At 44.1% G+C, this 57,671-nt stretch carries 51 protein-coding genes, 12 tRNA genes and 4 pseudogenes (2 of these 67 only partly in view); 35 read left to right on the forward strand and 32 right to left on the reverse strand.

Features of this window, described 5'->3' with window-relative positions:
- The 11 genes from Vt282_RS10025 to Vt282_RS10080 form a co-directional block, all read left to right on the forward strand.
- Window positions 1-69 (forward strand) — tRNA-Gln (locus tag Vt282_RS10025) (it extends 6 nt beyond the left edge of the window).
- A 51-nt stretch (window positions 70-120) separates the two neighbouring features.
- Window positions 121-205, forward strand: a tRNA-Leu gene (locus Vt282_RS10030).
- A gap of 16 nt (window positions 206-221) precedes the next feature.
- Window positions 222-297 (forward strand) — tRNA-OTHER (locus Vt282_RS10035).
- Between the two features lie 51 nt (window positions 298-348).
- Window positions 349-429 (forward strand) — tRNA-Leu (locus Vt282_RS10040).
- A gap of 25 nt (window positions 430-454) precedes the next feature.
- A tRNA-Leu gene (locus Vt282_RS10050) sits at window positions 455-539 on the forward strand.
- Between the two features lie 31 nt (window positions 540-570).
- Window positions 571-645, forward strand: a tRNA-Gln gene (locus Vt282_RS10055).
- Between the two features lie 51 nt (window positions 646-696).
- Window positions 697-781 (forward strand) — tRNA-Leu (locus Vt282_RS10060).
- Between the two features lie 29 nt (window positions 782-810).
- Window positions 811-882: transfer RNA gene (locus tag Vt282_RS10065), tRNA-OTHER, on the forward strand.
- A gap of 51 nt (window positions 883-933) precedes the next feature.
- Window positions 934-1,015, forward strand: a tRNA-Leu gene (locus tag Vt282_RS10070).
- 29 nt (window positions 1,016-1,044) lie between these two features.
- A tRNA-Gln gene (locus tag Vt282_RS10075) sits at window positions 1,045-1,119 on the forward strand.
- A 50-nt stretch (window positions 1,120-1,169) separates the two neighbouring features.
- Window positions 1,170-1,254, forward strand: a tRNA-Leu gene (locus Vt282_RS10080).
- Between the two features lie 198 nt (window positions 1,255-1,452).
- Here Vt282_RS10080 and Vt282_RS10085 read toward each other — a convergent pair.
- The 15 genes and pseudogenes from Vt282_RS10085 to Vt282_RS10155 all read right to left on the reverse strand — a co-directional run bounded on the left by Vt282_RS10085 (window position 1,453) and on the right by Vt282_RS10155 (window position 17,247).
- A pseudogene (locus Vt282_RS10085) lies at window positions 1,453-2,585 on the reverse strand (flagellin).
- 460 nt (window positions 2,586-3,045) lie between these two features.
- On the reverse strand, window positions 3,046-4,185 hold the full coding sequence (locus Vt282_RS10090) for a flagellin (RefSeq protein ID WP_162045837.1): 1,140 nt from the start codon (window positions 4,183-4,185) through the stop codon (window positions 3,046-3,048).
- A 354-nt stretch (window positions 4,186-4,539) separates the two neighbouring features.
- On the reverse strand, window positions 4,540-5,733 hold the full coding sequence (flgL, locus tag Vt282_RS10095) for a flagellar hook-associated protein FlgL (protein ID WP_162045836.1): 1,194 nt from the start codon (window positions 5,731-5,733) through the stop codon (window positions 4,540-4,542).
- A gap of 10 nt (window positions 5,734-5,743) precedes the next feature.
- Window positions 5,744-7,615 (reverse strand): flagellar hook-associated protein FlgK, encoded by a 1,872-nt coding sequence (gene flgK, locus Vt282_RS10100; protein WP_162045835.1) that lies wholly within the window; start codon window positions 7,613-7,615, stop codon window positions 5,744-5,746.
- A gap of 195 nt (window positions 7,616-7,810) precedes the next feature.
- Entirely contained in the window at window positions 7,811-8,734 is a 924-nt protein-coding gene (gene flgJ, locus Vt282_RS10105) for a flagellar assembly peptidoglycan hydrolase FlgJ (protein ID WP_162063293.1), read from the reverse strand.
- Between the two features lie 9 nt (window positions 8,735-8,743).
- On the reverse strand, window positions 8,744-9,835 hold the full coding sequence (locus Vt282_RS10110; protein ID WP_162045833.1) for a flagellar basal body P-ring protein FlgI: 1,092 nt from the start codon (window positions 9,833-9,835) through the stop codon (window positions 8,744-8,746).
- 50 nt (window positions 9,836-9,885) lie between these two features.
- Window positions 9,886-10,665, reverse strand: coding sequence for a flagellar basal body L-ring protein FlgH (gene flgH / locus Vt282_RS10115; RefSeq protein WP_162045832.1), 780 nt, complete (start codon window positions 10,663-10,665; stop codon window positions 9,886-9,888).
- An 18-nt stretch (window positions 10,666-10,683) separates the two neighbouring features.
- Complete coding sequence (gene flgG / locus Vt282_RS10120; RefSeq protein ID WP_162045831.1) at window positions 10,684-11,472, reverse strand: flagellar basal-body rod protein FlgG; 789 nt, start codon at window positions 11,470-11,472, stop codon at window positions 10,684-10,686.
- Window positions 11,473-11,491: 19 nt separating this feature from the next.
- Window positions 11,492-12,241 (reverse strand): flagellar basal-body rod protein FlgF, encoded by a 750-nt coding sequence (gene flgF / locus Vt282_RS10125; protein ID WP_162063294.1) that lies wholly within the window; start codon window positions 12,239-12,241, stop codon window positions 11,492-11,494.
- A gap of 199 nt (window positions 12,242-12,440) precedes the next feature.
- Window positions 12,441-13,742: a flagellar hook protein FlgE gene (gene flgE / locus Vt282_RS10130; protein ID WP_162063295.1), complete on the reverse strand. Its 1,302-nt coding sequence runs from the start codon at window positions 13,740-13,742 to the stop codon at window positions 12,441-12,443.
- A 26-nt stretch (window positions 13,743-13,768) separates the two neighbouring features.
- Window positions 13,769-14,479 carry a flagellar hook assembly protein FlgD gene (locus Vt282_RS10135; protein ID WP_162045828.1) on the reverse strand — a complete coding sequence of 237 codons (711 nt, stop codon included), beginning with the start codon at window positions 14,477-14,479 and terminating at the stop codon, window positions 13,769-13,771.
- A 16-nt stretch (window positions 14,480-14,495) separates the two neighbouring features.
- Window positions 14,496-14,912: a flagellar basal body rod protein FlgC gene (gene flgC / locus Vt282_RS10140; RefSeq protein ID WP_162045827.1), complete on the reverse strand. Its 417-nt coding sequence runs from the start codon at window positions 14,910-14,912 to the stop codon at window positions 14,496-14,498.
- Between the two features lie 5 nt (window positions 14,913-14,917).
- Entirely contained in the window at window positions 14,918-15,313 is a 396-nt protein-coding gene (gene flgB / locus Vt282_RS10145) for a flagellar basal body rod protein FlgB (protein WP_162045826.1), read from the reverse strand.
- A gap of 169 nt (window positions 15,314-15,482) precedes the next feature.
- Window positions 15,483-16,310, reverse strand: a complete 828-nt coding sequence (locus Vt282_RS10150) for a CheR family methyltransferase (protein ID WP_162063296.1) — start codon at window positions 16,308-16,310, stop codon at window positions 15,483-15,485.
- Between the two features lie 10 nt (window positions 16,311-16,320).
- On the reverse strand, window positions 16,321-17,247 hold the full coding sequence (locus Vt282_RS10155) for a chemotaxis protein CheV (protein WP_162045824.1): 927 nt from the start codon (window positions 17,245-17,247) through the stop codon (window positions 16,321-16,323).
- Between the two features lie 74 nt (window positions 17,248-17,321).
- Here Vt282_RS10155 and flgA point away from each other — a divergent pair, with 74 nt between their 5' ends.
- The 3 genes from flgA to Vt282_RS10170 all read left to right on the forward strand — a co-directional run bounded on the left by flgA (window position 17,322) and on the right by Vt282_RS10170 (window position 18,914).
- Entirely contained in the window at window positions 17,322-18,068 is a 747-nt protein-coding gene (gene flgA, locus Vt282_RS10160) for a flagellar basal body P-ring formation chaperone FlgA (protein WP_162063297.1), read from the forward strand.
- Between the two features lie 102 nt (window positions 18,069-18,170).
- Window positions 18,171-18,476 carry a flagellar biosynthesis anti-sigma factor FlgM gene (gene flgM / locus Vt282_RS10165; RefSeq protein ID WP_162045822.1) on the forward strand — a complete coding sequence of 102 codons (306 nt, stop codon included), beginning with the start codon at window positions 18,171-18,173 and terminating at the stop codon, window positions 18,474-18,476.
- Window positions 18,477-18,488: 12 nt separating this feature from the next.
- A complete protein-coding gene (locus Vt282_RS10170; RefSeq protein ID WP_162063298.1) occupies window positions 18,489-18,914 on the forward strand; it encodes a flagella synthesis protein FlgN in 426 nt (141 codons plus the stop codon).
- 95 nt (window positions 18,915-19,009) lie between these two features.
- On the opposite strand, the gene flgP is transcribed toward Vt282_RS10170, so the two are convergent.
- Together flgP and Vt282_RS10180 are read right to left on the reverse strand one after the other, a co-directional pair.
- The gene (gene flgP / locus Vt282_RS10175) at window positions 19,010-19,441 is read right to left on the reverse strand and encodes a flagellar assembly lipoprotein FlgP (RefSeq protein ID WP_162063299.1); all 432 of its coding nucleotides are present in this window, start codon (window positions 19,439-19,441) and stop codon (window positions 19,010-19,012) included.
- Window positions 19,442-19,449: 8 nt separating this feature from the next.
- Window positions 19,450-20,085 carry a FlgO family outer membrane protein gene (locus Vt282_RS10180; RefSeq protein WP_162063300.1) on the reverse strand — a complete coding sequence of 212 codons (636 nt, stop codon included), beginning with the start codon at window positions 20,083-20,085 and terminating at the stop codon, window positions 19,450-19,452.
- A gap of 154 nt (window positions 20,086-20,239) precedes the next feature.
- Between Vt282_RS10180 and Vt282_RS10185 the strand changes: the two genes are divergently transcribed.
- The 3 genes from Vt282_RS10185 (at window position 20,240) to Vt282_RS10195 (ending at window position 22,208) form a co-directional block, all read left to right on the forward strand.
- Window positions 20,240-21,376, forward strand: coding sequence for a flagellar assembly protein FlgT (locus Vt282_RS10185; RefSeq protein ID WP_162063301.1), 1,137 nt, complete (start codon window positions 20,240-20,242; stop codon window positions 21,374-21,376).
- Between the two features lie 16 nt (window positions 21,377-21,392).
- Window positions 21,393-21,469: transfer RNA gene (locus Vt282_RS10190), tRNA-Arg, on the forward strand.
- A gap of 232 nt (window positions 21,470-21,701) precedes the next feature.
- Complete coding sequence (locus Vt282_RS10195; RefSeq protein ID WP_162045817.1) at window positions 21,702-22,208, forward strand: Fe3+-citrate ABC transporter substrate-binding protein; 507 nt, start codon at window positions 21,702-21,704, stop codon at window positions 22,206-22,208.
- Between the two features lie 61 nt (window positions 22,209-22,269).
- On the opposite strand, the gene Vt282_RS10200 is transcribed toward Vt282_RS10195, so the two are convergent.
- Together Vt282_RS10200 and gltX are read right to left on the reverse strand one after the other, a co-directional pair.
- Window positions 22,270-23,226, reverse strand: coding sequence for an OmpA family protein (locus tag Vt282_RS10200; RefSeq protein WP_162045816.1), 957 nt, complete (start codon window positions 23,224-23,226; stop codon window positions 22,270-22,272).
- A 399-nt stretch (window positions 23,227-23,625) separates the two neighbouring features.
- A complete protein-coding gene (gltX, locus tag Vt282_RS10205) occupies window positions 23,626-25,053 on the reverse strand; it encodes a glutamate--tRNA ligase (protein ID WP_162063302.1) in 1,428 nt (475 codons plus the stop codon).
- A gap of 213 nt (window positions 25,054-25,266) precedes the next feature.
- On the opposite strand from gltX, the gene Vt282_RS10210 reads away from it, so the two are divergent.
- Together Vt282_RS10210 and Vt282_RS10215 are read left to right on the forward strand one after the other, a co-directional pair.
- Window positions 25,267-28,014 carry a heavy metal translocating P-type ATPase gene (locus tag Vt282_RS10210; RefSeq protein ID WP_162063303.1) on the forward strand — a complete coding sequence of 916 codons (2,748 nt, stop codon included), beginning with the start codon at window positions 25,267-25,269 and terminating at the stop codon, window positions 28,012-28,014.
- Between the two features lie 8 nt (window positions 28,015-28,022).
- On the forward strand, window positions 28,023-28,466 hold the full coding sequence (locus tag Vt282_RS10215; protein ID WP_162063304.1) for a DUF411 domain-containing protein: 444 nt from the start codon (window positions 28,023-28,025) through the stop codon (window positions 28,464-28,466).
- Between the two features lie 72 nt (window positions 28,467-28,538).
- Here Vt282_RS10215 and hemH read toward each other — a convergent pair.
- The 3 genes and pseudogenes from hemH to htpG form a co-directional block, all read right to left on the reverse strand.
- A pseudogene (hemH, locus tag Vt282_RS10220) lies at window positions 28,539-29,500 on the reverse strand (ferrochelatase).
- 157 nt (window positions 29,501-29,657) lie between these two features.
- Window positions 29,658-30,300 (reverse strand): annotated as a pseudogene (adk, locus tag Vt282_RS10225) (adenylate kinase).
- A gap of 310 nt (window positions 30,301-30,610) precedes the next feature.
- Complete coding sequence (gene htpG / locus Vt282_RS10230) at window positions 30,611-32,515, reverse strand: molecular chaperone HtpG (RefSeq protein WP_162063305.1); 1,905 nt, start codon at window positions 32,513-32,515, stop codon at window positions 30,611-30,613.
- A 257-nt stretch (window positions 32,516-32,772) separates the two neighbouring features.
- On the opposite strand from htpG, the gene Vt282_RS10235 reads away from it, so the two are divergent.
- From Vt282_RS10235 to Vt282_RS10250, 4 genes are all read left to right on the forward strand, one after another.
- Window positions 32,773-33,636, forward strand: a complete 864-nt coding sequence (locus Vt282_RS10235) for a transcriptional regulator (protein WP_162063306.1) — start codon at window positions 32,773-32,775, stop codon at window positions 33,634-33,636.
- Window positions 33,637-33,645: 9 nt separating this feature from the next.
- Window positions 33,646-34,161 carry a regulatory protein ToxS gene (locus Vt282_RS10240; RefSeq protein ID WP_162045808.1) on the forward strand — a complete coding sequence of 172 codons (516 nt, stop codon included), beginning with the start codon at window positions 33,646-33,648 and terminating at the stop codon, window positions 34,159-34,161.
- Between the two features lie 76 nt (window positions 34,162-34,237).
- Window positions 34,238-34,993 (forward strand): sulfite exporter TauE/SafE family protein, encoded by a 756-nt coding sequence (locus tag Vt282_RS10245; protein ID WP_162063307.1) that lies wholly within the window; start codon window positions 34,238-34,240, stop codon window positions 34,991-34,993.
- 8 nt (window positions 34,994-35,001) lie between these two features.
- On the forward strand, window positions 35,002-35,280 hold the full coding sequence (locus Vt282_RS10250; protein WP_162063308.1) for an Rdx family protein: 279 nt from the start codon (window positions 35,002-35,004) through the stop codon (window positions 35,278-35,280).
- A gap of 58 nt (window positions 35,281-35,338) precedes the next feature.
- On the opposite strand, the gene yfcE is transcribed toward Vt282_RS10250, so the two are convergent.
- The 5 genes from yfcE to Vt282_RS10275 are packed head-to-tail and all read right to left on the reverse strand — an operon-like array spanning window position 35,339 to window position 38,204.
- Window positions 35,339-35,887: a phosphodiesterase gene (gene yfcE, locus Vt282_RS10255; RefSeq protein WP_162063309.1), complete on the reverse strand. Its 549-nt coding sequence runs from the start codon at window positions 35,885-35,887 to the stop codon at window positions 35,339-35,341.
- Window positions 35,888-35,931: 44 nt separating this feature from the next.
- Window positions 35,932-36,342, reverse strand: coding sequence for a CBS domain-containing protein (locus Vt282_RS10260; RefSeq protein ID WP_162063310.1), 411 nt, complete (start codon window positions 36,340-36,342; stop codon window positions 35,932-35,934).
- Window positions 36,339-36,689 carry a P-II family nitrogen regulator gene (locus tag Vt282_RS10265; RefSeq protein WP_162045803.1) on the reverse strand — a complete coding sequence of 117 codons (351 nt, stop codon included), beginning with the start codon at window positions 36,687-36,689 and terminating at the stop codon, window positions 36,339-36,341. Before Vt282_RS10265 ends, Vt282_RS10260 begins: the two co-directional genes overlap by 4 nt.
- Complete coding sequence (locus tag Vt282_RS10270; protein ID WP_415663422.1) at window positions 36,679-37,467, reverse strand: DUF1538 domain-containing protein; 789 nt, start codon at window positions 37,465-37,467, stop codon at window positions 36,679-36,681. The genes Vt282_RS10265 and Vt282_RS10270 overlap by 11 nt, the downstream gene beginning before the upstream one ends.
- The gene (locus tag Vt282_RS10275) at window positions 37,464-38,204 is read right to left on the reverse strand and encodes a DUF1538 domain-containing protein (protein ID WP_162045802.1); all 741 of its coding nucleotides are present in this window, start codon (window positions 38,202-38,204) and stop codon (window positions 37,464-37,466) included. The genes Vt282_RS10270 and Vt282_RS10275 overlap by 4 nt, the downstream gene beginning before the upstream one ends.
- A 321-nt stretch (window positions 38,205-38,525) precedes the next feature.
- Between Vt282_RS10275 and Vt282_RS10280 the strand changes: the two genes are divergently transcribed.
- The 6 genes from Vt282_RS10280 to Vt282_RS19920 all read left to right on the forward strand — a co-directional run bounded on the left by Vt282_RS10280 (window position 38,526) and on the right by Vt282_RS19920 (window position 43,814).
- Complete coding sequence (locus tag Vt282_RS10280; RefSeq protein ID WP_162045801.1) at window positions 38,526-39,440, forward strand: TIGR01777 family oxidoreductase; 915 nt, start codon at window positions 38,526-38,528, stop codon at window positions 39,438-39,440.
- Between the two features lie 45 nt (window positions 39,441-39,485).
- Window positions 39,486-40,313, forward strand: coding sequence for an SDR family oxidoreductase (locus Vt282_RS10285; RefSeq protein ID WP_162063311.1), 828 nt, complete (start codon window positions 39,486-39,488; stop codon window positions 40,311-40,313).
- Window positions 40,314-40,595: 282 nt separating this feature from the next.
- Window positions 40,596-41,450, forward strand: coding sequence for a co-chaperone YbbN (locus Vt282_RS10290; protein WP_162063312.1), 855 nt, complete (start codon window positions 40,596-40,598; stop codon window positions 41,448-41,450).
- A gap of 208 nt (window positions 41,451-41,658) precedes the next feature.
- Window positions 41,659-42,588, forward strand: a complete 930-nt coding sequence (locus Vt282_RS10295; protein ID WP_162063313.1) for an SPFH domain-containing protein — start codon at window positions 41,659-41,661, stop codon at window positions 42,586-42,588.
- A 9-nt stretch (window positions 42,589-42,597) separates the two neighbouring features.
- Entirely contained in the window at window positions 42,598-43,050 is a 453-nt protein-coding gene (locus tag Vt282_RS10300) for an NfeD family protein (RefSeq protein WP_162063314.1), read from the forward strand.
- Window positions 43,051-43,640: 590 nt separating this feature from the next.
- Window positions 43,641-43,814: a hypothetical protein gene (locus Vt282_RS19920; protein WP_167515604.1), complete on the forward strand. Its 174-nt coding sequence runs from the start codon at window positions 43,641-43,643 to the stop codon at window positions 43,812-43,814.
- 117 nt (window positions 43,815-43,931) lie between these two features.
- Here Vt282_RS19920 and Vt282_RS10305 read toward each other — a convergent pair whose 3' ends face one another.
- The 4 genes from Vt282_RS10305 to zipA form a co-directional block, all read right to left on the reverse strand.
- The gene (locus Vt282_RS10305; RefSeq protein ID WP_162063315.1) at window positions 43,932-44,726 is read right to left on the reverse strand and encodes a YccT family protein; all 795 of its coding nucleotides are present in this window, start codon (window positions 44,724-44,726) and stop codon (window positions 43,932-43,934) included.
- 81 nt (window positions 44,727-44,807) lie between these two features.
- Window positions 44,808-45,920 (reverse strand): porin, encoded by a 1,113-nt coding sequence (locus Vt282_RS10310; RefSeq protein ID WP_162063316.1) that lies wholly within the window; start codon window positions 45,918-45,920, stop codon window positions 44,808-44,810.
- A gap of 558 nt (window positions 45,921-46,478) precedes the next feature.
- Complete coding sequence (gene ligA / locus Vt282_RS10315; RefSeq protein ID WP_162063317.1) at window positions 46,479-48,491, reverse strand: NAD-dependent DNA ligase LigA; 2,013 nt, start codon at window positions 48,489-48,491, stop codon at window positions 46,479-46,481.
- Window positions 48,492-48,603: 112 nt separating this feature from the next.
- Window positions 48,604-49,539: a cell division protein ZipA gene (gene zipA / locus Vt282_RS10320; protein WP_162063318.1), complete on the reverse strand. Its 936-nt coding sequence runs from the start codon at window positions 49,537-49,539 to the stop codon at window positions 48,604-48,606.
- A gap of 221 nt (window positions 49,540-49,760) precedes the next feature.
- On the opposite strand from zipA, the pseudogene cysZ reads away from it, so the two are divergent.
- The 5 genes and pseudogenes from cysZ to crr all read left to right on the forward strand — a co-directional run bounded on the left by cysZ (window position 49,761) and on the right by crr (window position 54,768).
- A pseudogene (gene cysZ, locus Vt282_RS10325) lies at window positions 49,761-50,491 on the forward strand (sulfate transporter CysZ).
- A gap of 201 nt (window positions 50,492-50,692) precedes the next feature.
- Window positions 50,693-51,661, forward strand: a complete 969-nt coding sequence (gene cysK, locus Vt282_RS10330) for a cysteine synthase A (RefSeq protein ID WP_162045792.1) — start codon at window positions 50,693-50,695, stop codon at window positions 51,659-51,661.
- 298 nt (window positions 51,662-51,959) lie between these two features.
- Window positions 51,960-52,217: an HPr family phosphocarrier protein gene (locus Vt282_RS10335; protein WP_162045791.1), complete on the forward strand. Its 258-nt coding sequence runs from the start codon at window positions 51,960-51,962 to the stop codon at window positions 52,215-52,217.
- A gap of 135 nt (window positions 52,218-52,352) precedes the next feature.
- On the forward strand, window positions 52,353-54,077 hold the full coding sequence (ptsI, locus tag Vt282_RS10340; RefSeq protein WP_162063319.1) for a phosphoenolpyruvate-protein phosphotransferase PtsI: 1,725 nt from the start codon (window positions 52,353-52,355) through the stop codon (window positions 54,075-54,077).
- Window positions 54,078-54,282: 205 nt separating this feature from the next.
- Complete coding sequence (crr, locus tag Vt282_RS10345; protein ID WP_162063320.1) at window positions 54,283-54,768, forward strand: PTS glucose transporter subunit IIA; 486 nt, start codon at window positions 54,283-54,285, stop codon at window positions 54,766-54,768.
- 73 nt (window positions 54,769-54,841) lie between these two features.
- Here crr and Vt282_RS10350 read toward each other — a convergent pair whose 3' ends face one another.
- Window positions 54,842-55,990: a 2-octaprenyl-3-methyl-6-methoxy-1,4-benzoquinol hydroxylase gene (locus tag Vt282_RS10350; RefSeq protein WP_162063321.1), complete on the reverse strand. Its 1,149-nt coding sequence runs from the start codon at window positions 55,988-55,990 to the stop codon at window positions 54,842-54,844.
- Between the two features lie 259 nt (window positions 55,991-56,249).
- Between Vt282_RS10350 and miaB the strand changes: the two genes are divergently transcribed.
- Window positions 56,250-57,671, forward strand: the 5' portion of a protein-coding gene (gene miaB / locus Vt282_RS10355) for a tRNA (N6-isopentenyl adenosine(37)-C2)-methylthiotransferase MiaB (RefSeq protein WP_162063322.1). It continues 3 nt past the right edge of the window; the window shows 1,422 of its 1,425 coding nt (coding positions 1-1,422); it begins with the start codon at window positions 56,250-56,252; its stop codon lies off the right edge, out of view.

A 57,671-nucleotide genomic window follows, 5' to 3' on the forward strand; every position in this document is an offset into this window, starting at 1 on the left:
ATCGCCAAGCGGTAAGGCAGCGGCTTTTGATGCCGCCATTCCCTGGTTCGAATCCAGGTAGACCTGCCACTACAATTTCATATGGCTTTTACCACTTCGCGGTATGAATACAAACAATATGCGGAAATGGCGGAATTGGTAGACGCACCAGATTTAGGTTCTGGCGCCGCAAGGTGTGAGAGTTCAAGTCTCTCTTTCCGCACCATATTGTTCACAATTTTGGCTACGTAGCTCAGCTGGTTAGAGCACATCACCATAATGATGGGGTCACAGGTTCGAATCCCGTCGTAGCCACCATATTCAACTAAGAATTGAACTTTCAATTTTGGTTGCGTAAAGATTCAAGACGCGGAAATGGCGGAATTGGTAGACGCACCAGATTTAGGTTCTGGCGCCGCAAGGTGAGAGTTCAAGTCTCTTTCCGCACCATCTTGATCGATTACAAACAAATTATGCGGAAGTGGCGGAATTGGTAGACGCACCAGATTTAGGTTCTGGCGCCGCAAGGTGTAAGAGTTCAAGTCTCTTCTTCCGCACCATAATTTGATAGTCATGATGACTATACCCTGCAGGTCTATCGCCAAGCGGTAAGGCAGCGGCTTTTGATGCCGCCATTCCCTGGTTCGAATCCAGGTAGACCTGCCACTACAATTTCATATGGCTTTTACCAATTAGCGGTATGAATACAAACAATATGCGGAAATGGCGGAATTGGTAGACGCACCAGATTTAGGTTCTGGCGCCGCAAGGTGTGAGAGTTCAAGTCTCTCTTTCCGCACCATTATTCGATAATCATTGATTATCATCTGCAGGTCTATCGCCAGCGGTAAGGCAGCGGCTTTGATGCCGCCATTCCTGGTTCGAATCCAGGTAGACCTGCCACTACAATTTCATATGGCTTTTACCAATTAGCGGTATGAATATAAATAATATGCGGAAATGGCGGAATTGGTAGACGCACCAGATTTAGGTTCTGGCGCCGCAAGGTGTGAGAGTTCAAGTCTCTTCCGCACCATTATTTGATAATCATAGATTATCACCTGCAGGTCTATCGCCAAGCGGTAAGGCAGCGGCTTTTGATGCCGCCATTCCCTGGTTCGAATCCAGGTAGACCTGCCACTACAATTTCATATGGTTTTACCAATTAGCGGTATGAATATAAATAATATGCGGAAATGGCGGAATTGGTAGACGCACCAGATTTAGGTTCTGGCGCCGCAAGGTGTGAGAGTTCAAGTCTCTCTTTCCGCACCATAACATCGAACCCAGCTTTATGCTGGGTTTTGTGTTTTTCCCCTATTCCAATCTAATAAGCATTTCCATCGGTCACTCCGCGATAGGTCATCGCTCCGTTCATAATCATGGCCACAAATACTAAAAATCCATCTCATTATTTTTGTTAGATACATAAAAAAGCCAGCACAACGGCTGGCTTCTTCTCATGAATTTAGATTAACCAAGTAAACCAAGAGCTGCATTAGGTGCTTGTTTCGCTTGAGCTAAAATAGATGACGATGCTTGACCAAGAATTTGTGATTTCGTCAGTTCCGTAGTTTCTTTCGCAAAGTCAGTGTCTTGATACGGCTCTTAGACGCATTCACATTTTCATTAATGTTGTCTAAGTTACTGATTGCATGATCAAAACGATTTTGGAATGCACCCAGTTCTGCGCGGTGGCTATCAACAAAGCGTAAAGCCGCATCAACCACTGCAACAGACTGCTGAGCGCCCGCTACGCTGGTTACATCCATGTTGCTTACGGTCTGTGCTTGAGCTTCGCCAAAGCCTAGGTCATCAGCCAGTGCACCGCCAAACTCTGCAGCACCAGTCACACGATTATTGTCAGTAAACAGCTGTAACTTACCATCTTCACCGACAGATGCCTTAACCATATCTGTATGGCCATTGATGTAAGTGGCGAGTTCTTCGATATCGTCTCCGCCTTTCGCTTTGATTACGATATTCTGCTCACTCCCTGTGAGTTTATCTGTGAGCTTAATCGTCAAGTCAGCATCTTTCGTTGCCACCCAATCCGGGCCTTTGCCGTTTGCCGCAACATAGCTATTGCCACCCATCAACGCGTTATCACTACGCAAGTTGCTAAGCGTTAACATCACGGCTTCACCGCTATCAGCACCAATTTGCATCGCTTTCGTTTCAAAAGTACCGTTGAGCAGCTTATTACCACCAAAAGAGGTGGTCTCTGCGATACGATTTAATTCATCGTTTAACGCAGTGATCTCTTCTTGAATTGCTACACGTTCTGACTTTGAGTTTGAACCGTTAGCAGATTGCAATGATAAGTCGCGCATACGTTGCAAAATGTTCGTAGTCTCATTCATTGCACCTTCAGCGGTTTGAGCAATCGAAATACCATCATTTGCATTACGCACGGCCACATCTAAACCACGGCTTTGTACATTCAAACGGTTTGAGATCTGAAGACCCGCAGCATCATCTTTTGCACTGTTAATTTTAGAGCCCGATGATAAGCGCTCCATTGATGTTTGCTGCGCACTCGTTGCACTGTTTAAATAACGTTGTGCTGTCATCGCTGACACGTTTGTATTTACATTCACCGCCATGGTGGTATCTCCTAATGATTTCCGTTTCTGCGGAAGTTCAAAACGGTTTCCAGCGTCTTGGGGAAACCAAAGCCCTTTCTAAGTAACCTTAATAACGACGTAAAATTGGTTAACTTTAGAGCAATTAAGGAAATTACGCTAAAAATAAGGCGGTTAGTATCAGATTGGTGAATTGAGTCAAAAGAAGAAAGAAATAATTAAAGTTTTCTAATCCTTCAATTTATCAATGTAAATGGCGGAAATTTAGATAAAAGAAAAGCCCCATTCTTTGAGAGAACCGGGGCTATGGAGGCTGCCATCGTGGAGATCGAGAGAAATGATCACAACTTGGCTTCCATGACATAAGTAAACACTAGTTTGAGGCAGGTTTGAGAGAACCTCAGCGTGTATTTACTTATGTTTGCCGCAAATTTCCTACCCACTCCACGTCTGGATAATGCGTAAGTAGGAAGCTTTGCTATTACTGCAATAGCGTGATTGCAGAGTTAGGCAACTGTTTCGCTTGAGCTAGAATCGAAGTACCAGCTTGTTGCAGAATTTGTGCTTTTGTCATCGCGGTCGTTTCTTTCGCAAAGTCAGTGTCACGGATGCGGCTGTTTGATGCCGATACGTTTTCTTGAATGTTTGCTAAGTTATTAATGCTGTGACTTAAACGGTTTTGTTTTGCACCCAAGTCCGCGCGTTGTGAGTCAACATACTTGATGGCAGAATCGACAATACCAACCGCATTTTGTGCGCCACCTACCGTCGTCACATCGATGTCATTCACGGTTGTCGCAATACCCGGGCCAGACTCTAAACCAAGCTCTGTGGCCAAGGTACCGCCAAACTCAACCTCACCTTCCAAGTTACGATGTGGAACAAAGATTTGAAGTTGACCTTTTTCATCAACTGATGCGTTAATCTTTTGTGACTGGCCGTTAAGATAAGTCGCCAATTCTTCGATGTCATCACCAGGGCGAGCATTCAGCGCAAGGTCAATGACTTCGCCATCTTTAGTGGTGAACTTAATCGTAAGCGCGTTTTTATCAGCAGGAATACCCCACTCCGCATCTTTACCAATAGTACCGGCAAAGCTTTGTCCACCCATACGGTCATCATCGGCACGAATGCTTGTTAAACCAACAATCATCGCTTCACCTGAGCTCGCACCAATTTGGAATGCCGCATCACCAAATTGACCATTCAATAGTTTACGACCACCAAAAGAGGTTGTTTCCGCGATACGGTTAAGCTCATCTTGAAGAGCGACCACTTCTTCGTTGATTGCTTCACGTTCCATCAAAGAGTTAGTGCCGTTTGCTGATTGCAGTGCTAGATCACGGATACGTTGCAGAATAGAAGTAGACTCTTCCATCGCACCTTCCGCAGTCTGAGCAATCGAAATACCATCGTTGGCGTTACGCATTGCAACATCAAGACCACGCGCTTGAGCAGTCAAACGGTTAGAAATTTGTAAGCCAGCAGCATCATCTTTTGCACTATTGATTTTTCTACCCGACGACAAACGCTCCATTGAGGTATTCAATTCGTCTGTAGACTTAGTTAGATAACGCTGAGCTGTCATCGCTGAAACGTTAGTATTTACGTTAATGGTCATAATTTGCACTCCTAGTGAGTTCGCATTTTATTGCGAAGCGGCCAGCTTAATCTCATTTGGAAGCACTGACCGTAAACTATTGCTAAGTGAGGAGGATGCCTCAACTTAAAAACTGGTTTAAAACTATGTCTAAGCTAATTCAATTAATATGCCAACTTTTGAATAGTTCAGTTTTATTTAAAATCTCTTTATTTTCAGCAACTTAATTAAGGACGTCTCATTTGAGTTTTTTTTAGTTGCCGCAAACTTAATCAGCAGTGGCTATTTTGCCGCCTAATTGCCACTTGTTTGCCACTCTCGCTTATTTAAAATCTCCACAAATTAGCTACTGCACTATGGCATTGCACATAAGGCTTAAATGTAGTTAAACAGTGTTAGATCTTTCGCTTTACCAAAGGCTAGTTGCGACGCTTGTAGAGCTCTGGTGTTCTCGTTAAATTCCACCACTGCCGCCGCGTAATCTAAATCTTCAAAAGTGCTTTTCGATTTCGCTAAAGTCACCAAAAAGTCTTCGTGCTGATGCTCTTGAATATCAAGTGTGCTCAAACGAGCGCCGAGATCAGAACGCGCTTTATTGAAATGAATAAAAGCAGCGTGCATCTCTTGGGTTACCTGATGCAATTCCGCCGTGTTGGAAGCATCCGATACCGAGCCTTCAGACAAGTCTCTTGCTCGCTTAAACGTATCAAACATAGTGAACGTTTGTTTCGGCTCTAACTCAATCACATCACCCTTGGTTATCTGACCTTTCAGCTGAATCGATAAATTTTCAAACTGAATTGGTTGGCTTGGATTGAATTCATCCGCTTGTACTACACTGCCGTCTTTTTCCAGTTGATAGCCGTAGTTCCCGCTTGGCATATCAACAAAAGTCAGACGGTAGCTCGACTGGTCTTGAGAATCTAAGTTGGTTGCTCGCTCTAAAAGTAACTCAGAACCTTCTTGCAGCTGATACTTAGGATCGTAATCACCAAATGGATTATCGATCTGCATGAACACTTGGTTGCCAGGATCATTGATTGGCATCTCTAACCCAGCTGAGATACGCATTTTCCGTTGGTAATTATCACCGGCATAACTCACATTCCCTTCTTTATCACGAAAGAAAGGTTGTACCTTGGTTTTGGTACCCGAAAAGATAAAATTACCTGACTCATCTTGGGTATTGCCCAAACTCACCATATTATCGAACAGCTCCTCGATCTCACGCTGCTTAGCGACACGATCCTCAGGAGCCAATGAACCGTTGATCATTTCCATCACAGTACGCTTGGCTTCATCAATGTATTGCTCTGCGTTTGCCACAATCACTTCCTGATGCTCTAGGCGATTGCGAGAGAGAACAATTGAATTGACGTACTGCTTAAGCTGCTCTGTTTGCTGACCAACGTTTTGAATGTAATGAGTTGCCAAAGGATCTTCACTCGGCTCAACAAGGCGTTTACCCGACGCTAATTGGGCTTGGTTATGATGCACCTTATTTTCTTGACGACGCAGATCATTTTGCACCGCTTGGTAGTGATGAAAGCTAGAAATTCGGTTTAACATTTATTGCTCCCTACCTCAGTGCCAAAATCGTATCGAAGGTTTCATTTGCCGCTTGCATCACGCGCGATGACGCCATGTAAGCTTGTTGAAACTTCATCATATTTGCCGCTTCTTCATCCAGATTGACGCCAGAAACTGTCGCTACGCGCTCTTGCGCGGTTTGTTTTTCGACTAACGCAATATCCGTTTTCTTCGACGCGGTGGAGAGTTTGAGCCCCATGTCCGTATTTAGGTCATGGTAGATATCAATAACGGTCGATTCACCGTTATTGAGGTATTTCTCTGTCTGTAAAAACAACATCTTACGTAAGTTGCCGTTATCCCCTTCCGATGGGACAAGGTTTGCCGTAAATTTATCGCCTGCCAATGCGCCATCAGTAAGAGTAAAGGTTGTACCTAATACCGTAACAGGCTCTTGAGGTGGGTACGGTTGTGGCTGAAGCAACACATTACCTTTGGTATCAGTCACGGCAAATTGACGCCCATCAGGAGAAATCATCACCTCAAATTCACGTAACTGGCCCGCGGCTTCAATAGCAAACACGGCAGAACCTTGAGCCATTGATGTCGAAGCTTCATAGCTTTGGCCGGCAATTTTTGTCGGATCATCAAGCATCAGCTTTATTTCACCCGCACCATTACGCGTTGGACGAATAAAAACTCGTTCACCACTTGCAAGATTTTGATTAATCTGGATTCGTAGACCATCAATATTAATGGCATTGTCTGTCACACTAGCTTGCTCACGCTGACCATCAGGACGCGTAACAAAATAGTTACTGCCATCGTATTGCAACGAATACTGACCCGTTTTTAGCTGGTTAATATCATCGATGTAGACATCGAGGTCAGCCTTTGAACCTGTACTTGCAACAACACGGGACTCAATTGCATTCTGGGAGTTAACATCGGTAAACATGTTCTGACCCACATTGCCTTTTAAATCGAGACCTTGTGATTGCAAGTAGTTGACGGAATCAGCAAAACCGATCGACATTTTGCCCAGCTCATCCAATATATGAGGAATTTTATTGTCACGCATATCCAGCATCGCCCCTAACTTGCCATCAATATCATTGCTGGTAATGGCTTTGACCCCTTTCCCCTCAATCATGGCTAGGCGACGCTGATGAACATCTGGCGTACCCTCGATTAATGCCAACGTGCTCGCCTCAGCACCCGAAACCAAAGTATGTCCATTGCCAATGTGAATATTGAAGCCTTCTCGGTTCGAACGCGGGGTAACGGTGACTTTGGTGTATTCTGAAAGCTCAGCTACCAACTTGTCATGCTTGTCCATTAAGTCGTTTGGTGTGCCATTGTGGCGGATTAGCATACGGTTAACATCACGCAATTCCTGACCAAGCTGGTTAATGCGTTCAACACCCATTTCCAATTTTTTATTGGCGACATCATGCTGACGACGAATCGATTCGTTTAAATCATTAAGGTTTTGCGCGATAAACCAAGCTTTTTCCAATACCACTTTGCGTGAGCCGACATCGTTGGGGTTGTCAGCTAATGATTTGACCGCATCAAACCAACTGTTCATATTTTCTGGAATTTTTTGCGACGCCACTGATGAAAGCAGACCACTTAAGCTTTGTAGATCTTCTTCATTGACGTAACGGTTGGCATATTGGGTAGTGGCAAGATTTAGTTCATTGACTGCAAATTGATCCCAAGAGCGGCGAACATTTTCCACGTGCACGCCCATACCATAGCTTTCGCCACCGTACATAATTGGGTTATTCGTACCCTGTATGACCGATTGACGGCTATAGCCCTCAGTATTGACGTTGGATATGTTATGACTGGTCGTGTTTAGTTGTCGTTGAGCGGTTAATACACTCTGCGTACCTAAACCTAAAAGATCGGCCATACTGCCCCCAGAAACCTTATAAATACAGCCTTTGCTGCGCGATTAATGGGATATTTGCAATAAATGTGCCAGCAGAAAAACACATGGTCAAAGATGAAAATGTTGAGATGTTACGAACGTTATATGAGTAAAACGCGCGCATGAGATAAGCGGAGATTATTACGTTATAAAATAAAAAAACACCCGAAGGTGCTTTTACATTTGGTCAATTTTAGCCTTAACCCGCAATACTTTGTCTGCATATTGAGGATCGGTCGCGTAACCCGCTTGATGAATACCACGAATAAATTGCTCAGGGTCACCACCGTGACGCAGTGCCATCGTATAACGCGGGTTTTCATTGAGAAAACGAACATAGTCATTAAAACTTTGCTCATAGTCTTGATAAGCTCGAAACGCGGCTTTCTCTTGCACTGGTACACCTTGATGATATTCCAGTGTCTGAGTGGCCACTCGCTCACCGCTCCAACTCTTATCAGCCTTGATATTAAATAAGTTGTTGCTGCTAGTACGGCTATTAGCAACCATCTTTTGTCCCCAACCCGTTTCAAGTGCGGCTTGAGCCAATAACAATGATGAATCAATGCCAAGCGCATTTGCCGCTTTTTCGGCATAAGGTTTCATTGAAGTAACGAACGACTCAGGGCTATCAAAACGGCTTGGTTGAGACGGTGAAGCTTGAGTAGGTAACACTTCTTCTGCCTCAACACGGTTGGCTCTTGCTAGGCGAGCACGATCCACTTTTTCCATTAACTGTTCAAAGTTCTCATCACCCGCTTTAGCATTTTGATTTTCAATCGAACCAGAGCTTAACTGAGCAACGATCATATCCGCTAATCCCAAAGAACCCGAAGAGCTCAACTCACTCGCCATCTGCTCATCCAGCATTTGGCGATAAAATTGTTGATTCTGGCTATTCATCAAATCGGACTCAAAGGTCGTGTTTGCTTCGCGCATGGATTTGAACAGCATGGTGGTAAAAATCGCTTCAAACTGTTTTGCCGCCGCAGTCAGTGCCGCTTTGTCATCACCTTCATCACCATTTACCGCTTGTTGACGTAGTTTATCAAGACCCGCGATGTCATGGATAAAGCCTATATCGTTGCCGTTATTTATCATGCTTATCCCTTAAATAATGATTAATTGACCTTCAATGGCACCCGCTTGCTTCAACGCTTGCAAGATGGCCATTAAGTCTGACGGCGCCGCACCCACTTCGTTAACCGCTCGAACGAGATCATCTAAAGTTAAACCTGGTTCAAATTTAAACATTTTACCTTGTTGCTCGGTCACTTCAATGTCTGAGTCTGGCACGACAACCGTATCACCACCACCAAAGGGATTTGGCTGACTGACATTAAGGTTTTCTTTGATTGCAACAGTCATACCACCATGCGTGACCGCAGCAGCTTTAAGACGAACATGCTTACCGACGACAATGGTACCCGTGCGTGAGTTGACGATGATTTTCGCAGAACCTTCTGCCGGATCAAATTCTAGGTTTTCAATCGCTGATAAAAACGCAACACGCTGACTGGTATCACGCGGAGCTCGAACCTTGACTGAGGTTGCATCAATCGCCTGCGCCATCTGCGGACCAAGGAAATTGTTGACGGCATCAGCAAGGCGTTGAGCGGTGGTAAAGTCTGATTCAAGCAAATTGAAAGTGATGAAGTCGCCACGACTAAATGGCGTTGGGATTTCACGTTCTACCATCGCGCCGTTCGAAATCATACCCGCGGTAGGGTTGTTACCCACAATTTTAGAACCATCGGCACCACTGGCACTGAAACCACTGACCACCAAGTTACCTTGCGCAACCGCATACACCTCACCATCGAGACCTTTCAGCATGGTTTGCATCAAAGTACCACCGCGTAAACTTTTAGCAGAACCAATTGAAGAGACGGTAACGTCAATGCTTTGTCCTTGCTTAGAGAAAGCGGGCAATTCGGCGGTAACAATAACAGCGGCAACGTTTTTGGTTTTTGGCTTAGTGCCTGGTGGCAATTGAATGCCGAAGTTTTGCAACATGGCATTGAAGCTTTGGTCAGTAAATGGCGTCGATTCACCGGTTCCAGGTAAGCCTGTAACTAAGCCATATCCGACCAATTGGTTGCTGCGGACACCTGCAACTTGAGCCACGTCCTTAATGCGGGCGGCCTGAGCGGACGTGGCAAGTAGCAATAAACTGGTGATAAGGAGTAGAGCTTTTTTCATGGCGTTACCTGTAACTTAAGTCGATGTCAAAACACCGACTTCAAACACTGTTACAGAGATACATTGAAAAATCGTGCCAAGAATCCAGGCTCTTGCATATCTTGTTGATTTCCCGTACCTGAATAACGGATACGAGCATTGGAGACACGCGTTGAAGCGATGGTATTGTCGTAAGTGATGTCTTCTGGACGAATCGTGCCGCTCAGACGAATATATTCATCACCGGTATTTAACGTTAACCACTTTTCACCACGAATGACTAGGTTGCCATTGGCTAGCACTTCAATCACTTCAACGGTAATGGAACCCGATAAGCTATTGCTTTGATTGGCCGCTGAACTTCCACTGAACTTGTTATCATTCGACAAGTTATAAGAGAAATTGTAATCACCAATATTAAGCTGCTGACCACCGACCTCTAACGGGTCCATCTTTGCATCATTATTCTTTGATAAATCAGCATCAGCACTTTTTGCCGCTTTGGTTGCTTCATCCAATGTGACGGTAATGATATCGCCAATACCATGCGGTTTAGAGTCATCATAAAGGCTCGTAGTACGAGCAGAACTAAACAATGAACCCGTTTCTGCCGCATAATGCTCTGGTTGATGTTTTGGGTGAATCGGTGCCCATGCAGGATCACCCTCAACTGGATCAGTTCGGCCACGTAAGGTATCGATAATGCCAGTGCTCTCATCGCTCGATTTATCACCCTCCACGGCATCAACAGTCGTGGTTCCTTGGGTGACATCAGGCGCTTCTACTGGCGGTTGCAGCATCGAACAACCCGACATTAAGGCAACAAAAGTTAGGGCAAGAATACGCTTCATGCTAAAGCCTCTTATCAATTACAGTTGCTGGTTAACAAAGCTCATCATCTTATCCACGGCTGAAATCACTTTTGAATTCATCTCGTAGACACGCTGAGCTTCGATCATGTTCACCAATTCTTCGGTCACGTTTACGTTTGATGTTTCAAGCATTGATTGACGAATGTCACCAAAACCATCAAGCCCCGGAACCCCTTCTTGAGGATCGCCACTCGCGCCAGTCGGCAAGTAAAGGTTTTGACCAATAGGCTCTAAGCCACCTGGGTTGATAAAATCTACCGTGGTGATCTGACCAACAACTTGGTTATCTTGCTGCCCGCGCAAACGGACCGAAACTTCGCCGTCAGTACCAATCGTAATACCGACTGCGTCTTCAGGAATGGCAATTTCAGGCTCCAGCGCATAACCGGCACCAGACGTTACAATCACACCCTCATCATTCACGGTAAACTGGCCGTTGCGGCTGTAACCAATATTGCCGTCTGGCATTAGGATCTGGAAGAAACCATCGCCTTCGATCATCATGTCCAAACTGTTACTGGTCGTTTGTGCGTTGCCATTGGTGTGCACCTTTTGGGTTGCCACAACCTTTGAGCCTGCACCAAGCATTAAACCACTCGGAAGCTCAGTATTTTGCGATGACTGACCACCCGCTTGGTTGATATTCTGGTAAAACAAATCTTCAAACACCGCACGGCTTTTTTTGTAACCTATGGTTGAAGCGTTCGCCAAGTTGTTTGATATGGTTGAAATATTGGTTTGCTGAGCATCTAAGCCAGTCTTACTTACCCATAATGCTGGATGCATAACTTTCTCCTAATCTCTCTTAGCTCGAACGAAGTAGCGAGTCGGACGCTTTGTCCATCTCTTCTGCCGTGCTCATCATTTTGACTTGCATTTCAAATTGTCGCTGCAAATCGATCAGAGCTGTCATTTCACCAACCGCGTTGACGTTACTTCCTTCGATAGCGCCCGTAAGCAGCTTAACTGCGGCATTCGCCTCGTAAGCAGTGTTTGCTTCTTTCGCTCTAAACAACCCGTTTGCATCTTTGAATAGTGACTGGTTATTGATTTGAACCAGTTTGATGCGGTCAACAACTTCCATCGCATTAGCCGGCGCACCTTGTGGTACGACTGAAATCGTACCATCTGTCCCGATTTCAACTTTGCTGACAGGAATAGGCAGGGTAATTGGGCCACCGCCCTCACCCATCACTAAATTGCCGTTGCCACTGGTCAACAAACCAGTCGCATCAATTTGTAGATTGCCGTTACGCGTCAGACCTTCTTGGCCGTTCTTATCCATAACGGAAATCCAACCATCACCTTGAATAGTGACATCAAGATCACGGCCTGTCGTAATAACACTGCCTTGTTGGAAATTATGTCCTGGACGCTCTGTCATGCTAAATACACGGGTAGGTAAACCATCACCGTATGCTTGCATTGAACGAGCTTGCGCCAAATCAGCACGGAAACCCGTGGTACCGACGTTAGCTAGGTTGTTCGCTCTGAGCTGCAGCGCTTGCATATTCTGCTTGGCTCCGCTCATGGCTAAAAACAGAGAACGATCCATTAGTTGCTCCAAAAGTCACTATTCATGACCATTAAAGCAATTAATATGCCAATAAAAACGCAATAAAATCAATGAGTGATGGCAAGCATCACGAGGAATGGTAAAAAGAGAGGAATAAACTTTGCCACTGAGGCAAACAAAGGCAACTTGGTTTTGCCGCCAAGTTGCCAATATTTTAGTGTGTATACAAACTCAATAATTAGCGAATTTGTAGAATGTTTTGTTGTAGCTGGTTATGCACTTCAAGTGAACGCGAGTTCGCTTGGAAGTTACGCTGCGCTGAGATCAAATCGACTAACTCTTGGGTCATATCAATGTTTGATTGCTCGAGAGCACCATTGTTGATGGTACCGAATGAACCTTTGTTCGATTCGCCCCAAATTTTGTCACCAGAGAACTGAGTCGAATCCCATTGGGTGCCGCCTTTCTTATCTAGGCCTTGCTCGTTCGCAACACGTACTAGTGCAACACGGCCTAGAGTCACGTTCTCACCGTTTGAGTAAGTACCAAGTACGCTACCGTTCTCGTCAAAGTCAATCTTAGTCAAGAAGCCCGTTGTCGCACCATCTTCATCAAACTTGCTGAGCTCAAATGGCGCAGCAAACTGAGTCGCAGAGTCCAATTTGAATGACAGTGTTTGACTAATGTCAGCACCGTTCATATCAAGTGGGTTAGTACCTGCACCAATAGGTTCTGAAACGATATTGTTGCCGTTGTTGATGCTCTGCATCGTACCATCGTTATTAAAACGCATGGTGTGACCAATGTGTGTTCCCGAAGTGGCATCACCACCAGCAATATTGATTGGCTTTTCACCCTCACGGTCAGTTACCGTGTAGTAGGTTTGCCAAGTATTAGGCTGGTTTTGGTCTTTCAAGTAGTACGTAGTCAACTTGTAAGATTGGCCCATCGAGTCATAAATAGTCGATGACGTTGAACGGTTGTAAGTATCTGGATTAGAGAAATCAAACAATGTTGGATCTTTCAACGCGCCGTTTGCCGGCAGGTTAACACCCACTTCGATATTTGCCGTTTGCTTAGGCTTACCGAACTCGGCTGGAATACTTAGTGGTCGAGGCTCGTAAGAAAGAACATCACCCGTGTCTTGGTTCACTTCATAACCCAGCAAATACTCTTCGTTTGACGTCACCAAGTAGTTGTCTTTGTTTAAGTGAAATGCACCATTACGTGTTAATTCATTCTGTTGTGGCAATAGGCGATCTTTTGCCACCGAGAAGAAACCAGTACCAGAAATACGCAAATCGAGCGGGTTATTGGTGTAAACACTTGAACCTTCGTGGAATTGCTGAGCAACTTTGTTGGCTTGCACACCTTGACCAGGTGAGGTTTTCGCATTGGTGAATAGCGAGTTGGAGTACACATCACCAAATTCAGCACGCGACTCTTTAAAACCAAAAGTATTCGCGTTGGCAATATTGTTACTGGTCGTATTCAGATCTAACTGAGCGGCCGACAACCCGCTTAATGAAACATATGACATTTCAAATTCTCCTATCTAGCCTGCGGTTACGCTTTGCCTACTTCGAGTACTTCAGCAAGTCGAACTGGTGACTCAAAGCCAGCCAGATTGAGCAGTACATTGCCATCACCTTTACCCAAAAGAACGCTGTTGACGTTTGCGTATGTCGATACTTCAAACTCTTTGCTTTCTCCTTCAAGTAAACCTGAAGCTTTGACTTTAAATTTACCCGCTGGCAACGGATTACCGCTTTCATCTTTGCCGTCCCAAACGACACGGTTATCACCAGCAAGTTTGGCTCCCACTTCAAATGTGCGCACCAATTGCCCCATTTCGTCTTCCACACGGATAAGTAGGTTATCCACGTTTTGCGGAAGTTTTACCATGGCCGCCATCGATTCACCGTCTTGTTTAACCCCTGCAGCACCCGGAACGAGTACATCACGGCCAACAAGCGTAGAAGCTTGTAGAGCTTGGTTTGATGTCATTGATGTATTCAATGTTTCAAACTGGTTGTTCATTTTGCCAATGCCGTCAACCGTCGCGAATGACGCCATCTGAGCAATCATCTGATCGTTGCCAACAGGCTTAAATGGATCTTGTTGTGCCAATTGCTTCGTCAACAACGAAAGAAAATCTTCTTGTTTAAGATCTTGCTTACCTGTTGTTTCATTGGGCTTTTTCTGGTCTTGTAGGGCTTTTAGCTGGTCTACATAGGACAAGCCGCTTTGACCAACGTTGTTAATACCACCGGCCATACGTTACCTCCTATCCTTACTGACCCATCTGCAGCGTACGCAGCAGCATTTGTTTACTGGCATCTGCTAATTGCACATTCGTTTGGTATGAGCGAGAAGCAGAAATCATATTTGCCATTTCTTCCATAACGTTGACATTCGGCTTGTAGATATAGCCGTCATCATTCGCTAATGGGTGATCTGGATTGTACTCAGCATTTAGAGGCTTATCGCTCTCAACAATGCCCAACACTTTTACCGGCACGGTATGGTCGTGGCCATATTTTGCCTTACTCAATTCAGCACCAAACACGGCATGGCGCGCTTTATAGGTATCTTTCGCTGAGCTCGAGATACTGTCTGCGTTAGCCAAGTTACTAGAGGTCGTATTTAGACGAACAGATTCAGCACTCATCGCAGAACCAGTCACATTGAACACATTAAATAAGCTCATCTAAGTTATTCCCCTTTAATTGCCTTGCTTAAATTCTTAAATTTACTTCCTAAGAAGTCGAGTGATGCTTGATGTCTAATTTGGTTTTGCATAAACAAGTTACGTTCCAAATCAACATCGACAGTATTGCCATCACCCGTATCAGGCTGAGTTGGTAATCGGTAAAGCACTTCGCCAGTGACATGCGTAGAGGCAGGAATATGCCGACTGTCGGTACGGCTAAGACCAATACTTGCCTCCGACTTTGCCGCCTGCAACGCTTTATTGAAGTCCATGCCTTTTGCTTTGTAACCCGGCGTGTTTGCTTGCGCGATGTTGGTGGATATCACCTCAGCATTGCGCTCACGGACACCCACAGTGTGTTGGTGAATGCCTAAAGCCTTGTCAAAAGAAATAGCCATGTTTACCTCTACGTATAGAACTGACTGTTATTATTTTATTAAAAGCAAAATGCGTGCCATATGAATGACGAACGTTTGCGATATGGAATATTGCTTTAGCTCAGCAAGAAATACGCCAAAACCAAGTAATAAAAAAGCCCAGCATAACGCTGGGCTGAATATCTTGAAATTACTTCAGTTTATAGATGATACCAGGGTTACAACGCACCATCTCAAAACGGTCAGTCAATCCGGTTAGTGACTCCGACGCCCCTAAAAGTAAATAACCGCCAGGGTTGAGACTATTCGCCATCTGGTTGAGTACTTTTGACTTCATCTCAGGTGAAAAATAGATCAACACGTTTCGGCAAAAGATCACATCAAACTTACCTAACAAAGCATAGCTATCCATCAGGTTTTGAGGGCGAAAGTTAACCAGACGCTTAGCTGTCTCTTTGATTTTCATTCGGCCATCACCGGCATCTTCAAAAAATTGGCGTCGGCGCTCTGGTGAAAGGCCACGTCCAAGTGCAAGGTTGTCGTAGATACCCAAACGGCACATATCAAGCATACTTGAAGAAATGTCGGTTGCAGTAATAGAAACGCTCGGCAAAAAACCGGGCTTGCGTTGCTGTGTTTCTAATACTGTCATCGCCATTGAATATGGCTCTTGACCTGAAGAACTCGCAGCCGACCATATTTTTATCGGGCGTTTGTTTGCAGCTAACTCTGGCAGAATCTTCTCTGCTAAAACGGTAAACGGATAGCCATCACGAAACCATAATGTTTCATTGGTTGTCATGGCATCAATCGCCGCTATGCGTAACTCACGATTTCGTCCAGCAATGACATCGCGCAATAAATCAGAAATAGAGGCCATTTTGAATTTAACCACAAGAGGGCTTAAACGGCTTCTGACTAAATATTGCTTACTGTCGCCCAATACGATGCCGCATTGAGACTCCAAGAATCGACTAAATTCACGATACTCATGATCGCTTATTGTTATCGCTGTCATTAATTTCTCTTTATTTTATAAGTGCAGTTTTCACTGCATTACCTAACTCATCTGGATTAAATTTAGCGATAAATGAATTGGCGCCAACGCGCTCAACCATTGCTTGGTTAAACACTCCACTCAAAGAAGAGTGCAGAATCACATACAAATCTTTTAGCTCTGGATTACGACGAATCTCTGCAGTCAAAGTATAGCCATCCATTTCTGGCATTTCGATATCTGAAATGACCAACGAGATCTGGTCATAGATCTTACCTTGTGATGCCATCTCTAACAGTTTTTCGTAAGCCTCTTTGCCATCTTTTACCGAAACAACCTCAAAACCGAGTGATGTTATCGCTCGCTCCACCTGTCTACGTGCAACGGTAGAATCATCGGCAATTAATATTCTACGTACCACTGGCTTTTCAGCATGAGCCTGCTCAATCTCTTCACTAATCGAACGATCCATTGTTTCATCAACAGGAGCGATTTCAGCAAGAATTTTTTCTACGTCTAGAATTTCAACCAGTTCGTTATCAATATTAGTGACTGCCGTTAAATAGTGTGCACGACCCGACCCTTCTGGTGGCGGCAATATCGCTTCCCAATGCATATTGATAATACGTTCAACGGAACTCACCAAAAATGCTTGAATGCTGCGGTTAAACTCAGCGATCACAACAAAGGCTTTATCGATGTCCGTTGTTGCTCGACCACCAATCGCCAAACTTAAATCAATCACCGAAACCGTATGGCCACGAATATGCGCCACGCCTTTAACTAACGGGTGAAGATTTGGCATTGAAGTAAGCTTAGGGCATTGCAGAACTTCTTTAACCTTAAACACATTAATGCCATAACGTTGGCGTCCCATTAAGCGAAAGGTTAAAAGTTCCAATCGGTTTTGACCGACGAGTTGTGTACGCTGATTCACAGAATCAAGAATACCCGTCATAAGCTCATCTCCATTTCAAACTTTGATGTAAAAAAGTGGTAATCTTAGAGCGGCTATGAAAATTGAGAAACCGCATGATGCATTTTAAGTCATACTTTTCTGTTATTTCCACATCCAAGATATCTTTACATCTTGATAAAACAATCAAATATATCGGCATTTCATTGCTACTCTTTAGCTTTTCATCGCAATCTGCTACTGATGAGCAGATCAGAGCAATACAAATCGCTGCTGAAAACTATATTTTGGACAATGTAGAATACCCAATCGGTGGCGAACTCACTGCTAAAGCGGCCAATATAGACAATCGTGTTTTTGCAACCAATTGCCCTATTCCACTCAGTGCGTCTTCAAATTCAACGAACTCAAGTGCAAGTAATATTACGGTTCTTATTGAATGTGAACCAGATAATTGGCAGCTTTATGTGCCTGTGCGATTAACGCGTAAAGGACCACAAGTTGCGTTGATATCAGCGTTAAGTCGAGGTCAAATTATCACCGCTCAAGATATCACCATGAGTATGGTAGACTTGCAGCGCTTGAGGCGGCAAGGTTTTTCCTCAATAAATGCTGTGATTGGAGCAAAAGTGAAGAAAAATCTTAGGGCCGGTGAAATTATAGAGCAAAATGATATTTGCATTGTCTGTCGCAACGATATTGTGACCATTAAAGCCATTAAATCGGATCTTACGATAACCACTAAAGGGGTTGCTTTATCCGACGGATCGCACGGTGAGCAGATAAAAGTGAAAAATAGCCGTTCAAATCGTATAATTGATGGTAAAGTAACCGATATTGGTGAAATCACCGTGGTTTTTTAGCCGACAATAAATTTTGCCAAGGATTGGTTTAAAAAACATTAAAGCTCTGTCCATTTCTGCCGATATGGACAGTACAGGATTTTCAATTTAAAGGCTTTCTTAATGGCAGGTATAGATAACATACGTTCAGGGCAGACCCTGACGTCGACTTCTCGAAGTACTGCGCGTACCAATGACAGTGCAAGTTCATCTGTGTCTTCAAGCACAAAATCTGCATCTACTCCACAAGATGCGGTATCTTTGAGCTCAGAAGCAAAACTGCAAAATCAAATGGCAAGCAGTGCTAGCTTTGATCAAGCAAAAGTAGCAGCGATCAAAGAAGCTATCGCTAATGGTTCGTACACAGTCGATCCTGATAAACTTGCCAGCAATATGATCAAGTTCGAAAAAGAGCTTGGTGGTTTGTAATAGAGAGGGTAAATGGCAGCTTTAAAAGGTTTAGTTGAGTTTCAACTGAAAAATGCCACTGAACTGTTAGAACTGTTAGGTAAAGAGCAAGTGGCTATCGCACAACGTATCTCCAAGGAGATCGAGGCGTTAGCAATCCAAAAAAACACCCTGATCACTCAACTACAAACCACGGATGAAAGGATCGGTCGACATCCAGAAGTAGAAAGCCTGACTACTGATCCGGAACTTCAAACATTGGTTGAACAAATTCGTGAGTTGATTACGGAATGCCAGCAACGCAATGAGCTCAATGGTGAAGCCTTGCAGCGAGCGCAACTGAGTTTTCATAAGCTCAACAATTTAATGAAGCAAAGCCAAGGTAAGGTCGGTATGACCTATACCGCTAAAGGTCAAACGAATAACGTATCAACCTTGGGTACCAATATTAAAGCCTAGGTTTTATACCCAAATGACTTCAAGATACTGATGATAGATTCAAACAAAAAAGCGGCAATGTATTGGCCGCTTTTTTTTGAGATCAGAGAGTGTCATTAAAACAGAGTTTGCTGACGTTTTTCAGGAACCTGTTGCACTTCACCGTAATCGCGTAGCTTATTCATTTTTTGGATATCTAATCGTAATTCAGTGACATAAGTGTCACCTACTTTATAGCTACGAATTACTTCGGCACCACGAATCACACCGTCTACGGCACCAGAGGTAAATTCCGTGCCTAAACGCTGGTCTTGCAGATCCGCTCGACCACTAACACGCATACCATAAACTTGTTCTGCTAACTCACGGTACGCATCAATTTTCGACGCGCGCATCGCACGAACTTGTTTTTCGTCTTCATCACGCCCTTTTTGTTCACTGATGCTGGCATAACCAACAGCTGTCAACCAATCATCCGGTCGCATTTGGGTCAACGGTTGGCAGCCAACCATCGCCAAAGAAACTAACAATAATAATAAGTTCTTCATGCGAACTCCTAGGGACGTAGAATAACGGTATAAGGCTGACGAATCGATGGGTCAGAGCGAATCAACACACCGTCTTGAGTACGAATGCTATTCAAGGTATCAAGATCTCTACCAATACGATCGGCAGGCAAGAAGCCCTGTGCAGAAGCGACCACGATACGTGATTGCATACCAACGACACGAGCATTCACCAACACACCGCCTTCTTGACGCAACATCGTGCCCGTCAAAACATACTGAATGTCTTGTTCTTTTGCCAAGTCTTTCCAGTCACGGCTAAAGGCAAAATCACCTTGCAGCGTAACTTGAATGCTGCCCGTAGTTTTATAGTCGACGACTTTAAAGCCACGGCGTTGGAATTGGTAAATAAAACCTTCAGATACCGAATTACCCAACCAGTTGGTCGCGTCCATATTTTGTAGGTCGACAAACGAGGTAACCGCAATTGGTGTCCGCGCTGAGACACTCGTATTCGATTGAACCAACTCTTCCGTTAAACTCTCAACGAAGAAGTCTAAAGTATGGCGCGGGCTGTCCATTAGCATAAATTGACTGCCAGTATAGGGTTCTTTGCCGTTATATATTGGTGAATAGGCACAAGCCGTCAAAACCAATACGGGTACCAGCGATAACCATTTTTTCATTCTCTAATCTCCTTAAGGCACTAGCGAGCCATTTCTATCTCTCTGTAAAAAGTGGAACGCTCTTTGCTTTTCTATGTTTGCAAACCTTTAGAAACGCACTGCCAAAATCAGTTATTATTCATAAAGCAAAAATGTACCTAGTTGGTAAATTAATATGAAAAAATCATTATTGAGCCTTTTCTCTGCCTTTGCTCTGACTCTACTACCTAGCTTAGCTCATGCGGCTTGGTATGAAGTCACTGGCTCTGCAACCGTTGTCGCCTCTGAAGATGCGGCGCGCTTGCACGCGTTGGAGGATGCGATTTATAAGGCAGTTAACTTTTCCGGTGCTGATATTGGCAGCATTTCAAATCTTCGTCCGCTTTTAGAAAGCTCGCAGAAAGAGTACCAATTTACTAATCACGAAGTGCGTTATGTCTTAGTCGAAGAACAGAAAGTCCGTAAGAATGTCATGTACGTCAAAGCGCGCATTGATATCTACCCATCGGCAACAGGTTGCCACGTTAACCAGTACAAAAAGACATTTTTGGTCGGTAATATCGATCTTGCCTCTCCACAACAGGCGGTAATGGGACAAATTTATAGTGTTGGTGATGATTTTGCACAGGTGATCAACCGTCAGTTAGACCAAGAATCTGCCAGTTTTGTTTCTGTCGGTACGACTGACTATGAGATCAATAAACGCAATCCAGAACGAATTAAGATGATTGCCGAAGATACCGATGCTCAGTATGTATTGGGAGGAACGATTACCGATTTAACCGCAACGATTGAGCAAAACGTATTAAAAAGTGATGTCATTAACCGCCAGTTCGCAATGGAGTTGACCGTATTTGATGGTAAAACGGGAAGCGAAGTGTATACCCGTAGCTATCGTGAAATTGCGCGTTGGCCATTTCCTAAGACCAGCCAAGTCGACACACGCAGCGCTCGCTTTTGGACATCAACGTACGGCGAAATGATGTTACGTCTGAGTCGTAATGTGATGTTGGATTTAGAATCCGAAGTCTCATGTAAGATCACGCTACCAGAGATCGTTGCTAAGTGGGGCAATGTCCTGACCATGAACCTTGGACGCTTACATGGGGTAAAAGAAGGGGACAAATTACAGCTTTGGCACACAGGTTCGTTTATCGACCAACGCGGATTACCTCGCAATAAGGTTTCCGCATCGGATATTACACTCACGGTAGGACGAGTTTATGAGGGTGAAGCTGAGTTAACAGTTGACCAACCCGAACTTATGAGTAGTATTCAGATTGGCGATGTGATGCATAAGCTTATTCCTTAATCACATGCTCTTTTTCGCTCCCGTGGCACAGCTGGATAGCGCGATCCCCTCCTAAGGGATAGGTCACAGGTTCAAATCCTGTCGGGAGCGCCATTTTTAAGCCCATGCAAAAAACGCATGGGCTTTTTGCTTTCTTAACCGCGTCTAACTTAAGCCCCTGTTAATCCATAGCCTTTCGTATCCAGTCTCAGCTAGGACAATGTGATTCACACACATTCTTGAGCAATCGCCTTTCTTTGAACTATCTTTATTGAGTAATCGCACTTTAAATCCTAGTAACAATTGCTTACTCTTTTATCAATAACAGATATATCTCAATATAATTATGCCAAAGAGCAATTTAACAACGAACACCGGACATCGGTTTATTTCCAAAGCGAAAACTGCCTACAAAATTCATATTCATACGCCTGAAGACACGGTACTTCATCGGTCGGTGGGGTTTATCAAAATGGGTGAGAAGAAAGGCCTGCAAAAGGCCATCAAACTGCGCAATGAGTTAGGGAGCGAAATGTGGGGTAAGTTCTGGCGCAGGCTGTTAAAAGACCCTTACCTGATGACTCGATTACCCCACTCCTTAGAACCTAAAATCATCCACAAACCGAGACCAACCAAAGAAAATCCTGACGCGAAAGATGAGTGCTATATTGCCGCTTGGCGCAATTATGACGAGAGCGGAAAATTGATCTATAAAAGCGTAGTCTGCTCTATCAACAAACATGGCAGGTTAGGTGCCTATACCAAAACGAAAAAAGCGTTACTCGAAGCCAATAAAGATAATCTCGAAATCCTTGAGTTTATGGGGCGCTTGGCAAGTATCGACTTAAAATAGCCCCTCCTTCCGGAGACAAAAAAGCCTCGCGATGCGAGGCTTTTTACTTCAATCAGTCTGACTATTGTTCTACTTGATATTCAAATTCAGGAACAGTGACTTCAACACGGCGGTTTTGCGCACGGCCTTCGCGTGTGTCATTACTTGCGATAGGGTTGTTTTCACCTTCCCCACTCACTGACATACGGCTTGGGTTAATGCCACGCTCTGCCAATACATTAGCAACGGCTTGTGCACGTTTTTCAGACAACTGCTGGTTGTAATCTGCAGCACCAGACGAATCTGTGTAACCAACGATTTCTACGTTTGCCTGAGGGTAAGCTTGAAGCAGTTGGACAAGTTCATCCAGCTTACTCGCACTGCCTGGTTGTAGTTCAGTGCTGTTCAAAGCAAATGTCTCTGTATCTGCCAAGGTTGCTTCAAACGTTTTGGTCATTACGACAGTTTCAACTACTTCTTCTGCAACCACTTCTTCTACTACTGGTTGCGGTGCTGGTTCATCATTGCCACCAAAGTGGTAAGCAAAACCAATGCTTGCTGTGTTACCAACCGCGCGCACGATGTCGTTATTAATATCGGTCAATGCTTGGTATTCAACTCGCACTGAGCCATTTTCCATCACATCAAACTCAACACCAACCGCGCCAAGGAAAGAAGCATCATCTTCGTCGCCATAATTAACGTACGCACCACCAAACTTACCGTATAGGTCGATTGCATCCGTCACACCAAAACTCAATTTTGGTGCCAAGGTAAATGCATCCACACTATCGTCATTCAAACCTGCGGCAGTAAATTTGCCTAGGTAATCCCAGCCAGCTTCTAAAGCGAGATAATCATTAAACTGATAACCACCAAAGATACCGCCTGATGCTGAATCATCATCGTTACATAAGTAGGTTGCTTTACACTCATCATTTAGCCATGAATAACCGGCCTTCACCCCCACATAAGGTTCAGCATTAACACTTGCTGCCATAAATAAAGATGCTGAAATGACCACTGCTAGTTTTTTCATCTTGAATTCCTTTATCCACTGTATTGCAGGGAGCCTCGACACTTTGACTCCCACTTGTCATATCGTACTAACCTCAAATCACATTTAATCAGAGTAGATATCACGCTGAATAATATGAAAAAATGGCAGTAAGATCACAAATTTTTACAAAAATTCCTTGCCAATATCTTTCCCACAAAGAAAAGTTCGCTATCAATTGTAATCATTGAAAATTGTCTTTTTTGATCTTCTGTAAATCATTGTTTATGACACAAATAAACGTAGAACAAGAATGGATGAAAAGCCAAAATACACGGCACAAAAAAACGCCGTAGCTCAATAGCTACGGCGTTTTTAGATATCTCTCAGTAAACTTTTGGCCCACACAGCGAAAAAACTCGTGGGTAACTCCAGTTTAAATTACTGAGCGTTTGCTTCACGAACAGCAATAAACTCTAGTGCCATCTTGATACGAGCCACACAGCGCTCTTTACCAATCAATTGCATTACAGCATCAACTGAAGGCGATTGGCCGCCACCAGTCACTGCAACGCGCAATGGCATACCAATTTTGCCCATACCGATTTCAAGCTCTGCACATACGTCAGCGATCATTTGGTGTAGGTTTTCAGTCGTCCACTCTTCAATCGCTTCCACTTTTGCTAGTGCTGCTTCTAGAGGTTCTTTCGCAACACCACGTAGGTGTTTCTTCGCCGCATCCGCATCAAACTCAGAAAAATCTTCGTAGAAATAACGAATTTGCTCAGCCAGTTCCACTAGAGTGTTGCAACGCTCACCAACCAGTTTAATCACGTCAGTGATTGCTGGGCCGTTTTCAATGTTTAACGCTTGTTGATCAAGGTGCCATTGTAGGTGCTTCGCTACATACTCTGGTTCAGAGTTTTTGATGTAGTGGTTATTCAACCAAAGTAGTTTGTCTGTGTTAAACGCAGACGCTGATTTAGAGATCGCGTTTAGGCTGAAAAACTCAATCATCTCTTCTTGAGAGAAGATTTCTTGGTCACCATGAGACCAACCAAGACGCACTAGGTAGTTGTTTAGTGCTTCTGGTAGGTAACCCATGTCACGGTATTGCATTACAGAAACCGCACCATGGCGCTTAGACAGTTTCGCACCGTCATCACCTAGGATCATTGCACAGTGTGCAAATGTTGGTACTGGTGCACCTAGCGCTTCGTAAATGTTGATTTGACGAGGCGTGTTATTGATATGGTCTTCACCACGAATCACATGAGTAATACCCATATCCCAGTCGTCAACCACTACACAGAAGTTGTACGTTGGTGAGCCATCAGTACGACGAATGATCAGATCATCCATTTGCGTGTTGCTGATTTCGATGCGGCCACGAATTTGGTCATCAAATACCACGCTACCTTCTTTTGGGTTGCGGAAGCGGATAACGCATGGATCGCCATCTTTTGCTGCGTCATTCGCTGCTTTGATTTTTGGATGGTTTGCGTCATAACGAGCCATCTCTTTGTTTGCTTCTTGCTCTGCACGCACTTCGTCTAGCAGCTCTTTAGATGCGTAACATTTGTATGCTTTGTCTTCAGCAAGTAGCTTATCAACCATCTCGTTGTAACGGTCAAAACGTTGAGTTTGGAAGTAAGGACCTTCGTTCCACTCAAGACCTAGCCATTCCATACCCTCGATGATCGCATCAACCGCTTCTTGAGAGTTACGCTCAAGGTCTGTGTCTTCGATACGTAGAACGAATTCACCGCCATTGTTTTTAGCGAATAGCCAAGAGTACAGTGCTGTACGAGCACCGCCCACGTGAAGGTAGCCTGTTGGGCTAGGAGCAAAACGAGTTTTAACCGTCATGTAAAATACCCTGATTGTCTAAATGACTGCATTGGATAAACCAATGCCAAAATTGGGCGTTATTTTATACGCAAGTGCGCCAAGGTTCTAGGGTATGACGGGCTTTTTTCACTCAAGCTAAGTAACCATCTAAAACCAAATAAAGTTAATTGCTTGACCTTACCCTTGCGGTAAGGTTTATGCTCCACTGCAATCACTAGTCGAGGATAAGCAATGAACACATTCGACATACCACTACAGGGTTTAAACTGTATGGGCTGCGCACGTAAAGTTGAGCAGCGCCTCAATGAATATTTTGATGTAACGATTCATGCCCTTACTCCGACATTGATTTCGTTAGACACCAACGCATCCTTTGCTCAGCTGGCAGAGCAAATTGCTGACCTTGGTTACCAAGCCGGTACGCAAAAGCACTTTTTCCTATCGGGATTAAGCTGCGGTAAATGTGTCGCCAAACTCACCGCTCATCTTGAAAGCTCACCGTCAATTACACAGCTGCAAGTCACGACGACTGAAATGACGCTTAATACATTACTGAGCGATGACGAAGTGATCGCCTTAGTTGCGGAACTGGGTTATCAGGCAACGGTGACGCAACCACAAAGCTCAGATGACACTCCTAAAAAAATGGAGCAACAAGAGACTCAAGAGCCAAACGCTAAAGTTTCAGAATCTAACGTTATGGCCGCTAAACGCCAAAGCTGCGCTACAGCAGATAACGCAGACCAGCAAAGAATCAATTTGCTGATCAGCGGTATGACTTGTGCAAGTTGTGTCTCCTCAGTAGAAAAAGCGTTAGCCTCTGCCGACGGCGTACTCAAAGCACAAGTAAACCTTGCCGAACAAAGCGCGCTAGTTATAGCCGATGCAAAACAACTCAACTCAGAACAATTACTCAAAGCTGTCGCTTCTGTCGGCTATCAAGCACAAATCGTTGATGATGCGAAAACGCAGCAGCAAAAACAGCTTGAGCAGCAACAAGCGATTCAACGTCATCACAAACGCAGCGCTATTTACGGCTTGTTCGTCGGTGGACCTTTAATGGCCTGGGGCGTTTTGGGCGGTAACATGATGATCCAAAACCTCACTGACCAACTGGCGTGGGGTGCTGTCGGTATTGTCTGTTTGGTGCTACTCGCTACCGCAGGTCGCAGCTTTTTTGCCAATGCGTGGTTAGCACTTACTCACGGCCGAGCCACGATGGATACACTGGTGGCGCTAGGTACGGGGTCAGCATGGTTATTTTCAATGCTGGTGGTGCTATTTCCACAATGGTTTCCAGATGCCGCGCGCCATGTGTACTTTGAAGCGACCGCAATGATCATTGGCTTGATTTCTCTAGGTCACTATATCGAGGCCAAAGCCAAAGCTAATACCACCAAATCATTGCAAGCACTTATCGATTTGCAACCAAAATCAGCCACACTAGTGACGGATAATGGAGATCAAACCATTGCGGTTGAAGATATTGTTGATGGCATGAAACTGCGCATCAAACCAGGGGAAAAAATTCCGGTCGATGGCCTCGTATTATCAGGCAACTCGTTTGTGGATGAGTCAATGCTCACTGGGGAACCGATGCCGGTTGATAAAGAGCAAGATAGCCATGTCTCTGCTGGCACACTAAACCAAGATGGTAGCTTAGTGATTGAAGCCACCAGCGTTGGCAGCGACACCATGCTGGCACGAATTATTGAACTGGTACGTCAAGCGCAAAGCAGTAAACCAGCGATAGCTAAACTGGCAGACCGTATTTCGGCAATATTTGTTCCTGTGGTGGTTGTGATTGCCATTCTTGCCGCTTTGATTTGGTATGCAGTTGGACCAGATCCAAAAGCCAGCTACATGCTCGTTGTGGCGACGACGGTACTGATTATTGCCTGCCCTTGCGCGTTGGGTTTAGCGACGCCTCTGTCAGTCACGGTTGGCGTCGGTAAAGCGGCAGAAATGGGCATCTTGATTCGCGATGCGGATGTACTACAATCCGCCAGCAAAATTGACTGCGTAGTATTTGATAAAACGGGTACTTTGACCGCAGGTGCTCCTAGTGTTGAAGGAGTATTCAGCCGAGACGAGCAAGATTCATCACTACTATCTCTAGCCGCAAGCTTAGAGCAGTATTCTGAGCACCCGCTAGCAAAAGCGATTGTCGCCAAAGCCAAACAACACGGTGCACAAATCGTTGAAGTAGAACAATTTGAAAACTTACGTGGTAAAGGCGTTCAAGGCATTGTCCAACAACAAGCTGTTGCTGTTATTTCACTCCCTTATGCTAAACAGTTAGGTATGGATTTGACTGAGTTCAACCAAGCAATGGCAGAATGTGAACAGCAAGCGTGGACCACCGTGGTTGTGACTCGTGATCAACAAGCTCTTGGACTATTAGCGATTGCCGACCCAATCAAAGCGGATAGTTTTGAGACGATTAACGCACTCAAAGCGCTCAATATTAAGACCGTAATGTTGACGGGTGATAACCAAACCGTGGCGAATGCAATTGCACGTCAATTGGGCATCGATGAAGTGATTGCTCAAGTGCTACCCGATGAAAAAGCCAACCATGTCGCTCGCCTAAAACAACAAGGCTATAAAGTCGCCATGATTGGCGATGGGGTTAACGATGCCCCCGCATTGGCATTAGCCAATATTGGTATTGCGATGGGGAGTGGTAGCGATGTGGCCATCGAAAGTGCACAAATCACGCTTTTAAATTCATCACCATTGGCGGTTGTCAATGCGATTGAGCTTTCAAAAGCCACCATCAAAAACATGAAACAGAATTTGTTTGGAGCGTTTATCTATAACTCTCTAGGCATTCCAATTGCTGCCGGTGTGTTGTACCCAGCATTTGGCTTTTTACTTAGCCCTGTAGTGGCTGGCGCTGCAATGGCACTGTCATCTATTACTGTGGTTAGCAATGCAAACCGACTACGCTTATTTAAAACGACGCATCACTCTTAGAGGTATCTATGACATTTAAAACTCTGACTCTTGCCCTACTGATGGGAACAGCAGGTTCGGCTTGGGCTACAGATGTAATCAACCACAAATCACCATACTGTGGTTGCTGCACCGAGTGGACTAAGCACATGCAAGACGCCGGCTTCACCGTCAAAGAAAAACTTCATGATGACATGAACGCCGTAAAACAAAAGCTGGGCGTTGCGCCAAAGCTAGCCTCATGCCACACCGCAGAAATTGATGGTTATGTCTTTGAAGGCCATATTCCTGCAGACGACATCAAAGCCTTCCTAGCGAATCCACCTAAGAATGCTAAAGGTTTAGCAGTACCAGGCATGCCAATGGGCTCTCCTGGCATGGAGTATGGTGACGAGAAAGATAGCTATGCTGTTTACGCCTACAATGAACGTGGTCAAGTGTTTGAGTACCGTTTTCATAAAGGCAACCGTTAATCATTCCCGTAACGAATAAATATCAAAGCCCAGCAATTTGCTGGGCTTTGTTTTATCGATTATTCAGACGATTTATCGATGAGAGTTCACCAACTCAACCATCAGCTCTATATGGAGCTCATCATCATTGAGGCAAGGAATAAAATTAAATCGCTCACCACCATGCTCTTTGAACAGTTCCTGCACTTCGCCAGAAATCTCTTCCAAAGTTTCAAGACAATCCGCAGCAAAAGCTGGCGTCATAATATCCAATGACTTGATGCCTTTTGTTGGCAGCGCTTCTACCGTTTTATCCGTATATGGCTGCAGCCACTCTTCTCGGCCAAAACGAGACTGATAAGTCATACCTATTTGATCATCGCTAAGCTCAAGTTCTTGTTGCAACAACTTTGTGGTTTGCGCGCAGTGCGATGGATAAACATCCCCGTTATCTGCATAACGTTTAGGGATTCCATGATAAGAACAGATCAAATAATCGGCTTGCCCATGTTGTTCCCAAGAGCGGCGAACGCTAGCAGCAAGCGCTTTGATATAAAGCGGATGGTCACGATAATCACGAATAAACCGGTACGCGGGGATCTCCGCCATCTGCTTGAAGGCAATAGTTAAGGCATCCGAAACCGCGGCTGTGGTCGTCGATGAATACTGAGGATAAAGCGGTAATACAATTATCTCATCAACACCTTGCGCGACTAGTTTTTCTATCCCCGTAAGCACACTCGGATTACCATAGGTCATACCAAGTTCTACCGGAATATCCAACTTATCCGCCAGTTTTTCCGCCTGCTTTTGTGAGTACACCATCAAAGGCGAACCACCTTCCATCCACACCGATTGATACAATTTAGCCACTTTAGGTGAGCGAATCGGCAGAATGATTCCGTGTAAAATTGGGCACCATAACCAACGCGTCATATCAACTACGCGCTTATCATGCAAAACTGACTCAAGAATCGTTTGACGGCGGGTGCGCTTGGTTCGTCTGGCGTACCTAAATTGACCAACAATACACCTTGTTTGTTATTTTTGTTCATCCCACTCCATCCAATAGAAAGTAAATTCAGCGATTTTACGCAAATCTGAGTTCGTTAGCTCACGCTGTTATGCGTCAAACCATTAACATGCGCAACAGAAAACAAAAAGCGACCTAATGGTCGCTTTTACTATAACAATATTTTTTCAATCAGAGAATTAAGCAAGTGCTTTCTCGATGTCTGAGCTTACTTCTGCTACTTGCTTAGTACCGTCAAATTTTAGGTACTTAGTATTGCGCTTCTGCTTCTGCGCCGTAGTAAGAAATTAGTGGTGCAGTTTGAGTGTGGTAAACGCCTAGACGAGCACGTACTGTCTCTTCTTTGTCGTCATCACGTACTACTAGGTCTTCACCTGTTACGTCATCTTTACCTTCCACTTTAGGTGGGTTGTAAACAACGTGGTAAGTACGACCAGAAGCTAGGTGAGCACGACGGCCAGCCATACGCTCAACGATCACATCGTCAGCTACGTCGAATTCGATTACGTAATCAACTTCAACACCCATTTCTTTCAGGCCATCAGCCTGAGGAATTGTGCGTGGGAAACCATCTAGTAGGAAACCTTTTTCGCAATCATCTTGAGCGATACGCTCTTTGATCAGACCAAGAATGATTTCATCTGACACTAGCTGACCAGCATCGATTACAGCTTTAGCTTGTTTGCCAAGTTCTGTACCCGCTTTGATAGCAGCACGTAGCATGTCACCAGTAGAGATTTGTGGAATACCGTATTTTTCCATGATGAAGTTTGCTTGTGTGCCTTTACCTGCACCTGGAGCACCTAGAAGAATGATGCGCATGATTTATCCTCTTTAAGATTAGAAATTTATACCGAAGCTCACAATCCATTGCCGCAGCATGTGTAAATGGTAAGTTTCGGTATATAACCATCAGATTGGGTTGAACGAGTCAATATACTCGTCGTATTTCTCAAATTTAAGTCGTAGATTCTATCATAAATTGTCAATGCGACGACTCAAATAAGACTAAAGAATGCAATTTTACTTAACAGACTTTTCCAATTAGCAAACAATGCTATCCAAACTGATTTTTACCTGACATTCAAACAAAAAGCCCGCACAAAGCGAGCTTTTTAACGATTTTTGCTTATTAGCCCTTAGTCAAAAGGGTGTTAATCGCACCTAAGAACTGCGATGGATCTTGTAGCGAACCACGTTCTGCTAGCATTGCTTGACCAAGCAATACTTCAACCCAACGACCAAATGCTTGCTCGTCAGCTTCGTCAGCCATACGCTTAACCAAATCATGCTCTGGGTTGATCTCAAGAATGTATTTCACTTCTGGTACTGCTTGGCCTGCTGCTTCCAGCAATTTCGCCATTTGTGTGCCCATCTCGAAATCATCCGTGACCACGACCGCTGGTGTTGTTGCTAGTTTAAATGTGGTGCGCACCTCTTTTACTCGGTCACCCAAGTACTCTTTGGTACGTTCAACCACTGATTTGAATTCTTCTTCGGTCTCTTTTTGTTTCTCTTTCTCAGCGTCGTCTTCAAACTTGCTCAGATCAAGTCCCGCTTTGGTGATCGATTGGAACTGCTTACCATCAAATTCGGTTAGGTAGTTCATCAGCCATTCATCAATGCGATCAAACATCAGGATGACTTCAATGCCTTTGGCTTTGAACTGCTCTAAGTGAGGACTGTTCTTCGCTGCTGCGTAGCTATCTGCTGTTAGGTAATAGATCTTATCTTGGCCTTCTTTCATACGCTCAACGTACGATGCAAGGCTAACCGTTTGCTCAGCTGAGTCCACTTCGGTTGAAGCGAAACGCAATAGACCTGCCACCTTCTCTTTGTTAGAGAAGTCTTCCGCAGGGCCTTCTTTTAGCACCAAGCCGAATTCTTTCCAGAATGATAGGTACTTGTCCGCATCGTTGTTAGCCATGCGCTCAAGCATAGTGAGTACACGCTTAGTACAAGCATTACGTAGTGATTGAGTCACCTTGTTGTCTTGCAGAATTTCACGAGACACGTTAAGTGGTAGATCATTTGAATCAATTAAGCCACGTACAAAACGTAGGTATGACGGCATAAATTGCTCTGCGTCATCCATGATAAATACACGTTGCACGTAAAGTTTCAGACCGGACTTGTGATCACGGTTAAACATATCCCAAGGCGCTTTCGCTGGAATATATAACAAGCTAGTGTAATCGTTTTTACCTTCAACACGGTTGTGACTCCATACTAGTGGGTCAGCAAAATCGTGCGATACGTGTTTGTAGAACTCTTGATATTCTTCGTCGCTGATGTCTGATTTATTGCGTGTCCAAAGTGCTTGCGCTTTGTTAATTTGCTCCCACTTTTTCTCGCCAGTTTCTTTGCCTTCGTCATCTCGCTCAGAAGTTTGGATGTAAACCGGAATACCAATATGGTCAGAATATTTACTGATCACGTCACGTAGACGCCATTCATTCAGGAATTCTTTACCTTCTTCGCGCATGTGCAGCACGATGTCTGTACCACGAGTTTCTTTACGGATATCTTCGATGGTGTATTCACCTTCACCCGCAGAGTGCCATTGCACGCCTTGATCAGCCGCAAGACCGGCAGCGCGAGTGCGCACGGTGACTGCATCGGCAACAATAAATGCAGAGTAGAAACCCACACCAAACTGGCCAATTAATTGAGAATCTTTGCTCTGATCTTCAGACAATTTTGAGAAAAATTCAGCAGTACCTGACTTTGCAATCGTACCTAAATGTTCAATCACATCTTCACGGCTCATACCGATGCCGTTATCTGAAATCGTTAACGTGTTAGCTGTCTCATCAAAAGAAAGTTTTACACCTAACTCTACATCACCTTGGTAAAGGTCTGGATTAGATAAAGCCTGAAAACGCAACTTATCAGAAGCGTCCGACGCATTAGAAATCAGCTCACGTAAAAAAATCTCTTTGTTCGAGTACAGTGAGTGGATCATTAAGTGAAGCAGCTGTTTGACTTCGGACTGAAAGCCGCGAGTTTCTTTATTTTGAGTGGCAGTTTCGCTCATGTTTACTCCATAACATCTATACTTATCAAACCTCTAGCGGAAAAAAGAAGCCTGAGGTTTCAATGATGACTGCTAGATAAGATGAGGGTGGCAAATGTAAATTCAAGGTCAAAAAACATAAAAACAGTGTTTTTTTGCTTTTAGATTGTCTATCCTGCGCACTTAAATAATCGTAGAGGCGTACTTTTTATAAAAAGTAAACCGCCCAATTCATCACGAATGTGATGTCTGAGACCTAGTAACTGAAGGCCAACTGCATGAGTAACATAGGTACCAAATTTAACCTTGCTAATAAATTTTCATTTGATCCCAACACGAATTCTCTTATCGATACTAGCAACGATGACTTTTTGATTCGTATGGGCAGTAACGAAAGTCGTATTTTATTGTTTTTGGCAGAAAGACCGAATCAAGTGGTCAGCCGCCATCAACTGTACGATTTTGTTTGGCGTGAGCAAGGATTTGAAGTTGACGACTCCAGCTTAACCCAAGCTATCTCCACACTGCGTAAGCTTCTCAATGACTCAACCAAATCTCCGGAATTTGTCAAAACCGTACCAAAACGCGGCTATCAACTTATTTGTACTGTAGAGCGTATTACGGCAAATAATTGCAGTGAAAATCTGGTGTCATTTCAAGCTGCCGAAGAATTACCCGTTGATCCAATCCCAGAACCTGAAAGTGATTTATCACCAGAGATTGAGCGAGAAGTTGACGTTTCTGAGACGCCTATCGCCCCCTCTTCTGACGAAGCAAAACCAAACCACAGCTGGTTAACAAAAGTAGCGCTCATCCTTGCGGTAGCATTACCTTTCCTTGCTATCATGTTTAGCCAGCCCAGTGCTTCTGAGTTTCGTCAATTGACGAATGTGTCTGGTGTGGTTGTCAAAACGCCATTGCATCATCCTGATCTCACTAACTGGCTTCCAGCGATTGAGCAATGCGTAACGCGCTACAAAAACAATCATGCTGGCGATATCGCTCCCGTTGAAGTGATTGCAACTGGTGGACAAAACCACCAATTAGTTCTGAACTACATCCACCAGCTACAACATTCAGGAGAAAATATCACCATCCGTATTTTCTCAGATCCAAACCACATCGACCAAATCTGCCAATAGGAGGCGCTCATGAAGCAAAAATTCGCATTACTCCTGCTGGCGATTTCGATTGCAGTCAGTGGCTGGTTGTTCTGGGGCAGTGATTACAAAGTTGAACGAGCAATAACATCGACTGAGTGGCAATCCAACATGGTCACGGTTCTCAATGATAATGTTCGCGGCGAATCTGTTGGCCCACTGCGCAAAGTGGATGTAGTTTCCAATGTGAAGTACTTACCTAACGGTACTTACATACGTGTTGCCACCGTACGTTTATACGCACACAGTGACCAAAGCGACAGTGTGATCAATATTTCTGAAACGGGTCATTGGGAGATCAGCGATAGCTATTTATTGATCTCACCGATTGAATTTAAAGATATCTCATCGGCGAACAGCAAAGACTTTTCTGAGGAACAACTGCAGTTGATCAAAAAACTCTTCAAAATGGATGCTCAGCAAAGTCGCCGAATTGATATTGTTAACGAAAAAACCTTACTTCTCACTAGCTTAAGTCATGGTTCTACGGTACTTTTCTCAAACTAGTTGTTGCTAAAATTTAATTTTTACGTTTGATAATGGGGAGCATGACGCTCCTCATTTTAATGGATCTTGTTTAACCATGGATTGGATAAACTCAATTGGCCTATTTTTAGGCACTCTTATTGCGAATACGCTGGCTTCACTTTCCGGAGGAGGCGCAGGTTTATTGCAATTTCCGCTGTTGCTTTTCTTTGGTTTACCTTTTTCGGTGGCACTTGCTACGCACAAAGTCGCCAGTGTCGCGCTGGGGTTGGGTGCCGCTGCGACCCACATCAAACAAAAAACGTTTACTTTTCATGAAGCACTTTATGTCATGCTTGTTGGCTGTATCGGTGTCGTGATTGGTGCCAATCTAATTTTACATGTGCCAAATGATATCGCTGAGCGTTTACTTGGTGCCATGATTCTTGGGTTGGGAATCTATTCCTACTTTAAAAAGCAGTTAGGGCAACATGCTCAGCCGATTCATCGCAACTGGCAAGGTTGGTTGCTTGGCAGTGTTGGGCTTGTTGTTATCGGTATTATTAACGGCTCATTGACCGCAGGCTCCGGCTTATTGGTGACCTTGTTCTTAGTTCGCTGGTTTGGCTATAGCTACAAACAAGCGGTTGCACTGACCATGATTTGTGTTGGATTGTTTTGGAACGGGATCGGCGCTATCGCAATCGTCGAGGCTGGTGCCAATATTCATTGGCCTTGGGTGCCGATTTTATTGCTTGGTTCATTTTTAGGCGGGGCGTTTGGTGCGTATCTATCCACTCGATTTACCAACCAAGTGATCAAGCAATGCTTTGAAATTTTGACGCTACTCGTTGGACTTAACTTATTGATTTAGAGGTTTTCATGCAAAAAGCGATTATTGATATTTACTACTGTCGTCAGTGTAATTGGATGCTGCGTTCAACTTGGTTAAGTCAGGAGTTATTGCACACCTTCAGTGAAGAAATAGACACCGTGGCTCTTCATCCTGATACGGGTGGTCGATTTGAAATTCACTGTAATGGTGAGCTCATTTGGGAACGAAAACGCGATGGTGGTTTTCCAGAAGCGAAAGTATTAAAACAGCGCGTACGCGATATTATCGATCCTGAGCGAGATTTAGGACATTCAGACAATCGTTAGCTCGTTCTGCAACAAAGGCACCATTGGGTGCCTTTGTTTAATGGTGACCAAGCATGAGTTAGCTTAAGTATGTCTCAACGATGGTATCACCCGCAAAACTTTTCACTTTAAGCATACTATCTTCTAGCACACCATAGCTGGCAGCAAATTCATTACGTGGAAAGGTGACAGAACCTGGGTTAAAGATGAACTGCTCACCATCTTTTTCTGCCAACGGAATGTGCGTATGACCATGCACTATCACATCACCCTCTCGCAGCGCAGGGCGTTTAGCACTGTTATATAGGTGGCCATGAGTTAGAAACATGCGCTGCCCACTTGGCAGCAAAACCCATGCATAATCGCTCATCATCGGAAAGCTCAACAGCATCTGATCGACTTCACTGTCGCAATTCCCACGTACCGCGATGATTCGATCGGCATATTGATTGAGTAATTCAGCTACCGCAGGAGGATTATAGCCTTGTGGAATTGGATTACGCGGCCCGTGGTTAAGAACATCACCCAACAATACCAAGGTTTCCATGCCTGATTGTTCAAATTCAGCCAATACACGCTCTGTTGCTGGTAAGCTACCATGCAGATCAGAGGCAAAAAATAATTTCACTACAATCACTCCTCAGTTTAAGTGAGGACATTTTACTGAATCAGCTAAGCAACGTCATCCGGAGCCATGCCATTAAGCACAATATTATTGTAGCTCACCATACCTATTACTTGGCCATCTTCAATCACTGGTGCACGGCTAATACCAAAACGCTCAAATAGACGAGCGCAATATTTCACGTCCATGCGAGGATCAACCGATAATGCAGGTTTGGTCATCACCTCATAAATATTGGTGCGTTCAGGGGAGCGATCTTTGGCTAACACTTTTTTGGCGATATCATTCATCAGTACAATGCCATATTCATCATCGACATGGCGCTTATTCACCACCAGCGCCTTAACCCCTTGCTGACGAGCAATGCGAATACCCTCATCAACCGTACTGAGCCCATCGATCATCACATAAGTTGGCGCCATGACATCTCTCACTCGCACAATATTTTGGTTACTCATATTTCATCCCCCACCACTTTGGTTAACTTCTCAACTTGATGTGCAACTCCAACGGCATCTTCAATATCAATTTGGATCGCAATGCCCTGCCCTGACTCTTCATCAAACCCACCAACCTTACTGATCGTTTCTAATATCTGTCGGGCAAGATGTTCCTCTACGACGAACAACAACACATCTCTTTGCACCTCGAGAGTGAGTCCAAAAAAGGTACGTTTTTGATTGAGCCCTTCACCTCGAGCGTTATTAATGACTGTTGCACCTGTCGCTCCCGCGCTGCGTGCAGCATCCAATACCTGTTCCGTTTTATTGTCTTCAACAAAAGCTAACAGTAATTTAAAGCGCATTTTGTTTATCCTCTAAAGTTGATTCTTTATTTAACCAACGAGTAATTTGGGCATACCCCATCACCGAAATCATGGGAAATAAACTGGCAAAAGCAATCAAACCAAAACCATCGATCATTGGATTGCGGCCGGGAACCGTTGAGGCCAAACCCAACCCGAGCGCAGCCACCAATGGGACGGTGACTGTTGATGTTGTGACGCCACCTGAGTCGTAAGCAAGGGGGATAATTAATTTAGGGGCGTACATAGTTTGGATCACCACCACCACATAGCCGAAGATAATGTAGTAATGGATAGGGTCGCCCACGACAATGCGATAGCTACCTAAAGAGATACCTACCGCCACGCCCAGAGCTACAGCAATGCGTAACCCGTTAACACTGATAGAGCCACCAGAGACTTGATTGGCTTTAATCGCCACAGCAATCAAGGATGGCTCTGCGATCGTCGTACTGAAACCAATGCAAAAGGCGAACAGGTAAACCCAATAGTAATCCGCCCAGCCTAAAGCCGACTCCGCGCTAATACGAACTTGCTGTAAAAAATCAGGGGCAGTCAATTGTTCGGCCATGGTCTCCCCTAGCGGGAACAACGCCATTTCGAGCCCCATAAGAAATAAGGAAAGCCCTAAGATGACGTAACCAAAACCTAAAATTACCTTGGATAAATTAGCAACAGGGCGTTTGAGCACCGCAAATTGAAAACCAAAGATAATCGTCACGATAGGTACGACATCACCAATAGTGTTAATCAAGGTATCGATAAACTGCATCATCATGTTGTCACCATCATGCCGTAAACCATGACAAACATCATTGGCAGTAGTGAGGCAAAAGCAATCAAGCCAAAACCATCGATCATTGGGTTTCTGCCCTTAATCGAAGACGCCAATCCAACCCCAAGTGCGGTCACCAAGGGAACGGTGATCGTCGAGGTGGTTACCCCACCTGAGTCATAAGCAACACCGATAATGCTCTCTGGTGCAAAAGCGGTTAAGATCACGACTCCTACATAGCCACCAATAATCATATATTGAATCGGCCAGCCTTTAAGTATTCTCAAGACACCTAAGACGATAGCGAAGCCAACCGATAAGGCCACCGTGATGCGCAAACCATTAGCATAGTTTTCTTGGCTTTCTTCACTTAAAGCAATCATGCCCCCTTCCGCGGCAACTTCCGAAGCTTCATCAGCAATTGCGGTTAACGCGGGCTCTGCGATCGTGGTACCAAAGCCTAAACAAAATGCGAAGATCATTAACCACATTACACTGCCTTTACGTGCAAAAGCTTGTGCCATGGTTTCACCAATTGGAAATAGCCCCATTTCTAAACCAAAAATAAAGAAAGTCAGCCCCATCACGACTAGCAACAAACCCATGGCAATTGACATTAGATTAGGCAACGGCTCCTGCAGCACAACCAGCTGAAAAAATGCAATCACTACGATGATTGGCATCAAGTCGCGAAAACTGCCTAGCATCGCGCGCAATAGTGCTGAAAAAGCGTTGGACATAAATACACTCCATTCAATCAATGACTTGGATATGTTGCTATGGCTATCTTGCCAAAGCACCGACTGATAAGATGTGATTCGTCCAACAACCAGCACTAAAGATGTAACAAAGTGTGATTTTTGTGAGCCTCTACAAAACCATAAAGGGTTGAATAAAGTACCTAGTACTCTACGTCCTGATTCGAACGCTATAATTACTCAATATACTCAAGTAACTTCGAGATGTAGGATTCAAAGTAAAGGCTCGCTCGAGAAGGGCAAATTCATGAAGCTCGCGGAACTTAGCACCCAGTGGTTACTTGAGTACATAAGGAGATTGGAATGAAAATACTGCTAACTGGCGGCACAGGATTTATTGGCCGAGAGCTGCTCAAACTACTCACGACTCATGAGGTAGTACTGCTAACTCGAGCTCCAGAGCGCGCTCAACAGTTATTGACCCATGCTGATTTAGGCAATATCACTTATATCGCCGATCTTGACGCATTCCATGATCTCAATGATTTTGACGCTGTTATCAATCTCGCTGGTGAACCGATTGCCGATAAGCGCTGGAGTAAGGGACAAAAGCAACAGATATGCGATAGTCGTTGGAAATTAACGGAACAACTGGTGGAGCTAATTCATGCCAGTACCAACCCTCCCGCGATTTTTATTAGTGGCTCAGCGGTTGGCTATTATGGCGATCAGCAGTCACACCCGTTTGATGAGAGCTTACATGTTCACTCAGAGACCTTTACTCATCGAGTTTGTGAGCGCTGGGAGACCATTGCTAACCGTGCTCGATCAGAAAATACTCGTGTGTGCATATTGCGAACTGGGGTTGTGCTGGGATGCGATGGCGGTGCACTAGCCAAAATGTTATTACCTTACAAGCTTGGAGTAGGCGGCCCCATTGGCCGTGGTAATCAATACATGCCTTGGATACATAAGCTCGACATGGTTCGTGCCATTGTTTATTTGCTCGAAACTGAACATGCTCAAGGAGAATTTAATCTTTGCGCCCCACACCCTGTCACCAACAAACACTTTAGCCGCACGCTCGCTAGAACGCTCAAACGCCCACACATTTTGTTTACACCTAAATGGTCGATGAAATTATTGATGGGAGAAAGTTCAGTACTGCTATTTGATAGTATTCGTGCCAAACCGAAAAAGCTGACGGAGTTAGGTTTTCGCTTTAGCTATTCGCGCTTGGAACCCGCGCTGAAAAATCTATTACAACACCAAGCTTAATCGAGTAATCTAGCCATAACATGTGAACTAAAATGAAAGGAAGTCATGGCTAAAGCAATTCTGATCACCGGCTGTTCATCCGGTATCGGCTATGTCACGGCGCATGCCCTACATAAACGTGGTTATCAAGTCATTGCATCTTGTCGAAAACAAGAAGACGTTTTACGCCTGCAGCAAGAAGGCTTGACCTCGATTCAAATCGATCTCAGTTCTTCTGAGAGCATTAGTCAGGGTGTTAAACAAACACTCGCGATCACCGAAGGTCAACTTTACGCACTGTTCAATAATGGTGCTTATGGGCAGCCTGGCGCTTTAGAAGATCTGTCCGTGGCTGGTTTAAAAGCACAATTTGAGACCAACTTCTTTGGCTGGCATCAGCTTGTGTGTGAATTGTTGCCGACGATGCGGGCCCATGGAGAAGGAAGAATTATTCAAAATAGCTCTGTACTCGGCTTTGCCGCAATGAAATACCGCGGCGCCTATAACGCATCAAAATTTGCCATTGAAGGCTGGAGCGACACGCTCAGACTTGAACTTGCAAACACCAATATAAAGATCGCGCTCATAGAACCCGGCCCCATCGAGACTCACTTTCGAGCCAATGCACTTGTCGCATTTAATAAATGGATTGATATAGAAAACAGCCCACATCACGAAGAATATCAACAGCAATTATCTCGCCTAAGCAAAGCGTCATCCAACAATGCGTTTGTTCTGCCAGCAGAAGCCTGCGTTGCACCTGTTATTCATGCGCTTGAAGCGAAGCATCCAAAAATTCGGTATCGTATTACTAAACCAACAAAAATATTTGCTGTACTTAAACGACTATTACCGACTCGTTGGTTAGACAAAATTCTACAAAAAGCGGCTTAGTGTCATGTTATCGTCACAATTGTATTGCACTATAGAACCGTAAAAGACAATTGCGTTGCATTCGGTGCCTATACATGTCATTAAACCAGTTAAACTGGCTATGTGTGAGTGTTGCGCTAACAGTGTTTATATTTTTTTAAACATCTTCGCTTGCACTTGTGCCGTTGAAAACACCACGCTCAGCGTGGTGTTTTGTTTCTGTAACAAAGCCAACACCTTGATTTTTGCGCCAGATGCCCCTATCTAAAAAAATAGACTTTGTTTTTGCCAAAGGGATGTTTTATGCAATCACCTTTTATCGTCGAGCTTAATCAACAAAACTTTATGCAGGTTCTTGAGAGCTCACAAAATACGCCACTGTTAATTCATTTCTGGGCATCTGTTAGCCAAGAGAGCAGCGCCATCATTCCACAACTGCAGCAGTTGGCACAAAACTATAACGGAGCAATGACACTTGCTCTGCTCAATTGCGAACAAGAGCAATCTATTGCCGCACAATTTGGCATTCAAGCATTGCCTACTATAGCGCTGTTTATCAACGGCCAACCTGTTGATGGCCTTGGTGGTCCTCAACCAATTCAAGTCATCGAAGAGATGTTAGCTAAGCATTTACCAAGCCAAGAAGAACTGCTGTTGAAAAATGCGCTTGAAATGGTAGCGGCTGGCGATCAAATTCAGGCTTTGCCACTACTCGATAGTTTGCCAGTAGAATTAACCAACCGAGGTGATGTAAAACTGGCACTCGCTGATTGCTACCTCACCACACAAGCATTTGATCAAGCTGCAAACTTGTTGCAAGCGATTCCTCTGGAATATCAAGACAATTACTATAAAAGCCTTGTTGCCAAGCTTGAGTTACATAACCAGGCGGCAAATAGCCCTGAAATTCAAGCATTAGAAGAACAGTTTGCTTTAGACTCTACTAATGCAAAGGTCGCACAAGAATTAGCACTGAATTACCATCAAGTTAACCGTGATGAAGAAGCACTAGAGTTAATCTGGCAATTTATTAGCAAAGATCTTGGCTGCCTAGATGGCGAAATGAAAAAGTCATTTATGGATATTTTGAGCGCCCTTGGTCAAGGCAATGCCATCGCAGGAAAATTCCGCCGTCAACTGTATTCAATTCTTTATTAATACAACCCACACACCTTAGTGCACCAAATTTGGCGCACTACTGGTCAGACGCTGACTACATTTGGTAAACACTCCGCAATTAAGCCTAGTTAGTTACATTGTTCTTGGCTTGTTTCGGAGTTGACTAGCAACTTTTACAAACAAACTTGTTGCATATAAATCAATCAGTAACAATGAATTTATCTAACTTATGGAGAAACTCATTGTTATGGACGCAACACTCCCACTCGATACAATCATCCCTACGGCCATTTTTGTTATTGTGGCTATCTCATTTATCTACGCTGGTGTTAAAACTGTTCCGCAAGGTAACCATTGGACAGTAGAACGCTTTGGCCGATACACGCATACTTTAAAGCCAGGGCTTAACTTTATCATTCCATTTATTGATAAAATTGGTCTTAGAATCAATATGATGGAACGTGTGCTCGACATTCCTGCCCAAGAGGTTATTTCACGTGACAACGCCAACGTCACTATCGATGCAGTATGTTTCGTGCAAGTGATTGATGCTGCGAGAGCGGCTTACGAAGTCAACGACTTAGAGCATGCCATTCGTAACCTAACACTAACAAATATGCGTACAGTCTTAGGTTCGATGGAACTCGACGAAATGCTAAGCCAACGTGATATGATCAATGTGAAGCTTCTGGCGATTGTTGATGAAGCAACCAACCCATGGGGCGTTAAGGTCACGCGTATTGAGATCAAAGATGTACAACCGCCATCCGATCTAACCGCGGCCATGAACGCACAAATGAAAGCAGAACGTAACAAACGTGCAGAAATTCTAGAGGCTGAAGGTATTCGTCAGGCAGAAATTCTGCGAGCAGAAGGTCATAAACAATCTGAGATCCTTAAAGCGGAAGGTGAGAAGCAAGCGGCAATACTGCAAGCTGAAGCTCGCGAACGTGCGGCAGAGGCAGAGGCTCGTGCAACCACCATGGTCTCTGAGGCGATTGCGAAAGGTGATATGCAAGCTGTGAACTACTTTATTGCACAAGGCTATACCGAAGCAATTAAAGCCATTGGCAAAGCTGAAAATGGTAAGATTATTATGCTGCCTCTCGAAGCAACAGGGCTGATGGGCTCGGTAGCAGGCATTGCTGAGATGTTTAAACAACAAAACGACCAATAGAGGTATAGAGTGATAGAGCTACTTAACGGCATGAACCATTGGCACTGGATTGGCTTAGGTCTTGCGCTACTAGCAGCAGAACTAATTGGTGCTGCTGGTTACCTATTATGGCTTGGAATTTCTGCTCTATTAGTAGGTGTGCTGCTCACTTGGATGCCGCTGAGTTGGCAATTGCAATGGGCTTCGTTTGGCGCATTTTGCTTGGCAACAACTTGGCTCTGGTGGCGCCGACAATTGAGAAGTGATCAACAAAGCGATGATCAGCGTGACCTAAACCAGAAATCAAAACAACTGGTTGGTCAAGTTATATTGCTTGAGGAAAATATCCCTGCAGGTAAATGCCGTATCAAAGTCGCTGATACCACTTGGTCTGCCTACAGCGAGCACGCATTAGCCGCTGGCACTAAAGTCAAAATTACTGAAATAAACGGCATTACTTTGGTCATTGAATCCACACTCTAAATCATAAAGCATTAAATAAAGGCCTTGCAATAAACAAGGCCTTTATTTATCACTCAAAACATCATTTCCGGCTGTAAATATAAGCTATTGATTTTTATCAGACATCCTCATATCGACACAGAATTATTTTCAAAAATAATTAACAACAATATCAATCATTTATATGTGAAAAGCAAACTTTTAGGTGCGTTGTTGCCTAATATTTTTCCGCTCTGAGCTGCCAAATTAAGCAAAAATTTTTATTTTTTTCTTGGCTAATTCGACCAGCCCTTAGATGCGCAAAACATTGCATAAACAGTAAATTTTTATAGGCTATTCTGTTTATTGGGTTTTATCGACAAATATAAAGTCAAATTCCATGATATTAAATTTGATCAATATCACATAGGTTCTATAGTTTTATTGTGACTATATGATTTAGATCACCTAAACAACTGACGAAACCTCTATCTATTTTGTCTTTGGCGTTTTGAATACATCGGTCGCTTTGTTTGGAGCTAAAGGACAAAGTGATAAACAAAGCTTATTTAGTATTCACCAGCTTTGATAACGGTAGATAGAAACAATTGTTCAAATGTGAGGAACTCATTATGAAAAAAATCGCTGCTCTATTCTGCACTGCGCTACTATCTTTCTCTGTATTTGCTGGTACTAATGCGGCTACTGAACGCGGACCTTGGGTTGAGTGTCAATACCCAGATGGCAAGCTAGATTACATCCCAAGTGGCGTATGTAAAACCAACGGTGGTGAAGTGAAATACTAAGCGCATAGTAAAAAGGTTATGCATTTAGATTTTCCATGTACAAAGATAAAGGGCACTCGTGGATAACCACAAGTGCCCTTTAGTATGAGAACTTTCGTAAATTGTAAGTGCTTTCAATTAGCGACTGATCAACCAAGCTAGAATTTGTTTTCTTTGCTCTAGCTCTGCTTCGCTATACCAGTAACTCAACATCTCTACCGGTTTAGAGCCTTCAAGCGCTTTCATCGATTTTGTCGCGCGGTTGTCAAACGCCCAATCCGTAAACTGCTCAGCTTCCGCTGGCGTTGCTTTTTCCATCCAATATTGCACCATCGCAACTGGACCAATTTCACCTGCATTAATGGTGACCACCTTAACTGGTGCATCTGAAACTGTGATTGGGGCAGCCTGCACGACTGCAACTTGCTCCGCTGCCAACTCTTCATTGTGGCCGATTATGCCATGTTGTTTATTATATTTTGCAAGGTCTGCGGTATAATCGCGACCAAATAAAGTATCGCCAGCAGCTGGTAACATATCAATTGTAAAATCTACACTCTTGCCGCTTTGATCAACCAAAGCAACACGAGGATTGCGGTTAAATTCGATACTCTCATTTTCACGAATTACGCGCATAGTCGGTTCTAAAACAACCTTGGTATCTTGTGCATCAAAACTAACAACAAAAGCATGGGAATTGAACTTTTCTCGTTCGCCACCATTGCTCTCAATCAATTTTGCCATGCGAAACACAAATTGATTCGTGCCATTATCTAATTGAAAACCACCTTTGGCAGAGGTGAGCAATCCCATCTCTTCGCCTTCAACAATAATAGGGGTCAAATCTCGATGAAAGTTAAGCCCAACTTCCGCATACGGAGTGAATGAAGTAGTCATTACACCAATCGCCAACAATGATTTTATTAGCTTCATTTATCTTCTCCTGATAAAAAACGAGCACTCACTATGAGTGCTCGCAATATTTGACAGTTAGACTAACTTTTAAGTATTAACTTAGAAGTAGTACTCTGCACCTAGAAGGATGTTAGTACCGTCACCTTCTTCTTTATCACCTAGCATGTCGTAGTTACGTACGTCCATGTATAGGTAAGTGCTTGGTAGTAGGTAACCTAGACGACCTGTGATAGCGCGAGAGTCATCGTTGTCACCATTTTTAGATTCACCAGTAGCAGCATAACCTGCTTTTAGAACCCATTGACCATTGATTACATACTGAGCTGTTGCAGAATAAGCATCTTGCTCATTGTTTGTTAGGTCATTTTGCATGTTTTTGTATGCAGCTGTCAGTGTAATATCACCTAGGAATAGGCTACCACCGACGATTGTGTAACTTACATCACCTGCTTTTTCAGTCTTAGCTGCAGAACCTGCAACACTTCCGTAACAAGTTGGATCAGCTAAATCCGCTTCAGATTCCTTATCACATGTAGGTAAGAAACCGAACGAAGGATCTGTTGCTGCTACTTTCTTGTCGTATTCATTTTGAGTGTAGTGACCGATGTGTGCACTGAATACACTGTTGGTGTACGATGCTGCAGCACTGAATACAACTGCTTCGTTAGTTTCAGCCATACCGCTTACAGTTGCTTGGAAGTTGAAACCATTCCAAGTTGCTGAATCAAAGCGAATTACGTCGTTTGCACGATCTTGGTAACTAGCTTTGATAGCGTTGTGCCAATCAAATACGTTACCTAGACCTGGGTTTGAGTGTGGCCAGTCAACGTAGTTGTAAGCAGCTACAAGTTGACGACCGATTTTTAGTTGACCAACGCCGTCAAACTCTAGACCTAGCCATGTATCACGACCACCGAACGCGCCTTGACCGTCGCCATTCGCGCCACGGTTCCATGCGTTACCAGTTTCGATTTGGTAGATGAAGTTCGGTGCAAAGTTATCAAACTCAACATTACCACGGAAACCGATACGTGATTCGATCTCAACTAGAGTATTGTTATCGCCAGCTTCAGGGTTGTTGATTTGAAGGCTACCAGCTGCTTGTCCGTAAAGCTGTAGTGCTTGGCCGTTTAGTTCTACTGCTGCGTTTGCAGAACCAGCAGCGAATGCTACTGCTGCACACACTAGAGTGCGTTTGAAAAATTTGTCCATGGAAAAAACTCCTAAAAATGGATATAGCTGTTTTATTGCCCTTTCCCTTAAGTTGGCCGCCGAAGGGAAAAGATTTTCCTTATAAAACCCAAAACGCCGTCATTGGTCATTTCGATTTTAAAGTCGTTGTACACTTGTTGTGTATCCGTAGCCCTAAGACTAACTTCGCGGCAAAAACATCAATCAGAACTTAATTTCTATATAAAAATATGACCCAAGACATACTTTTTCCAAACTAGTGATCTAGATCGCACTGATAAATTGAACTTTAGAGCACTATTTTAAAATAATAAAAACAATAACTTAAACACAATATCACTCAACTAAATTTGATCTGCGCCGCATATTTCTAGTGGTTGTAATTTGATAAAGACATAATTAGATCAAAGTCACTTTATTATTTTTGAACTTTATTAGTAAAATCCGCGCTTTATTTTGATGAAAAAAAGCATCCCTCAAAAGGAGATGCTCATTTGTTAAGCTAATATAAATCGATTTTTAGATATTTTACGCAAAATAATTCCGCTTAAATGCCATCGATAGATGAGTGATAAGACTCTACGCCATCAAATTAACTAAATCTTGCTCTGTTTGAACTTCGATACCCAGCTCTTGTGCTTTGGCTAATTTAGAGCCCGCATTTTCACCAACAAACAAAATATCAGTTTTCTTCGACACACTACCCGTCACTTTTGCGCCAAGCGCTTCTAAAGCCGCTTTCGCCTCTCCCCGAGAAAGCTGCGATAATGAACCGGTTAATACCACCGTTTTACCAGCTAAAGGCTGTGGCGTATCAGCCGAGAGTTCTGCGATTTCTGGCCAGTGAACGCCTTGCTCAATCAGTTTAGCAATCACTTGCTTGTTCTTATCCTGCGCAAAAAACGCTTCGATATGGCTGGCAACGACCGCACCAATATCGCTCACCTCAACCAACTGTTCATGCGTCGCTTCCATCACCAATTCAAGCGATTTAAAGTGGTTAGCCAAATTAGCCGCCGTTGCTTCTCCCACTTCGCGAATACCGAGTGAATAGAGAAAGCGAGGCAATGTGGTTTGCTTCGAGGCTTCTAGCGCATTGACAATATTTTGCGCTGACTTAGGTCCCATGCGTTCAAGAACGGTCAACACTCCTGCACTTAGATTAAACAAGTCTGCTGGCGTCTCAACCATTTCTCGGTCAACTAATTGCTCAATCACTTTTTCACCCAAACCATCCACATCTAGCGCTTTGCGAGATACAAAGTGTTTTAACGCCTCTTTACGCTGAGCTTGACACACGAGCCCGCCCGTACAACGCGCAACGGCTTCACCTTCTATGCGTTCAACTTCAGAGCGACACACAGGGCATTGAGTAGGAAATACAATGTCACGAGCAGATTCGGGACGGCGATCAAGCACCACAGAGACGACTTGAGGAATCACATCACCTGCGCGGCGAATGATCACACTATCGCCAATTTTTACCTGCAGGCGCGCAATTTCGTCAGCATTGTGCAGCGTCGCATTACTTACGGTTACACCACCGACAAATACAGGCTCCAGCTTAGCCACCGGAGTAATTGCGCCGGTACGACCCACTTGGAATTCCACATCATTCAACAAGGTGATCTCTTCTTGAGCTGGGAACTTATACGCAATAGCCCAGCGCGGCGCTCGAGCAACAAAACCAAGACGTTCTTGCAGCGCGATATCATCGACTTTGATCACCACGCCGTCGATTTCATACGCCAACTCGTCACGACGAGTCAGAATATCTTGATAATACGCTTTCACCTCTTCAAGAGACGCAACTCGCTTAGTTTCAGGGCACATAGGTAGCCCCCACCCCTTAAGCTGTAAGAAGCGATCGTAATGACTGCCAGAAAGCTCAACACCCTCTACCACACCCACACTGTAGGCATAGAAACTGAGTGGACGCGTTGCGGTAATACGCGAGTCCAATTGGCGCAAACTACCCGCAGCGGCGTTACGTGGGTTAACGAATGTTTTTTCACCTTTTTTGAGCGCGACTTGATTTAGTTTTTCAAAGCCCGCTTTCGGCATAAACACTTCACCACGCACTTCAATGCGTTGCGGCCAACCTTCACCTCGTAACTTCAGTGGAATCGCAGCAATGGTGCGCACGTTTTCAGTAATATTTTCACCTGTTGTGCCATCACCACGAGTTGCTGCTTGCACAAGAATCCCATCAACATACAACAAGCTCACGGCTAAGCCATCCAACTTAGGTTCGCAACAAAACAGATCAAACTTAGCCGCAGGCAAGCGGTCAATCATGCGCTTATGAAACGCATTCAGTTCACTGTCATCAAACGCATTGTCCAGCGAAAGCATTGGGATTTCATGACTGACTGTAGCAAAACCATCAAGTGGCATACCGCCCACACGTTGGCTTGGAGAGTCGATTGTGACGAGTTCAGGGTGTTGCGCTTCGATATCGAGTAGTTCACGCATCAGGCGATCGTACTCAACATCTGGAATCTCTGGGCTATCTTCTACGTAATAACGTACCGCATGGTAATGAAGAGTTTCACGTAGTTGTTCGAGTTTTTGTTGAATTTCTGTCGACATATATGACTCAATTTTCGATAGGATTTGGCTAATAATGAACGTGTGACGCACTCGGTTCAAGCGCAATTAAAAAAGGCCCCTGATTAGGAGCCTTAAACAAGAATGTTTACATTTAGCTGGCTTTGCGAGCTTTATACTCTTTGACTTGCGTTTTGTATCCATCAATACGATTTGGTGTAAGCAAATTACGTGCATCATCTAACACGCGGCCACCGAGATCATCCGCGATTTGCTGCGCGGTTTGAAGCATCAACTTAAAGTTTTGCTCTTCATCACCATAGCATGGCAGCATCATAAAGAACGAAATGCCTTTGGTGGTAAATTCCGCAGGGTCATTATGCTCTAAGGTGCCTGGATGCATCATATTCGCCACACTAAAGAGAACTTTACCCGTTCCAGATAAATCTGTGTGACGATGGAAAATATTCATCTCACCGTAAACCAGATCATGCTGTTGCATGCTATCAAATAGCTTGGTGCCCACAAATGGCTCTTCACCAGCGCAATGCACATTAATAATGATGACCTCTGGCTCGGGTTCAGCCTCTACCTGAGGCTCAGGCGCGACAACCTCTAGTTCTTCGTCAGGCTTAACGTCTTGCTCAACAGGCTCTGGCTTTGTCTCGGCTTGAACCATTGTAGGCGAAGAAACTGGCTCTAGATCGATTTCGATACGATCAAGTGCGGAAATTGAAGGAATATTATCCAAAGGTTCTTCCACTTTTTTTGCCGCTGGCGTTTCTGGCTCTTCTTGTACTGGGTAATCAGAAACCAGCGGATCACCCATTAAAGGATCGTCATTAAGCTCTTCATCACGGAAAGTCGATGGTTTGGTATCTTTACGAATGATTTCAAAATCGTCTTCAGGAGCAAAAGCGCGTTCATTTGAGCGATCAGAAATTTCATCGCCTTCCACCGCTAACTTCCCTAATGGCTTGTCACTAAATTTTGACTTGCCTTCTTTTTTACTCGTCCATAGACCGTGGAACAACAACGCGGCGATGGCAAGGGCGCCAACCACGATAAGTACGAATCGCAATTCCTGCATCTTCTGCTCTCATTTGCTTAGCCATAAATCGAACTTCGAGAACCGAACTTCGAGCCACTGCTAAGTTGATTAAACCTATTGGGCAATAACTTTACCAAAACTATCCTAGGTTTTAGAACAAATTAATGTTAGAAGTTCCAACAATGTTGTGATTTTGAACACGCTTTTTTCTTGTTAAGATAAAAAAAGCTCATTTTCTACTCAAACGAAACACTATGACAATGCAAACTACATCTCGCTCAGGGTTTGGCTATTTCTTTCACGGCATCGAGTTAGCACTTCGCCCTGGTATTCGCCGCTTCGTAATTATGCCTCTGCTGGCCAATATTATTTTGGTTGGTGGTGCGCTGTTTTATCTTTTTTCTCATTTAGACAGTTGGATTAATCAATGGGTTGGGCAATTGCCAGAGTTTCTCTCTTGGCTTAGCTATCTATTGTGGCCATTGCTAGTACTGACGATTCTCGCCACGTTCTCCTACTTCTTTAGCACCTTAGCGAATTTTATTGCCGCACCATTTAATGGTCTATTGGCAGAAAAAGTGGAAGAGCATCTAACTGGCGTGAAACTAAACGACGAAGGTCCTCTAGGCGTGGTAAAAGACATTCCTCGAGTTCTGGCTAGAGAATGGCGTAAATTGCGTTATGTACTGCCAAAAGCAATTGGTTTGTTCTTGCTATTACTCATTCCGGCATTAGGACAAACGCTTGGCCCGGTATTATGGTTCATTTTCACTGCATGGATCTTAGCGATTCAATATTGTGACTACCCGTTCGATAACCACAAAGTGTGCTTTAACGATATGCGATTAAGCTTGAAGCAAAAACAATCAAAGGCTTATGGCTTTGGTGTTTTGGTAAGTATTTTACTACTATTCCAATCTTAAACTTAATTGTAATGCCTGTAGCGGTATGCGGTGCCACCTCCATGTGGGTCAACGAGTTTAAGAAGTAACAGATAGCAGCGAGAGGGTTCTCATGCTCAGAACCCTCCCATTTCCAATCTTATAAACGTTATTTAGACATTTTAAATAAGATATAACTTTTAATCCTTCTCTCATTTTCGAAAAGTCCTAATCTAATCTCATTCAATTAATGTTTGCGCGGTCAGCATCTGACAGGCGAGCAAATAGCCATCTATATGAAGGACCAAACAATGAGCAAAATCTACGAAGACAACTCACTGACTATCGGCAACACGCCACTTGTTCGTTTAAACAAAGTATCGAAAGGAAACGTACTGGCTAAGATTGAAGCGCGTAACCCGAGCTTTAGCGTTAAATGTCGTATCGGCGCAAACATGATTTGGGATGCTGAAAAACAAGGCAAACTAAAACCAGGTGTTGAGCTAGTTGAACCAACCAGTGGTAATACAGGCGTCGCCCTCGCATTCGTTGCAGCTGCTCGCGGCTACAAATTGACACTGACGATGCCTGAATCAATGAGTCTTGAGCGTCGTAAGCTACTCAAAGCCCTAGGTGCAAAACTTGAGCTGACCGAAGCGGCGAAAGGTATGAAAGGCGCTATCGCTAAAGCAGAAGAGATCGTCGCAAGCAACCCAGAAAAATATCTTCTACTACAACAGTTTGATAACCCTGCAAACCCACAGATTCACGAAAAAACTACAGGACCAGAGATTTGGGAAGCGACAGATGGTGCGATCGATGTATTAGTGGCTGGTGTCGGCACGGGCGGTACTATTACGGGTACGAGCCGTTACATCAAGGGTGAAAAAGGTAAAGCGATTACATCTGTCGCTGTTGAACCTGCAGAATCACCAGTTATTGCCCAAGCACTAGCAGGACAAGACATTCAACCTGCACCACATAAAATTCAAGGTATCGGTGCTGGTTTTATCCCTGGCAACCTAGATTTGGAATTAGTTGACCGAGTCGAATCAGTAACCTCAGATGATGCAATTGAAATGGCACGCCGACTAATGGAAGAAGAAGGTATCCTTGCTGGCATCTCATCGGGCGCGGCAGTAGTTGCAGCCAACAGAATTGCGGAACTACCTGAATTTGCAGGAAAAACAATTGTCGTCGTACTACCAAGCTCGGGTGAGCGTTACCTAAGTACAGCGCTATTTGCAGGTATCTTTACAGAGAAAGAAAACCAACAGTAATACCTACCCAAATCAATTTTTCGTCTAAAAAAGCCCCGTTCAGGGGCTTTTTTGTTGATCCTGACCGCACCTTTGGTAATATCAGCAATGTTTTATTTTTGGCTTCAAAATAATATTGCCAAACGATATCTAAATGGTGATGATGACAGCGTACTGTTCAATCGTTACCAAAAAATTTCAACCGATATCGGCAGTGGCTCAAATTGCTAACTACTTTAATTAGCAGGTAGCAACAATAGTCGCTAAGCTAGATTTGGTTAATATACTATCTAAAATATAAATTAATTGGGTATACAAAATGTACGAGAAGCAAGTTGAAATCACTGCAGAAAACGGCCTTCACACTCGTCCTGCTGCGCAATTCGTAAAAGAAGCAAAAGCGTTTGACGCTGACATCACTGTGACTTCAAACGGCAAAAGCGCTAGCGCAAAGAGCCTATTCAAGCTACAAACTCTTGGCCTAGTTAAAGGTACTGTTGTAACAATTTCAGCAGAAGGTCCTCAAGCTCAACAAGCTGTAGACCACCTAGTTGCTCTAATGGATACACTACACTAATTCGGTATTCTATTTTCAAAGCCATTTTGTGAAAACAGAATGGCTTTGTTGGAAATAGACCCTAAGTTAAGCTACATATTAACGTTAGCACATCCATTTTTCCCAAATTAAAGTTGACCAATTTAAGGTAAGGCTATGATTTCAGGCATCCTAGCATCTCCTGGTATTGCTATTGGTAAAGCACTACTACTTCAAGAAGATGAAATTGTCCTAAACACAAACACAATCTCTGACGATCAAGTAGAAGCAGAAGTTCAGCGTTTCTTTGACGCTCGTAACAAATCATCAGCTCAGCTTGAAACCATCAAGCAAAAAGCACTTGAAACCTTCGGTGAAGAAAAAGAAGCGATCTTTGAAGGTCACATCATGCTTCTTGAAGACGAAGAGCTAGAAGAAGAAATCCTAGCACTAATCAAGAATGACAAGCTGACTGCAGACAACGCAATCCACACGGTTATCGAAGAACAAGCTTGTGCTCTAGAATCTCTAGACGACGAATACCTAAAAGAACGTGCAACTGATATCCGCGATATCGGCTCACGTTTTGTTAAAAACGCACTAGGTATCAACATCGTTTCTCTAAGCGATATTGACCAAGAAGTTATCCTAGTTGCTTACGACCTAACGCCATCAGAAACTGCACAAATCAACCTAGACTACGTACTAGGCTTTGCTTGTGACATCGGCGGTCGTACTTCTCACACTTCAATCATGGCACGTTCTCTTGAGCTACCAGCGATCGTTGGTACAAACGACATCACTAAGAAAGTGAAGAACGGTGACATGCTGATTCTTGATGCGATGAACAACAAGATTGTTATCAATCCATCAGAAGCAGAGCTAGCAGATGCAAAAGCAGTGAAAGCTGCATTCCTTGCAGAAAAAGAAGAGCTAGCGCAACTTAAAGACCTACACGCAGAAACTCTAGACGGTCACCGTGTAGAAGTTTGCGGTAACATCGGTACAGTAAAAGACTGTGACGGTATTATTCGTAACGGCGGCGAAGGTGTTGGTCTGTACCGTACTGAGTTCCTATTTATGGACCGTACTGCCCTTCCAACTGAAGAAGAGCAATACCAAGCTTACAAAGAAGTTGCGGAAGCAATGGAAGGTCAAGCAGTTATCATCCGTACTATGGACATCGGCGGCGACAAAGATCTTCCATACATGGATCTACCAAAAGAGATGAACCCGTTCCTAGGCTGGCGTGCAGTGCGTATCAGCTTGGATCGTCGTGAAATCCTACGTGACCAGCTACGTGGTATCCTACGTGCATCAGCACACGGTAAACTACGTATCATGTTCCCAATGATTATCTCTGTTGAAGAAATCCGTGCGCTTAAAGAAGCAATCGAAGAATACAAAGCAGAACTTCGCGCAGAAGGTCACGCATTCGATGAAAACATCGAAATCGGCGTAATGGTTGAGACTCCAGCAGCTGCTGCAATCGCTCACCACCTAGCGAAAGAAGTATCATTCTTCTCTATCGGTACTAACGACCTAACTCAGTACACACTTGCGGTTGACCGTGGTAACGAGATGATTTCTCATCTTTACAACCCACTATCTCCAGCGGTACTGACTGTGATCAAGCAAGTTATCGATGCGTCACACGCTGAAGGTAAATGGACTGGTATGTGTGGTGAGCTAGCAGGCGACGAGCGTGCTACGCTACTACTACTAGGCATGGGTCTAGATGAATTCTCTATGAGCGGTATCTCTATCCCTGTGGTTAAGAAAGTGATTCGTAACTCTAACTTCGCTGAAGTAAAAGCGATGGCAGAAGAAGCACTGTCTCTACCAACAGCAGCAGAAATCGAAGCAGTTGTAGAAAAGTTCATTGCAGAAAAATCTAACTAATCTGCATAACCACTCTAGTTAAGTAAACTGAACAAGTTACTACTTCACTGTAAACTGGGACAATAAAACCTAGTTTACAGTGGTTTAAATACCAAGTTGTAGCATCTTTATTAGCAATTTGTATTGTTAAAATAATTCGTTTATTCGACCAGATTGGTATACTATATTGCGAAAGAATAAAACTAAACCTTAGGAGCATGACACAATGGGTCTGTTTGATAAACTTAAGAAGCTAGTATCTGATGACAGCGCAGATGTTGGTGCTATCGAAATCGTAAACATTGAAGATGTGCCAGATGTAGTGTTCGCAGAGAAAATCGTTGGTGACGGTATTGCTATCAAACCAACTGGCGACAAGATGGTAGCTCCTGTAAACGGTACTATCGGTAAAATCTTCGAAACTAACCACGCATTCTCTATCGAATCTGACGACGGCGTTGAGCTATTCGTTCACTTCGGTATCGACACTGTTGAACTTAAAGGCGAAGGCTTCAAACGTATCGCTGAAGAAGGCCAAACAGTTAAAGCTGGTGACACTGTTATCGAATTCGATCTAGCACTTCTTGAAGAAAAAGCTAAGTCAACTCTAACTCCTGTTGTTATCTCTAACATGGACGAAATCAAAGAGCTAAACAAGCTTTCTGGTTCAGTAACTGTTGGTGAAACGCCAGTACTACGAATCACTAAGTAATTACTACTTAGCGAAACGAAAAAACGCTGCCCAGTGCAGCGTTTTTTGTATCTATTGCTTAATATTCCGGAAATTATAAGCCCAGAGCATATTTCAACACTTGTTGTTTTACAGGTCCGGTTTTATCGGCCAATTTTAGCGCTGCGTTACGCAACAGTTTGAGTGGTGCGATATCATTGCTAAACCCGATATAAAAGACATCCATCCCCGTTTGCATCAGTAAATTATCACCACGACGCTCACGCTCATATTTAGCTAAACGTTCATCACTCAACAGTTCCCCTGCCGTTGCCTTCAATAATGCATCCACATCTTTAAAACCGAGATTCACACCCTGCCCCGCTAATGGGTTAATGGTATGAGCGGAATCGCCAACCAGAATGCATCGATTTTTCACATATTGCTGTGCATGACGGCGCGTAAGTGGAAACGAACCAAATTGCAAAACTTGAACATCACCGAGTTCTTGTGGAAAGTGCGCCAATACTTCATCTCGCAGTTGGGCTTTACTCATATTACACAACTGTTTAATGCGTTTAGGCGAGTCGTACCAAACCAATGACCCTTGCTGTCCACATAGAGGTAAAAATGAACGAGGACCGGTTGAGTTAAATTGTTGCCAAGTAATATCTTGTTGTTCCAACTCGGTTTCTACATTGATAAGCATACAGTGCTGGCGATAATCCCAAGCGGTAATACCAATCCCTGCTTGCTGACGAACAAAAGAGTTGGCACCGTCAGCGCCCACAATCCACTCTGCGTTGAGTGTCGCGCCCGAAGTCAATGTAATCTGTACGTCTTGACCAAATTCAATTGATGCTAATGAATCTGGACAGATCACGCTCAAGTTCGGGTATTGCTTAAACTGTTGCCACAAACCAAGTTGAATCAGGCGGTTTTCGACGATATAGCCAAGTTGTTCCAATCCTAATTCATCGGAATGAAAACGAGTCCGACACTCAGGGTGCTCCCAAGTTTCCAAACGGCGATAAGGACAAACACGCATCGCTTGAATTGCATGCCAAGCGCCCAACTCTTCGAGAATCTGCACCGAATGATGAGAAATCGCTGATACGCGAATATCCATGGGTTGTTCTGCTGAATATGGCATTGGCTGTTGCCCTTCCACCATCACCACTTGGCGTCCTTGCTTGGCAAAACCAAGGGCGACCGCAGCTCCAACCATGCCGCCGCCGATTACTGCAATTTCAAATCTGTTCATTTTCTAAGCGTCATCATCTTGATTTGTGTATGAATTTTAATTGTACGTATTGATAACCACAATGTAACTAAAAACCTTATCACTTCAATGGGCAAAGCCCTTGTAAAATCGGGCTTTGATTGATTTTGCCACAACACTAGTCAGGTGCTTTTTAAAGCAGTACAATACGCCGCTTACCGCCGTGAGGGCGGCTATATATTGAGCTACCAATATCATAGTAGTTCAACCAATTTTAAGATTTAACACGAGCGAAAGTGAGATGAGTAAGAAACTGCTAATTAAAACTTGGGGTTGCCAGATGAACGAATACGATTCATCGAAAATGGCCGACCTGCTTAACGCTGCAAACGGCTACGAGCTAACAGAAGACCCTGATGAAGCAGACGTACTTCTACTTAACACCTGTTCGATCCGTGAAAAAGCACAGGAAAAAGTTTTCCACCAGCTTGGCCGTTGGAAGACACTAAAAGATAAAAAACCAGGTGTTGTGATCGGTGTTGGCGGTTGTGTGGCAACTCAAGAAGGTGACCACATTCGTGAGCGTGCACCATTTGTTGACGTAATTTTTGGTCCACAAACACTGCACCGTCTGCCAGAGATGATCAAGCAATCTCAACTAGACGAAGCGCCTGTAATGGATATTTCATTCCCTGAGATCGAAAAGTTTGACCGTCTGCCAGAACCTCGCGCGGAAGGTGCAACTGCATTCGTTTCAATCATGGAAGGTTGCTCTAAATACTGTACTTACTGCGTAGTACCTTACACTCGTGGTGAAGAAGTTAGCCGTCCAATGGATGACGTACTTTACGAAATCGCGCAACTTGCAGAGCAAGGCGTACGTGAAGTTAACCTGCTGGGTCAAAACGTAAACGCATACCGCGGTCTGACTCACGATGGCGAAATCTGTTCGTTTGCAGAATTGCTACGTCTAGTGGCGATGATTGACGGTATCGATCGTATTCGCTTCACCACAAGTCACCCACTTGAGTTTACTGATGACATCATCGCAGTATATGAAGACACGCCAGAGCTAGTGAGCTTCCTGCACCTACCAGTGCAAAGTGGTAGTGACCGTATTCTTACTATGATGAAGCGTCCACATACAGCTATCGAATATAAGTCAATTATTCGTAAACTGCGTAAAGCACGTCCTGATATTCAAATCAGTTCTGACTTTATCGTGGCATTCCCAGGCGAAACTGACAAAGATTTCCAAGACACGATGAAGCTAATCAAAGATGTTGATTTCGACATGAGCTTCAGCTTTATCTTCTCTCCTCGCCCAGGTACGCCTGCTGCAGATTACCCATGTGATCTAAGCGAAGAAGTGAAAAAAGAACGTCTGTACGAGCTACAACAAACTATCAACTCACAAGCAATGCGTTACTCACGCCTAATGCTGGGTACTGAGCAACGTGTACTGGTTGAAGGTCCTTCGAAGAAGAATCTTATGGAGCTGCGTGCTCGCACTGAAAACAACCGCGTTGTAAACTTTGAAGGTAGTGCCGATCTTATCGGTCAATTCGTCGATGTTAAGATCGTAGATGTATTTGCAAACTCACTACGCGGTGAGCTAGTACGTACTGAAAAAGACATGGACCTTCGTAGCGTGATTTCGCCAATGCAAATGATGGCTAAAACCCGCCGCGAAGATGAGCTAGGTGTTGCAACTTTCACGCCT

The organism is Vibrio taketomensis, assembly GCF_009938165.1.
Classification (GTDB): Bacteria; Pseudomonadota; Gammaproteobacteria; order Enterobacterales; family Vibrionaceae; genus Vibrio; species Vibrio taketomensis.

What these genes read in the sequence shown, in the direction of transcription:
- Vt282_RS10295 (WP_162063313.1), top strand. Translation starts at nt 41,659, where the DNA reads ATGGACGCAACACTCCCACTCGATACAATCATCCCTACGGCCATTTTT.
- ptsI (WP_162063319.1), top strand. Translation starts at nt 52,353, where the DNA reads ATGATTTCAGGCATCCTAGCATCTCCTGGTATTGCTATTGGTAAAGCA.
- Vt282_RS10250 (WP_162063308.1), top strand. Translation starts at nt 35,002, where the DNA reads ATGCAAAAAGCGATTATTGATATTTACTACTGTCGTCAGTGTAATTGG.
- Vt282_RS10155 (WP_162045824.1), bottom strand. Translation starts at nt 17,247, where the DNA reads ATGACGGGTATTCTTGATTCTGTGAATCAGCGTACACAACTCGTCGGT.
- Vt282_RS10275 (WP_162045802.1), bottom strand. Translation starts at nt 38,204, where the DNA reads ATGTCCAACGCTTTTTCAGCACTATTGCGCGCGATGCTAGGCAGTTTT.
- Vt282_RS10260 (WP_162063310.1), bottom strand. Translation starts at nt 36,342, where the DNA reads ATGAGTAACCAAAATATTGTGCGAGTGAGAGATGTCATGGCGCCAACT.
- Vt282_RS19920 (WP_167515604.1), top strand. Translation starts at nt 43,641, where the DNA reads ATGAAAAAAATCGCTGCTCTATTCTGCACTGCGCTACTATCTTTCTCT.
- Vt282_RS10195 (WP_162045817.1), top strand. Translation starts at nt 21,702, where the DNA reads ATGCCAAAGAGCAATTTAACAACGAACACCGGACATCGGTTTATTTCC.
- Vt282_RS10265 (WP_162045803.1), bottom strand. Translation starts at nt 36,689, where the DNA reads ATGCGCTTTAAATTACTGTTAGCTTTTGTTGAAGACAATAAAACGGAA.
- zipA (WP_162063318.1), bottom strand. Translation starts at nt 49,539, where the DNA reads ATGCAGGAATTGCGATTCGTACTTATCGTGGTTGGCGCCCTTGCCATC.
- Vt282_RS10240 (WP_162045808.1), top strand. Translation starts at nt 33,646, where the DNA reads ATGAAGCAAAAATTCGCATTACTCCTGCTGGCGATTTCGATTGCAGTC.
- flgL (WP_162045836.1), bottom strand. Translation starts at nt 5,733, where the DNA reads ATGTTAAACCGAATTTCTAGCTTTCATCACTACCAAGCGGTGCAAAAT.
- Vt282_RS10185 (WP_162063301.1), top strand. Translation starts at nt 20,240, where the DNA reads ATGAAAAAATCATTATTGAGCCTTTTCTCTGCCTTTGCTCTGACTCTA.
- Vt282_RS10090 (WP_162045837.1), bottom strand. Translation starts at nt 4,185, where the DNA reads ATGACCATTAACGTAAATACTAACGTTTCAGCGATGACAGCTCAGCGT.
- flgH (WP_162045832.1), bottom strand. Translation starts at nt 10,665, where the DNA reads ATGAAGCGTATTCTTGCCCTAACTTTTGTTGCCTTAATGTCGGGTTGT.
- Vt282_RS10335 (WP_162045791.1), top strand. Translation starts at nt 51,960, where the DNA reads ATGTACGAGAAGCAAGTTGAAATCACTGCAGAAAACGGCCTTCACACT.
- Vt282_RS10235 (WP_162063306.1), top strand. Translation starts at nt 32,773, where the DNA reads ATGAGTAACATAGGTACCAAATTTAACCTTGCTAATAAATTTTCATTT.
- flgC (WP_162045827.1), bottom strand. Translation starts at nt 14,912, where the DNA reads ATGAGCTTATTTAATGTGTTCAATGTGACTGGTTCTGCGATGAGTGCT.
- flgG (WP_162045831.1), bottom strand. Translation starts at nt 11,472, where the DNA reads ATGCATCCAGCATTATGGGTAAGTAAGACTGGCTTAGATGCTCAGCAA.
- flgB (WP_162045826.1), bottom strand. Translation starts at nt 15,313, where the DNA reads ATGGCTATTTCTTTTGACAAGGCTTTAGGCATTCACCAACACACTGTG.
- crr (WP_162063320.1), top strand. Translation starts at nt 54,283, where the DNA reads ATGGGTCTGTTTGATAAACTTAAGAAGCTAGTATCTGATGACAGCGCA.
- Vt282_RS10210 (WP_162063303.1), top strand. Translation starts at nt 25,267, where the DNA reads ATGAACACATTCGACATACCACTACAGGGTTTAAACTGTATGGGCTGC.
- htpG (WP_162063305.1), bottom strand. Translation starts at nt 32,515, where the DNA reads ATGAGCGAAACTGCCACTCAAAATAAAGAAACTCGCGGCTTTCAGTCC.
- flgF (WP_162063294.1), bottom strand. Translation starts at nt 12,241, where the DNA reads ATGGATCGTTCTCTGTTTTTAGCCATGAGCGGAGCCAAGCAGAATATG.
- flgP (WP_162063299.1), bottom strand. Translation starts at nt 19,441, where the DNA reads ATGAAGAACTTATTATTATTGTTAGTTTCTTTGGCGATGGTTGGCTGC.
- Vt282_RS10170 (WP_162063298.1), top strand. Translation starts at nt 18,489, where the DNA reads ATGGCAGCTTTAAAAGGTTTAGTTGAGTTTCAACTGAAAAATGCCACT.
- flgA (WP_162063297.1), top strand. Translation starts at nt 17,322, where the DNA reads ATGATGCATTTTAAGTCATACTTTTCTGTTATTTCCACATCCAAGATA.
- Vt282_RS10290 (WP_162063312.1), top strand. Translation starts at nt 40,596, where the DNA reads ATGCAATCACCTTTTATCGTCGAGCTTAATCAACAAAACTTTATGCAG.
- Vt282_RS10215 (WP_162063304.1), top strand. Translation starts at nt 28,023, where the DNA reads ATGACATTTAAAACTCTGACTCTTGCCCTACTGATGGGAACAGCAGGT.
- Vt282_RS10280 (WP_162045801.1), top strand. Translation starts at nt 38,526, where the DNA reads ATGAAAATACTGCTAACTGGCGGCACAGGATTTATTGGCCGAGAGCTG.
- gltX (WP_162063302.1), bottom strand. Translation starts at nt 25,053, where the DNA reads ATGACGGTTAAAACTCGTTTTGCTCCTAGCCCAACAGGCTACCTTCAC.
- flgK (WP_162045835.1), bottom strand. Translation starts at nt 7,615, where the DNA reads ATGGCCGATCTTTTAGGTTTAGGTACGCAGAGTGTATTAACCGCTCAA.
- Vt282_RS10200 (WP_162045816.1), bottom strand. Translation starts at nt 23,226, where the DNA reads ATGAAAAAACTAGCAGTGGTCATTTCAGCATCTTTATTTATGGCAGCA.
- Vt282_RS10180 (WP_162063300.1), bottom strand. Translation starts at nt 20,085, where the DNA reads ATGAAAAAATGGTTATCGCTGGTACCCGTATTGGTTTTGACGGCTTGT.
- Vt282_RS10150 (WP_162063296.1), bottom strand. Translation starts at nt 16,310, where the DNA reads ATGACAGCGATAACAATAAGCGATCATGAGTATCGTGAATTTAGTCGA.
- Vt282_RS10245 (WP_162063307.1), top strand. Translation starts at nt 34,238, where the DNA reads ATGGATTGGATAAACTCAATTGGCCTATTTTTAGGCACTCTTATTGCG.
- flgE (WP_162063295.1), bottom strand. Translation starts at nt 13,742, where the DNA reads ATGTCATATGTTTCATTAAGCGGGTTGTCGGCCGCTCAGTTAGATCTG.
- flgM (WP_162045822.1), top strand. Translation starts at nt 18,171, where the DNA reads ATGGCAGGTATAGATAACATACGTTCAGGGCAGACCCTGACGTCGACT.
- Vt282_RS10350 (WP_162063321.1), bottom strand. Translation starts at nt 55,990, where the DNA reads ATGAACAGATTTGAAATTGCAGTAATCGGCGGCGGCATGGTTGGAGCT.
- ligA (WP_162063317.1), bottom strand. Translation starts at nt 48,491, where the DNA reads ATGTCGACAGAAATTCAACAAAAACTCGAACAACTACGTGAAACTCTT.
- Vt282_RS10270 (WP_415663422.1), bottom strand. Translation starts at nt 37,467, where the DNA reads ATGATGATGCAGTTTATCGATACCTTGATTAACACTATTGGTGATGTC.
- Vt282_RS10305 (WP_162063315.1), bottom strand. Translation starts at nt 44,726, where the DNA reads ATGAAGCTAATAAAATCATTGTTGGCGATTGGTGTAATGACTACTTCA.
- Vt282_RS10110 (WP_162045833.1), bottom strand. Translation starts at nt 9,835, where the DNA reads ATGAAAAAAGCTCTACTCCTTATCACCAGTTTATTGCTACTTGCCACG.
- cysK (WP_162045792.1), top strand. Translation starts at nt 50,693, where the DNA reads ATGAGCAAAATCTACGAAGACAACTCACTGACTATCGGCAACACGCCA.
- Vt282_RS10285 (WP_162063311.1), top strand. Translation starts at nt 39,486, where the DNA reads ATGGCTAAAGCAATTCTGATCACCGGCTGTTCATCCGGTATCGGCTAT.
- flgJ (WP_162063293.1), bottom strand. Translation starts at nt 8,734, where the DNA reads ATGATAAATAACGGCAACGATATAGGCTTTATCCATGACATCGCGGGT.
- Vt282_RS10310 (WP_162063316.1), bottom strand. Translation starts at nt 45,920, where the DNA reads ATGGACAAATTTTTCAAACGCACTCTAGTGTGTGCAGCAGTAGCATTC.
- Vt282_RS10135 (WP_162045828.1), bottom strand. Translation starts at nt 14,479, where the DNA reads ATGGCCGGTGGTATTAACAACGTTGGTCAAAGCGGCTTGTCCTATGTA.